Origin of the sequence: Thermus brockianus (assembly GCF_001880325.1) — a bacterium.
Taxonomy (GTDB): domain Bacteria; phylum Deinococcota; class Deinococci; order Deinococcales; family Thermaceae; genus Thermus; species Thermus brockianus.
This window is the reverse complement of the sequence record NZ_CP016312.1, coordinates 273,661-328,080: the sequence shown is the minus strand read 5'-3', so window position 1 is coordinate 328,080 and position 54,420 is coordinate 273,661. Positions and strand designations below refer to the sequence as shown.

The following is a 54,420-nucleotide window of genomic DNA, read 5'->3' as shown; positions in this document are numbered from 1 at the left end:
ACCTTGGGTGCTATCCTCTTCTCATGACCGGGAAGGGGAGGGGGTTGTTAGCCCTTCTCTACGTCCTCCTGACCCTGGCCGCCTCCACCGGGGTCGCCCTGCAGCTCTACCTCATGCAGGTGCAGAACCCGGGGCTAAGGGCCGACCTCTGCCAGGCCCCCGGGGAAACGGTGGAGGTGGAGCACTCCCCCCTCTGCGGCCTCCAGGTGGCCCCGGGCACCCCGGTGGTGGAAGCGCCCGCCTTGCCCCGCCCCCTCAGGATGGGCTGGGTGCGGCCCCTGGGGGCGCCGGGCTACCCCGCTCCCCTCTCCCAGGCCCTCGTCCCCAGGGCGCCTCCTTTCCCCCAGGCCTAGGCGGGTTTTGGGCCTTAGGACCTTGGGCGGAAAGGAGGGCCAATGCGGGTTGCGGTGTTCACCGATCACCTGGCGCTTTACGCTTTGGTGGCGGAGGCGCTGAGGAAAGCGGGTTGGCAGGTGGTGTGGAAAGGGGAAGAGGGGTTGGTTTTGGCGGATCTGGAGCATCTGGCGAAAGGGGAGGTCATCTTCTGGCCCACCCCTTGGGGCCTGCGGGCCTATGACCCTGGGCGCTACGCTTTCCTCACCCGGCAGGACAGGCCGAGCACCTTGGCAGAGGGGCTTAGGGGCCAGCGGGGCCTTGGCCTTTTGCCGGGGGAAAGGGCGGCGCTTTGGGCCTTGGGCCAGGGAACCAGCCCGGAGGCCAAAGCCCTGGCGGAAGCCTTGGGCCTCCCCTTGCCCCGGGCCCGGTTTTACCTCAAGGGCCTGCGGCGCAAGTTCGGCCTAGACCTCCCGGGCCTCCTCCGCCTCGCCCGGCATCAGGTGCAGGTAGCGGGGCTTCAGGGCCACCCGGATCCGCTCGCCGGGCTGGAGGCGGAGCCTTTCCTGCACGTGCCGAGGGAGGAGGAGTACCAGGGGTATGGGCCCGAGAAAGCGTCCCCGGTAGGCCAGGCCCTGGGGATGGAGGCCTTCTAGCACGCCTTCCAGGACGTTCTCCAGGGGGGGCGGGCGGTCTTCCCGCACCACCATCACCTCCTCCGCCCGCACCCCAAGCCAAGCGCTCCCTCCGGGTTTGGCCCAGGGGGGAAGGGGAAGCCGGAGGAAGACCCCGTTCACCTCCACCCCTCCTTCCCCCACCCGGACCGGGAAGAGGTTTTGGTACCCGAGCAGCCGGGCCACCTCCACCCTCCCGGGGGCGGCCATGACCCTTTCCGGGGGGCCTTCCTGGAGCACCCCTTTCCGCCCCAGCACCACCAGCCAGTCCGCCATCCCCGCCAAGGCGGGGTCGTGGCTCACCGCCAGGGCGGGGAGGCCCTCGCGGCGGATGAGGGCGATGAGTTCCGCCACCACCTGGTCCTTGGTCAGGGGGTCCAGGGCGCTCGTGGGCTCGTCCAGGAGGAGGAGCTCGGGGTTGCGCGCCAGGGCCCGGGCCAGGGCCACCCGCTGTTTCTGCCCGCCCGAGAGGGCGCTAGGGCGCTTGTGGGCGTGCGCCCAAAGCCCCACCCGCTCCAGGAGGGCCATGGCCTTGTCCTTGGCGTCTTTCCCCCTGAGGGGAAAGGCCACGTTTTCCCAGGCCGTCATGTGGGGGAAAAGGGCCAGGTCCTGGGGCAGATAGCCGATGGGCCGCTTCTCCGGGGGAAGGCCCCCGTAGGGGGTGCCTTCGGCGGGGAGGAGGCCCGCCAGGGCCTTGAGGAGGGTGGTCTTGCCCACGCCGCTTTCCCCAAGGAGCAGGGTGAAGCCCTGGATCCGGAAGCGGACCTCCAGGGCAATAGGGCGCCTTATCCGGTAGTGGACCTCCACGCCCGCCACCTCCTTTCCAGGAGCCGCACGAAAACCAGGATGAGGAGGCTGAGGAGGAGGAGGAAAAGGGAAGCCCTGGCCGCCTCGGCGAAGCGCAGGGCCTGGACCAGGTCGTAGAGGTAGATGCTCACCATCTGGGTTTTCCCGGGGATGGACCCCCCTACCATGAGCACCACCCCGAACTCCCCTAAGGTGTGGGCGAAGGCCAGGAGGGTGCCGGAAAGAAGGCCGGGCCAGACCAAAGGGAAGACCACCCGGGCGTAGAGCTTCGCCCGGGGCACCCCCAGGGTGCGGGCCACCTCCAAGAGGTTCCGGTCCAGGCTCAAGAAGGCCTCCCGGTAGGCGGTGAGGGCGAAGGGGAGGCTGAAGAGGACGCTGGCGAAGAGAAGCCCCTCGAGGCGGAAGGCCCAGGAAACCCCGGTTATTCTCGTCCAAAGCCCCTCCGGCCCCAGGAAGAGAAGGAGGTAAAAGCCGAGGACCGTGGGGGGCAGGACGAGGGGGAGGAGGAAGACCGCTTCCAGAAGGGCTTTTCCCGGGAAGTCGCGGAAGGCGAGGAGCCAGGCGAGGGGGGTGCCCAAAAGGAGGAGAAGCCCTGCGCTTAAGGAGGCCACCAGGAGGGAGAGGCGGAGGGCGGTGAAGAACTCGGGTTCGGGCATCTACTCTCCGAGAAGGAAGCCGTGGCGCTTGAGGAGAGCCTTTCCTTCTGGGCTTCCCACGAAGCGGTAGAAGGCCAAGACCTCGGGCCTGGCCCGCCCCTTAAGGATCACGTAGCTCTGCTCCAGGGCCAGGTGGCTTCCCCAAGGGGCCACCCAGTAAACCCCAGTGCGGGAAAGGCTTTCGTGGAGGACCAAGGGCAGGGCGAGAATCCCCGCCCCCGTGGCGGAGAGGGCGAGCTGGGCGGCGTGGGCGATGTTTTCCCCGTAGACGAACCGGAAGCGGGGTTTGCCCTGGGCCAGGGGAGCGGTGTCCCAGTAGGCCTCCACCCCCTGGGTGAGGCGTTCCCAAGGGATCTCCTCCCAGGTGAGGGCCCGGAAGGGCTTGGCGGTGCCGGGCAGGGTCAGGTCCTTGCGCCGAAGGAGGCCGTAGCGCTCCAAAAGGGTGAGGGCGGCCCGGCCGTAGGGCGCATGGACGGGGTTGGCCAGGGCGACCTGGGTAATCCTGGGGTCTTTCAGGGCTTCGGGCTTGGCCTCGAGGCCCAGTTTCCGGTCTAGCCATAGGGCCATGCGGCCTAGGGCGTAGGGGCGGCGGGTGCCGGGCTCCGCCAGGCCCCGCTCCTCCAGGAGCTTGGGGTAGAGGCTTTCCGCCGAGAAGAAGAGGTCCGCCTCGAGGCCCTGGGTGAGCTGGGCGTAGAGCTTCCCCGAGGAGCCAAAGGTGAGGAAAACCCTCGTGCCCGGATGGCGCGCCTCAAAGGTGCGGGCGAGCTCGCCCAGGGCGTAGGTCAGGTCGCTGGCCGCCACCACCCGCACGCTCTGGGCCAGGGCGCCCACCAGGCCAAAGAGGAACCATATCCAAAAGCGCAAGGGAAACCTCCTTTGCCACCGCGGCAGGCGACGGGGTTGCCCCCGCCACCCCGGGGCCCGAAGGCCCGGCCCGGAAGGCCCAGGGGGTCTATCCGGGCTCGGAGGCGGGGAACATTCTATAGCAAGGGCTCCTGGCTCACCGCCTTGATCTGCCGGCGCTCCTTGGGGGGGAGGGCGTCCAGGGCCCGCTTCACCTCCTGGATGTCCAGCCAGGTGAGGTGCTTGGGGCTTCCGGGAGCGCGGCTTGGGTTCCTAAGGAGGTAGGCGGGGTGGAACATGGGGAAGACCCGGATGCCGTGCCACGAGTACCACTGGCCGCGCACCTTGGTGATGGACACCTTTTCCCCCAGGAAAAACTCCGCCGCCACCGCCCCCAGGGGGACGATGATCTGGGGGGCAACGAGCTCAATCTGCTTTAAAAGCCACTTATCCGTGCAGATCTTGGCCTCGTCGGGGAGGGGGGCGCGGTTTCCCGGGGGGCGGCACTTGACGATGTTGGTGATGTAGATGTCCTCCCGGCGGATGCCGGCGGCCTCGAGGATGCGGTTCAGAAGCTGCCCCGCCTTGCCCACGAAGGGGCGGCCCGTCTTGTCCTCCTCCTCCCCCGGGCCTTCCCCCACAATCATGAGCTGGGCGTCGGGGTTCCCCTCGCCGAAGACCACCTGGGTGCGGCCCTCCGCCAGGCGGCAGGCGGTGCAGGCTTGGGCCTGGGCCCTAAGGAGTTCCAGGGTCATTGCAGGGACTTACGGGCCTTGCGGGCTTCCCGGCGGATTTTGGGGTCCAGGCCGATCATGAGGAAGAAGTTTTCCAGGGCGTTTTCCTGGCCCTTGATTTCCGGGTAGGCGTCCTCCGGGGTACCGGTGACGAAGGGCAGGGATTTGTAGAGTTCCAGGGCGTACTGGACCACGGCCTCCGGCCCTTCGGCCTCCGCCACCTCCGCCAGCTTGGCGTAGACCTCGCGGCGCGCCTCGGCGTGGCGGCGGAAGACCTCCGGGTTGGGCGTTTCCGGCGCCCGGAGGACATCCTGCTTGGCGATGCGGCGGTAGTGCTTCAAGCCCCGAACGATTTCCTCCGTGGTCAGCGTGATCTTGAACTCCATCCCCGCTCCTTTCCGGCCAAAGGCCCGACCTTCTTTCGCAGATTATAAGCCTCCTCATGGGGGGGTGCGTATACTTGGGGGGATGGAGGTTTTGGGCGCATATTGGCTAAGGCGGATTCTCGCCCGTATTGGCGCCATTACCGTTTACGAGGGCCAAGATACCCGCACCGGCATGCCGGTGATGGTCATCCAAGGGGCGCAAGGCAAGCCCGTGGAGGGAGAGGGTTTTCTGCCTGTTTTGCAGGTTCTTCCTGAGGCCTGGGTTCTGGAATGGCCCCTGGGGGCGGTGCCCCTCGCCCAGTACCTGGGGGTAGCGGACCCGGAGCGGGCGGCCCACTGGCTTAAGGAGGTGGCGGCCCTCCTCCGCACCCTGAAGGAAAGGGGGGTGACGCTTGCCCCACCCCCGGAGCTCTTCTTGGTGAAGGGCAAGCGCATCTGGCTAGCGGGGGCGGGCATGGAGGCCTTGGTGGGGGAGCCGGAAGGGGCCTTGGTGGCCCTGGCCCGGGCCCTTTTGGGCGAGCGCTACCCCGAGTTTCCCCTAAGGGAAACCCTGGAGCGGCTTGAGCGCAAGGAGGCGGGGCTGGAGGCCCTTTGGGAAGAGGCGGGGCCCACCCCACCCCCCGCGCCCCCACCTGAGCCGGACACCCCGGGCCGCAAGCGCCTTCCCGTGGAGCCCCAAGGGGAAGAGGGGGAGGGGGCATTAGGGGCCAACGGGACGGGAGAAAGCCCGCAAGAGCCCTCCCCAAGCCGCCCTAAGGTCATTCGCATAGAAGAGCCGGACCTTCCCTCCTTCCCCGTGGTGGAGCCTAAGCCTGCCTCCCTTGCTCGTAGGGGAATTCTCCTCCTCGTGCTCGGGGCCTTGGGTCTTCTTGGGGGGGTGCTCCTCCTCCGCCCCCGGGGGAGCGGGGAAGGGGCTTACGTGATGGAGTTCCGCACCGAGCCCCCCACGGAAAAGGCGGAGGTCTTCCTCCTCGAGGCCCCCCCAGGGTCCCGCCTGCCCACAGGCCAGCTCCTCCTGACGGCGCCGGGCCGGGTGGAGTTTGACCAGAAGGGCGTCTACCGCCTGCGCATCCGGGTCCCGGGCCGGGACCCCGTGGACTACCTCCTGGAGGTGCCTGGCCCGCCCCTCACCATCAAGGTACGCTAAGGCCATGACCGAGCGCCCCGCCCTTTACCGCTACCGCTATTTCTTCGCCGGGGAGCCCGCTGGGGAAGGGCGCTTAGAGGTGCGCCCGGCGGATGAGGGGGTGCGGGCCACCCTGACGGCCGAGCTTCTCCTTCCCCTCCCCAAGGTCCGGCTTCGCTGGCAGACGGAAACGGACCCCGAGGGCTTTTCCCGCTACTTCGCCGAACGGGTGGAGGCGCGGGAGGCCAGGGTCTTCACCGTGGAGCGCCTGGAGGAGGAGGGGGTAGTCCTGGTGAGCCAGGGCAAGGAAAGCCTGGCCCTGCCTTACCTCACCCCGTACCACGACCCCCTTTCCCTGGTCCTTTACCTTCCCCGGCTCTCCCTTCTGCCCGGGGAGGTGGCCCGCTTCCCCATGCCGGGGGGCAGGGCGTATGTGGAGCGCCTGGCGGACCTCGAGGCGGAGGGACGGCTTCGCCAGCACTTTCGCCTGCGCCCGGGCCTGAGCCTGGTGCAGCTGGAGGAAGGCTTGCCCGTGCGGATGGCCCAGCAGGTGGGGGACCACGTGTTTGAGGCGGTGCTGGAGGGCGTGGAGGAGCCCCGGAGGCGGCGCCGCTGGGTATAGTGGAGGCATGATCTACCGCGCGGAGGAGGTGAGGGAGCGCTTCGCCCGCCGGGGGCTTTCCTTTGACCCCAAGGTGGAGGAGATTGTCCGGGGCATCCTCCAGGCGGTGCGGGAGGAGGGGGACGAGGCCCTGGACCGCCTGAGCCTGGACCTGGACGGCCACCCCGTGGAGGAGATTCCCAAGCGGGCCTGGCGGGAGGCCTACGAGGACCTGGACGAGGGCCTGCGGGATGCCCTGGAGACCGCCAAGGAGCGCATTGAGGCCTTCTACCGGGAGGAAGCCCGGGGCGGGTTTCTGCGGGCGGAGAGGGGGGGGGTCCTGGGCCAGCTGGTGCGCCCCTTGGAGCGGGTGGGGGTCTATGTGCCCGGGGGAAGCGCCCCCCTCCTTTCCAGCCTCCTCATGAGCGTGGTGCCTGCCAAGGTGGCCGGGGTGGGGGAGGTGGTGGTGGCCAGCCCCCCCCGGGTCCACCCCGGGGTCCTGGCCGCCGCCTGGGTGGCGGGAGCTGACCGCCTCTTCGCCATGGGCGGGGCCCAGGCCATCGCCGCCTTGGCCTACGGCACCCGCCGGGTTCCCCGGGTGGACAAGATCGTGGGGCCGGGGAACGCCTACGTGGTGGCCGCCAAGCGCCAGGTCTTCGGTGCCGTGGGCATAGACGGCCTGGCCGGCCCCACGGAGACCCTGATCGTGGCCGACGGCTCCGCCTCCCCCAGGCTCTTGGCCGCTGACCTCCTGGCCCAGGCGGAGCACGGCCCGGACTCCGAGCCCTGGCTCCTCTCCCCGGACCGGGCCCTTTTGGAGAAGGTGGAGGCGGAGCTCTTCCGCCAGCTCCAGGACCTCCCCGGGGGGAGATTGCCCGGAAGGCCCTGGAGCGGGGTGGGCTGGTGCAGACCCAGGACCTGGAGGAGGCCTTCGCCCTGGCCAACCTCTACGCCCCCGAGCACCTCTGCCTGGCCCTGGCCGACCCCCTTCCCTGGCTGGGCCGGGTGCAGAACGCCGGTGGGGTCTTCCTGGGGGAGGGTAGCCCCGAGGCCCTGGGGGACTACATCGCCGGGCCCAGCCACGTGATGCCCACCTCGGGCACGGCCCGCTTCCAGGGGGGGCTTGCCCTCCGGGACTTCCTCAAGGTCATTCCCGTCATGGGCCTGGCGGAAGGGGCGGTGAGGGAGCTTTCCCGCAAGGGGGCCCTCCTGGCCCGGGCGGAGGGCCTCGAGGCCCACGCCCGCGCCTTGGACCTGCGGTCATGAGGCTCTTCCACGAGCTTCTGGGGCCCCTGGAGCTCCCCGACCGCTTTTTGCGCATCGTCAGCCTGGCTCCCAACCTCACCGACGCCCTCTTCGCCCTGGGGCTGGGGGAGCGGCTGGTGGGCCGGAGCGCCTTCTGCCACCGCCCGGCCCAGGTGCTCTCCCTGCCGGTGGTGGCCTCCTACACCAAGACCCGTACGGAACTCCTCAGGAGCCTGGAGCCGGATTTGGTCCTCCTCTCCACCGGGGTACAGCGGGAGCAGGCGTTAAGGCTTAAGGAGGCGGGCTTCCCCGTCTTCGCCGTGCCCCTGCCCACCAGTCCCTACGGCATCCTGGAGAACCTCTCCACCCTGGGCCACCTCCTGGACCTGGAGGAGCGGGCCTCAGAGCTGGCCCATCAGCTTGCCGGGCGCTACGCCGCCCTCAAGGGACGCTTTGCCCTTAGGGTCTACTTTGAGATGGACCTGGGGGGGCCCATCACCGTGGGGCGGGGAAGCTACATCGCCCAGGCCCTCTTGCACCTGGGCCTGAGGCCCATCTTCCTGGACGTGCCCCAGGCCTACTTCGTCCCCGACCTCTCCGAGGTGGCCCGCCGCAAGCCGGACCTCTTCCTCTACGAGCCCAAGCCCTGGGGCAAAAACCCCCTGGAGAAGGCCCAGGCCCTGGCCCGGGAGCGGGGCTGGGACCTCCCCGTGGTGGCCACGGATGGGGACGAGTTGGCCCACTACGGGCCCATGTTCTTCGGCTTCCTGGAAAAGCTGGCCGGGCGGGTGGCCCAAACCTTAGCCCAGGCTTAAGGTGGCCCCTCTGGGGGAGGGGTATAGTGGACCCCATGAAGCGCTTGGGGTTTTTGGGGTTCTTCTTGGTCTTGCTTCTGGCTGCGGTTTCTTGCTCCCAGCCCCCTCCTTCACCTCCTCCTGCAACCTGCTCGCCACGACCAACTGGCCTCACCGCGCAGGGCGGCTTTTCCGAAAAGGCTCTTCCCCAGGGATACGGGGACTTTTTTTATCCTCACGTTCCAGGGGAGCTACTGGTGCTTTCCCAGGGGCTGACCCCCCAGGGGTTGGTAGCCCGGCTGGGGAATGCGGAGGTCATGGGCATCCTTCCTGGAGGCTTCGTGCATCTTAGGGTATTGCCCGGCTCGGAGAAGCGCCAAGCGCAGGCTCTTTTGCAAGCAGGGGCCAGGTGGGTGCAGCCCAACTATCTGTATTATCCCCTGGCCTTCCCCAACGATCCCCTTTACATTCCTAAACAAAGCGGGCAGCTCAATGGTCTCGTGGGCTTGGAGACTGCATGGGCCCGTACCGTAGGCGACCAGATGCTTAGCATGGCTATCATAGATACTGGCTACCTTGCCCACGTGGACATGGCCGGGAGGTGGTACCTTCCCAGTGCTCAGCTTGACGTTGCTGATGGGGACGCCGACCCCACGGATGATACCCCCAAGGGTAGAGGGCATGGTCTAGCCGTGGCCTCGGTTCTAGGAGCGGTTACCGGCAACGCTCTGGGAATGGCCGGGGTGACCTGGCAGGGGAGAGTTCTCCCTCTGAAAGTAGCCCGATCCCGAGACGGGGAAATAACAACCGCTTATCTGGCCACTGCCGTGAACCGGGCAGTGGATTTAGGGGCTAGGGTGGTTAACCTTTCGGTCGGAGGACCTATCTCCGACCCTGCTCTTGAAAACTCCTTGGCCAGTGCGCGGCAGCAGGGTGTCGTTCTGGTAGCCGCAGTGGGGAATAGCGGAACGGACGGGATTTTTTATCCCGCCGGCTCCCCTTCGGTTATTGCCGTGGGGGCGGTGAACAATACTAAGCAAAAGGCGTACTTCTCCAACTGCGGGCAGGAGCTGGACCTGGTGGCGCCGGGGCAGGGGGTAGTGGCGGCCTTGCCCAACGATGACTATGGTTCTGGGTCCGGTACCTCCTTTGCTGCTCCCGTCGTGAGTGGGGTGGTGGCCCTTTATATGAGCCACTTTAAGGCGCAAAAAGGGTCGTGGCCCACTCCAGATCAGGTCTATGCTTGTCTTGCTGCCGCTGCTGAGGACCTCGGTCCTTCTGGCCACGACACCGGCTACGGTTTCGGCCTGGTGCGGGCCGACCGCATCTTTTCCTCCGCCTACGCCTCCGTCTGCTTCCCCTAATCCGCCTCACCCAGCTGGGGATAAACTGGTGGTTTGTGCGGAGGTTCATCCTCCTTCTCCTCCTGGCCTCTTTGGTGGCCCTGGGCCTTTGGGCCTACCCCCTCGTGGGTCCTGTGGCCCGGCACGGGGCCTTGCCCGCCCCGGAGGGCCTGAAGGCCCCCCTCACCCTCCTGGTCTACGGCTCCAGCCCCGAGTACGTGGGGTACCACAGGCGGGCCCCCGAGCGCTTCCGCGGCCTGGCGGACACCATCCTGCTGGTGCGGCTGGACCCCCTGGCCCAGCGGGTGGTGGTGCTCTCCATCCCCCGGGACGTGTGGGTGGAGCTGCCCGGCCACGGCTGGCACAAGGTGAACGCCGCAAGCCCCCTGGGAGGGCCAGAGCTCATGAAGGAAGCGGTGGCCCGCCTAACCGGCATCCGGGCCGAGCGCTACATGGTGGTGAGCACCGAGGCCCTGAGGAGGGGGGTGGACGCCCTGGGAGGGGTGCGGGTCTGCGTGGATAAGCCCATGCGCTACCGGGACATGGCCGCCGGCCTGGACATCAACCTGGAGCCGGGGTGCCAGGTCCTCAATGGGGAGCAAGCCGAGGGGTACCTGCGCTTCCGCAAGGATGCCCTGGGGGACATCGGGCGGATTCAGCGCCAGCAGGCCTTTTTCCACGCCCTCAAAGAGCAGCTTCTCTCCCCGGCGGGCCTTCTGCGCCTGCCCCGGGTGGTGGCGGCGGTGGAGCCCTATGTGCGGACCGACCTCACCCGGGGGGAGAAGGGGGCCATCCTGGGCTTCGCCATGAAGCGGCCCGGGCTGGTAAGCCTCCTCCTTCCGGGCCGTTTTGCGGGTGGGTGGGCGGTGGACCAGGAGGCCCTCAGGGAGCTCGTGGCCTTCTACTTCACGGGCGAGGGGGGGACGGGGGAGGCGGAGCTTGACGGCCGGCTGGTGGCCCTGGTCTATGGTCCCGGCCAGGAGGCCCTGGCGGAACGGGCCCGGGAGCGGTTGCGCGCCCTGGGGCTCAGGGTACTGGCTCACCCCGTGGACCTGGCGCCCAGCCGCACCGAGGTGCTGGAAAACGGTCCCGGGCGGCTGGCGGAGGCCCTGGCCCAGGAACTTGGGGTTCCCTTCCGTGTATCGGGAGAGGCGATCTTGGGGGCCGACCTCACCCTGCGCCTTGGCGGGGACCTGCCCTTTTAGGTAGCATGGGGGACGTGCGCCGGGGTGGCGGAACGGTAGACGCTGCGGACTTAAAATCCGCTGGGGGGTAGCCCCCGTACGGGTTCGAGTCCCGTCCCCGGCACCAAAGGGCCCCGGAAGCCCCGGGGCTTTTTTCCTTGCTATGCTGGAGGCCGTGGGCGTTATCAGCCGCTATTTGCAAAGCGCCATGGCCCAGGCCCGCTACGACCTCGTGGGCCCCGGCCGCTTTCTGGCCGAGATTCCCGAACTGGGCCTCCGGGTGGAGGCCTCTCACCTGGAGGCGGCACGGGAAGCGCTTCAGGAAGCCCTCGAGGCCTGGCTCCTGGAGGCCTTGCGTACCGGCCTCACCCCTCCCGGGCTGGAGGGGGGTGAGGACCCCGTGCGGGCCCGCTTCTTCGCCCTGGCGGGGGAGATGTGGCGGCTCCTGAGAGAGCCTCCCAGGCCAGTTCCGGAGGCGCCGGAGCCCCAGAAGCCGGAGGCACCAGAACCCCCGAAGGAGAAAGGAGAAGGGGGCAAGCCCCGGAAGCCAGCCTCCCTGGAGGAGTGGCTTAAGGGCCTGGGCATTCAGGTGGTGAAAAAGCCCCAGGCGGAGGAGGAGGAAAAGGAAAAGGTTCTCACCCGCCTGGCCCTCTTCCTGGGGGACCGCTACCCGAGCCTGGAAAAACTCTATGAGCGCCTGAAGCAGAGCCTCTCCACCAAGCGCCAGTTTGAGCTTTCCCTCTCTGAGGCCAGCCAGGAGGAGATCGCCAACTCCACCCAGTTCTGCACCATGCTGAAGCAGTACGCCCTCCTCACCAGCTACCACTACAAAAGCGAGGAGCGGCGTATCCGGGCCAAGGCCAGCACCGAGGGCTGGGTGCAAAACTTCCTCACCGGGGGCTGGCTGGAGCGCTACGTGGCCGAGCGGCTTCGGAAGTTCCTCCGCTCCAAGAACCTGCCCCACGAGGTGGCGGTGGGCTACCAGGTGACCTTGCCGGGCGGGGATGCCATGGAGCTGGACGTGTTGGTGCGGGTGGGGGACCGGGTGTATTGGTTTGAGGCCAAGACGGGGGATTTCCAGGCCCACATCGCCAAGTACGCTGGGCTTAAGAAGGTTCTGGGCCTTTCCGCCCGGGAGAGCTTCCTGGTCCTTCTGGGCATGGACAAGGCGCGGGCCAAGGAGCTTACCGCCCTACACGGCCTCACCGTGGTGAACCAGGCGAACTTCGTGGAGGTCTTCCAGGAGGTTCTGGAGGGCAATGCTCCGTAAGGTCCTCCTGGTCATGGGGGGCACCTTGGCCTCGAGGGTCCTGGGCCTCCTGCGCCAGGCGGTCTTCAACGCCCTTTACCCCGATGCCCTCAAGGACGCCTTCAACGTGGCCTACCGGGTGCCGAACCTCCTCCGGGAGCTCCTGGCCGAGGGGGCGGTGCAAAACGCCCTCATCCCCATCCTCAAAAACCTCCCTCCCTCCGAGGCCCAGGCGTTTGCCCGCCGCTTCGCCGCTTTCCTCCTCGGGGTGAACCTCCTCGTCCTGGGCCTGGGCTACCTCCTCGCCCCCTTCGTGGTGGAGCTCCTGGTGGCGGAGGGAAGCCACCTGAGGGAGGAAGAGGCTTTCCGGCAGGTGGTCTACCTCACCCGGCTCCTCCTCCCCTTTCTCCTGGGCATCTCCATGGCCGCCCTCTTCTCCGCCCTTTTGCAGGCGGAGGAGCGCTTTCTGCCCTACGCCCTAGGCCCCATCGCCTTCAACCTGGCGGCCATCGGCCTCATGGCCCTCTTCCCCGGCGACCCCACCTTCTTGGGCCTCTCCGTGGCCCTTGGGGGGCTTTTGCAGGCCGCCATCCAGCTTCCCTTCCTAAAGGGGCTTCGCCTGGAGTGGCGCTGGCACCCCGCCTTCGCCACGGCCCTTCTCCGCATGGGCCCCTTCGCCTTCACCACCTCCTTGCGGCAGTTTCTGAACCTCGTCCTCACCAACATCCTCACCCGCTACCCCCCGGCGGCGGTCACGGGGTTTTACAACGCCGAGGTGGTCTTCCAGATGGCCCTGGGCCTCCTGGCCACGAGCCCGGCCATCGCCTACTTCCCCCGGATGAGCGCCCTAAAGGGGGAAGAGCTCGCCCGCTTCCTGGAAGCCCCCATCCGCCGCTTCGCCTTGCTCCTTTCCCTGGCGGGGGGCCTTTTGGTGGGCTTGGCCCCCTTCCTGGTGGTCCTCCTCTTCGGCCTCTTCGGCCCCCTTACCCCGGAAAACCGGGCCTATAGCGCCCAGGTCCTCTCCGCCATGGGCCTGGCGGTCCTCCCCTGGGGGGTGAATACCTTCCTGCTCCGGGGCCTCTACGCCCTGGGACGGGTGCGGGAGGCGGTGGGGGCGAGCGCCTTCGTCTTCCTGGCCAACACCCTGGGCTACTGGCTCCTTAGGGACGCGGGCCTTTTCCTCCTCAACCTGGCCACCGCCTTGGCGGGGTGGCTGGGGTTTGCCCTCTACCTCCGGCTCCTCGCCCGGGAGGGGGTGAGGGTTGGCCCTTTGCCCAGCTATCTGGGAAAGGCCTACCTGGCGGGGCTTTCGGCCGCTCTGCCCGGCTTAGGCCTCGAGGCCTGGGCCCCAGGGGAAAGCCCCTTGGCCGCCCTATGGCCCCTGGTCCTGGGCGGGGCGGTGGGGGTTGGGGTGTTCCTCCTGGTGGGCCTCCTGTTGGGCCTACCTATTCGGGAAGCCCTTGCCAGGCTTCTTTCAAGCGGAAATAAGGCGGCTTGAGCCTTAGGGCGAAGGCGGGTTCCTCCCAGGTGGGCCAGGCGAAACGCAAGGGCTTTGCCCCGGCCAGAAGAAGCCCGATGCCCTCTATGGGAATGGGCCCGGGGGCGTACCAGGCCAGGCGGTGGCCCGGGTCGGCCACGAGGAGCATGCCCCAGGGGAGGCGGAGTTCCAAAAGGCCCCCTTCCCCCAGGGCGTAGTCTGCCATGGGGTCCCGCGCCCCTGGGGGGTCCTGGCCCTCCCGAAGGCGCCCAAGCTCGTAGACCACCCTGGGGTAATCGCTGCCCTCCCGGCGGCGGTTAGGCTCCAGGAGGAAGGGGATAGAGGGGCCTTCCCAGTCCGGATAGCCCTCTTCCTCGGAAAGCTCCGTCCAGACCCCTTGGAAGCGGTAGAAGGGGCGGTCCCTACGGAGGCGGTTGGGGTGGAGGAGGGCCCGGTAGAAGGCAGGGGGTGCGGGCCTCCTCCAGGGGATGGGCCAGGCCCAGGAGGAGGAGCTTAACCGCCCCGCGCCGCACGGCGGATGGCTTCCACTGCCTCGGGGTTTTCCAGGGCGGAAAGGTCCCCGGGGTCCTGGCCCAGGTAGGCGGCCCGCACCACCCGGCGCATGACCTTGGCGTTGCGGGTCTTGGGGAGATCGGGGACGAAGAGGACCCTTTCGGGCTTGAGGGGCCTCCCCAAGGCCTCGGCCACCTTTTCCGCCACCGCTTCCGCAAGCTCCGGGTTTGGGGCGATGCCCGGCTTGAGCACGGCGAAGAGGACGATGGCCTCCCCCTTTACAGGGTGAGGCACCCCGATGGCGGCCGCTTCCTTAAGGGCGGGATGGTTGAGGGCCGCCGTCTCCACCTCCGCCGGGCCCACCCGCTTGCCCGCCACCTTCAGGGTATCGTCGCTCCGCCCCAGGATGAAGTAGTGCCCCTCCTCGTCCAGGAGGGCGAAGTCCCCGTGGACCCAAACCCCGGGCACCTTGGCGAAGTAGGTGTCCAGGTACCGGGCCTCGTCCCGCCAGAAGCCCTTGGTCATCCCGGGCCAGGGGGCGAGGACGGCGAGTTCGCCCACCTGGCCCTTCACCGGCCTGCCCGCCTCGTCCAGGATGGCGGCCTTCATGCCGGGCACGGCGGTGTTGAACCCCATGGGCTTGATGGGCCTTAGGAGGACGTTTCCCAGGATGCCCCCCGAGATCTCCGTGCCTCCGGAGTAGTTGACGATGGGCCGCCTTTCCTCCCCCACCGTCCGGAAGAACCAGAGGTAGGGGTCCAGGTTCCAGGGCTCCCCCGTGGAGCCCAAGACCCTTAGGGAGGAGAGGTCGTGGGCCTTGATGGGCGCTTCCCCGAAGGGGATGAGGGCCCGCACCAGGGTGGGGGAGAGGCCCAGGTGGGTGAGGCGGTGGGCCTCCACCATCCGCCAAAGCCTTTCGGGGCCGGGGTAGTCCGGGGCCCCGTCGTAGAGGAAGACCGTGCCCCCGAGGATAAGCCCCCCCAGGATGGCCCAGGGCCCCATCATCCAGCCCAGGTCCGTGAACCAGAAGAGGCGGTCCTCCTCCCGGAGGTCAAAGAGGAGGGCCATGTCCAAGGCGGCCTTTAAGGGGAAGCCGGCGTGGTAGTGCACGGTGCCCTTGGGGCGGCCCGTGGTCCCGGAGGTGTAGATGAGCATGAAGGGGTCCATGCTCTCCATCTCCTCCGGGGGGAGGGCCTCGCCGCCCAGGTGGGCGTAGTCCGCTTCGTTTCCTTCCAGGGGGAGGCCGAGCCGCCGCACCACCAGGAGGCGTTCCGTGCCCGAAAGGGCCAGGGCTTTCCGGGCCTCCGGGAGAAGCTCCACCCTTCTTCCCCGCCGGAGGAAGCCGTCCTGGACGGCGAGGAGCCGGGCTTCGGCGTCCTTCAGGCGGATGGCGGCGGCCTCGGCGGCGTACCCGGAGAAGATGGGGATGGCGATGGCCCCAAGCCAGCTGGTGGCCAGGAGGAGGGTGGCCGCCTCGAGGCCCATGGGCATCCAGAGGCCCACCCGTTCCCCCCGGCCCACCCCAAGCGCCCTAAGCCCCGCCGCCACCCGGGCCACCTCTGCCCGTAGTTCCCCGTAGGTGAGGGCGCGCACCTGGCCATCCTCGGTCTCGTGGAGGAGGGCCAGGCGGTCCTCCGGGTGGCGGAAGACGGCGTCTGCCAGGTTAAGCCTCCCTCCCACGAAGAAGCGGGGGAGGGGGAAGCTCCCTTCCACCACCCTTTCGTAAGGCCTCCGCCACGGGATGCCCAGGTGGGCGAGGAACTGGCGGTAAAAGTCCTCCGCCTCCTCCACGCTGTAGCGGTAGAAGGCCTCGTAGTCCTGGAAGCCCAGGGCCTCCATGAAGCGGTAAAGCCGGGTGTTCTGGGCTTCTTTGGGGTCCGGATACCAGACGGGTTCCATCACTTCCTCCAAAAGAGAAAGCGTTTGGGTTTCTTGGGCTCCTGGGGTTCCGTGGGCGGGCCTTGGGGGTGGCGGAGAACTTCCAAAAACGAACGCAGGTCCAGGCGTTCCGCGGGGTTTTTGGCGAGGAGGCGCCTTAGGGCCCGGTCCAGCCTGGGGGGGAGGTTCGTGGGGGGTGGGGGCAGGAGGAGGTGGGCCTGGCGGAGGTCTTCCAGGGTCTCCCCCTTGAAGGGGCGCCGGCCGGTGAGGAGCTCGTAGGCCATGACGCCGAAGGCGTAGGCCTCGCTCTTGGGGCTGGGCCGGCCACCCAGGAAGAGCTCGGGGGCTAGGTAGTGGGGGCTTCCGGCGTACTCGGGGCTCGGGTCCTCCAAGGGGCGCAGGGTGCCCAGGTCGCCCAGCTTGTAGTGCTCCCCGTCTACGAAGACATTGGAAGGCTTCACGTCTTGGTGCAAAAAGCCCTTCTCGTGCAGGTACAAAAGGGCCTCCCCCACCTCCAAAAGCGCCTTCACCGCCTCTTCCCGGGGCAAGGGCCCTCGGTGGAGGCGTTCCTCCAAGGTGCCCCCTTCCAGGTACTCCAGGGCCAAGAAGGCCTCCTCCCCCAAGGGCACCCCGGCCAGGCCCCGCACCAGGTGGGGGTGCTTGAGGGAGAGGGCAAGGGTCACCTCCCGGGCGAAGCGCTCCGAAAGCCTGGGGTCCTGGCGCACCTCCTTCTTGGGGAGCTTCAGGGCCACCTTCCCCAGGCCGGGGGCCTCCGCCAGGTAGACCTGGGCCGTCTGGCCCAGGCCCAGGAGCATGAGCAGGCGAAAGTCCTTGCGCTTCAGGCTATTCAAGGACCAAGACCCCTCCCGGCTTCAGGGCGTGCCCCTCCACGCCCCGCTCCCTGGCCTTTTGGGCGAAGGCTTCCCCGTCTTGCCGGATGGGGGGGAAGGTGTTGTAGTGGATGGGCACCACCTTCTTGGGTTTAAGGAGGTCCAGGGCCTTCAGGGCGTCCTCGGGCCCCATGGTGAAGTGGTCCCCGATGGGCAAAAAGGCCAGGTCCAGGCCCACCTCGCCCAGGAGGCGCATGTCCGAGAAGAGGGCGGTGTCCCCGGCGTGGTAGATGCGCTTGCCCCCAAGCTCCAGGATGACCCCCATGGGCATTCCCCCGTAGGTGCCGTCGGGGAAGCTGGAGGAGTGCCAGGCGGGGGTCCACTTGAGCCAGCCGCCTTCAAAGCGGTAGGTGCCGCCGATGTTCATGGGGATGCTCTTGGCCCCGTGCTTTTCGGCGTAGGTGGCGATCTCAAAGGTGGAGACCACCACACCCCCCTTCTTGGAAAGGGCCACGGCGTCCCCAAAGTGGTCCCCGTGGGCGTGGGTTATCAGGATAAGGTCGGCCTGGACCTCGGCCACAGAGGCCGCCGCCAGGGGGTTGCCCGTGAGGAAGGGGTCTATGATGACCTTGGTTTTGCCGTCGGAAAGCCAGACCGCCGAGTGGCCCAGGTACCGGATTTCCAGCATAGGCACCTCCTTTAGAGGGCACTATACCGGAGAAACGGCTTGGCCGGAAAGGGTGCGTTCCAGGTGGCGGTGGAAGAGGGCTTCCAGAATTTTGGCGAAGGCCCGTTCGCCCCAGCTTTTCCCCTCCGGCAGGACCAGGGTGAGCTCTAGCTCCAGCTCCCATCCCTCTTGGGCCCGGCGGACCAAGCCCTCCACCCGGAGGGAGGGGGGAGCCAGGGGCAGGGCCAGGAGGCGGTCGCCCTCCACCCTCGAGGCGAAGGGGAGGACCAGTTCGCCCAGCACGGGGTTTTCCTGGCGCAGTACCCCGCGGAGCTCTGGGCCCTGGAAGTGGACCTCGAGGGGAAGCCCCTGGGGCGGGGCGCCGTTTAGGTGTAGGCGAAGCCTGGCCTTCATCCCTCCACCCACTCCACCCGCACCCGGCCCTCCTTGAACAGGCGGGCCACCTCGGTGTCCGGAACGTTGAGGAGCCTGGGAAGCTCGCGAAAGCGGGGTGTGGCCGAGGCCAGGCCCACCCGTACCACGAGCACGTCCTCCTCCTCGGCGCGGCCGATGCGCCACACCAGGTGCTGGCCGAGGAGGTCTAGGAGGTCCTTCTCCACCCCTCTAGCCTACTCCTTACGCGGGATAAGGAAGTAGGGGCACGCAAACGTGGGGAGGGCTTGGGCGGGGTATGGGTCCAGACGTGTAGACTCGCCTTAGGGACGGAGGGCAGTATGTGGCGGTCGCTCTACCTGGACCTGTCGGCGAAGAAGGCCCGCTGGGAGGGGGTTCCCTCAGAAGAGGTGGCCTGGGGCGGGCGCTACCGCACGGCGAAGCTCCTGTGGGAAAGGGAAGCCTACCGCTTTGACCCCCTTTCCCCGGAAAACCCCTTAGTCTTCGCCATCGGCCCCCTGGCGGGCACGGGGTTTTCCAACGCTAACCGCACCAGCGTGGGCACCCGTAGCCCCCTCACCCTGGGCATCAAGGAGGCCAACGGGGGCGGCACCTTCGGCTACGCCCTGGGGCAGCTCAAGGTGGCCCACCTGGTCCTGGAAGGGCAAAGCCCCGAGTGGGTGGTGGTGCGCCTTACCAAGGAGGGGGAGGTCTTCTTTGACCCGGCGGAGGGGCTTTTGGGCCTGGGGAACTTTGAGGCGGCGAGGAGGCTTTTCGCCGCCTACGGCGAGAGGATCGCCTTCGCCCTCCTGGGGCCCGTGGGGGAGTACCTGGGGCTCCTTTCCGGCATCGCCTTTTCCGATATAGACGGGAGGCCCTCCCGCCTCGCCGCCCGGGGCGGGGTGGGGGCGGTCATGGGGGCCAAGCGGGTCAAGGCCATCGTGGTGGAGGTGCCGGGGAAGGTGGAGGTCTGGGACAAGCCCAAGGTCCTGGAAGGGGTGCGCCGCTACGCCAAGCTCCTCCGGGAAGACCCCTTGGTCATGCAGTTTTACAACGCCATCGGCACCATGGGCATGGCGGACTTCCAGAACGCCTTTGGGGGGCTTCCCGTGCGCAACTTCCGCCAAGGCCAGATGAGCCCCCCGGAGGCCTTCCGCATGGGCGGGCAGTACATCGCCCCCCTCAACAGGGCCCGGGGGGGTAAGCACACCCACGCCTGCATGCCGGGGTGCGTGATCCAGTGCTCCAACGTCATCGTGGACGAAAAGGGGGAAGAGGTGGTCTCCCCCCTGGAGTACGAGACCATCGGCCTCCTCGGTACCAACTGCGGCCTTTCCGACCCGGACCAGCTGGCGAGGCTTAACCGCCTGGCCAACGACCTGGGGATTGACACCATTGAAACGGGGGCAAGCCTCGCCCTCTACATGGAAAAGGGCCTGGCGGACTGGGGGGACTACGCCTTCATGGAGGCCAAGCTCAAATCCCTTTACGCGCCAAGCGAGGAGGCACGCCTCCTGGCCCAGGGCACGGCGCGGCTCGGGGAGGCTTTGGGGGTAACGCGCATCCCCGTCATCAAGCGCCAGGCCATCAGCGCCTACGACCCCAGGGTGGTGGAGGCCACGGGCATCACCATGATGGTCACCGCCCAGGGGGCGGACCACACGGCGGGGAACGCCCCCCGTCTGGAAACCCGGGCCATGAAGCCCGAGGAGATCCTCGAGGCCAGCTACCAGGCCCAGGTGAACGCCGCCGCCAACGACAGCCTGGGGCTTTGCGTCTTCGGGGGGAGCGTCACCAACAAGCAGGTGGCCTTCATCGTGGAGAGCATCAACGCCGCCTTGGGCACGCACCTTACCCCCGCCTTCTGGCAGGCGCTCGGGGAAGGGGTCTTAAGGCTGGAGCACCGCTTCAACCATCAGGCGGGCTTCACCCACGAGGACGACCGCCTGCCCGCCTTCTTCTATGAGGAGCCGGTGACCCCCAAGAACTACACCGCCCGCTTCCGCCCGGAGGACCTCGCCCCCCTTTACGCCAGGCTCCACGGGGAGGGGTAGCCCGTGCGGGAAAGGCCCCTTTGGGAGGCCTCCTTCGCCGAGCTTTCCCCCCTGGCCTTTTACGGCGGGGTGGGCCTTTTGGCGGGGGCCTTCGCCTTGGGGGAGGCCCCCGCGTGGCTCTGGGTCCTCCTCTACCCTTGGTGGCGCCTCCGCCTGGGGTGGCGGGTTTCCCTTTACCCCGGGCGCCTGGTCCTGAGGCCCCCCTTGGGCCCGGCCCGGACCGTGCCCTGGGCGCGGGTGGTGGGGGTGGAGGTAGGCCTTTGGCCGGGGGGGCCTTTGGCCCGGGCCAGAAGGGCCCTTTTCCTCCTCTTGGAGGACGGGGAGAACCTCCCCTTACCCCTTCCCGAGCCCGAGGCTTGGGGGGAGCGCTTCAGAGAACTTCTAAAAGGGCGAACTTCAGGTAGTGGGTCTCCGGATGGGTGAGGAGGACAGGGTGGTCAAAACCTTGGCCCCGCCGCTCCAAGACGCGGAGGGTGCGGTGGGCGTCCTGGGCGGCCTCCCGGAGCATCTCGTAGAAGAGGGGTTCGGTGAGGTGGTGGCTACAGCTCGCCGTGGCCAGGATTCCCTCCTCCTTGAGGAGCTTGATGGCCCTGAGGTTCACCTCCTTGTAGGCCCGGTAGGCCCGTTCCAGGTCCTTCTTCCCCTTGGCGAAGGCGGGAGGGTCCAGGACGATGAGGTCAAACCGCTCCCCCGCCTTCTCCAGGTTCCTTAAGTAGTCAAAGGCGTTGGCCTCCACCGTTTGGAGGGTGAGGCCGTTTAAGCGGGCGTTTTCCTCGGCCCGCTTGAGGGCCTCCGCCGAGGTGTCCACGCTGATGACCTCCTTGAAGCCGAGGGCCAGGTGTAGGCCGAAGCTTCCGGCGTAGCTGAAGACGTCTAAGGCCCTCTCCCCCTGAAAGCCTTCCATAAGGATGCGGTTATCCCGCTGGTCCAGATAGGCCCCCGTCTTCTGCCCTTCCAGGAGGTCCACCAGGTAGCGCACCTTCCCTTCCCGCACCGCCACCTGCTTGGGCACCTCCCCCAAAAGGGGGCGGACATAGAGGGGAAGCCCCTCCAGCTCACGGCTTTTGGCGTCGTTTTTGGCGAGGACGCTTTGGACCAAAGGCTTAAGCCTTTCCGCCACCTCGGGCAGGAGGCCTTCCCAGGCGTGGGCCGTGGCCTGGACCACGGCGTGGCCGGCGTAGTAGTCCACCACGAGCCCGGGGAGGAAGTCCCCCTCGGCGTGGGCCAGGCGGAAGCCCCCTTCGGGCTCCCGTTCCAGGTGGGGTAGGCGGCGGTGTAAGGCGCGGTCCAGGTTCTCCAGGAGGGCTTCCACCGGGTCCAGGGCGGGCCGGAAGCGGAAGGCCCGCACCGTGAGGTCGCTTTGGGGGTTGTAGAGGGCCAGGGCTAGAAAGCGCTTGCCCCAGTACACGGGGTAAAGCCCCGGCGTGTCGGGGCCCGAGACCACATCGCGGCGGAAGACCCATAGGTGGCGGGCAAGGAGGCGGGCGGCCCCCCGTTCGTTGACGAGAATCCTCACCGCTTCAGTATACTTAGGCGGGGTTGGTTGACGCTTGCCCCGGTGGCCGGTATCATGACCGGCGGGCGCAGTTTGCGCATCTTTTCACATAAGGAGGGGCGATGGGAGGCCTGGGACTTATCAAGACCCTAGCGGAGAAGGAGAAGGAGCTCCTTGCCCGCCTCGAGGCCGCCAAGAAGGAGGCGGAGGACCTCCTGAAGCGGGCGGAGGCCGAGGCCAAGGCCCTCCTGGAGGAGGCCGAGGCCAAGGGCAAGGCCCTGGAGGCGGAGTACAAGGCGAAGGAAGCCAGGGAAACCGAAGCCCTCCTGGCCCAGTACCGCAAGCGCGCGGAGGCCGAGGCCCAGGCGGTGAAGGAAAAGGGCATGGCCCGCCTGGAGGAGGCGGTGGGCCTGGTGCTCAAGGAGGTCTTGCCGTGATCGCCCCCATGGAGAAGCTGGTCCTGGCGGGCCCAAAAGGCCGGGCCAAGGAGCTTCTCCATAGCCTGCAACAGGCGGGGGTGGTGCACCTGGAAACCCTAAGGGTGGCGGAGCTTGCCGAGTACAAGCTCTCCCCCGAGGAAAGGGAAGAACTGAGGCGCTGGGAGGGGGTGGCGGCGGGGGCTGAGCACACCCTGACCCTCCTGGGCCAGGAGGTGGCGCCTTCCCGGCCCTTCCCGGAGGGCCTCGAGGCGGCGGAGAAGGCCCTTGCCCCCATCCAGGGCCACGCCGAGGGGCTTTCCCGGCAGAAGCAGGAGCTTGAGGAGGAGCTTTCCCTGGCCCAGGCTTACCTGGAGCCTTTGGAGAAGCTCGCCGGCCTGGCCCAGGGTCTGGACCAAAGCCCCTTCCTCCGGGTGGTCCCCTTCCTCCTCACGGAAAAGGAGTTGCCCCTGGTGGAGGAGGCGCTCCAAAAGGCCTTGGAAGACCGCTTCCTCCTGGCCAGCGAGCCCTACGCCAGGGGGCTTGCCGCCCTTCTTGTGGTCCACCGCCGGGACCTGGAGGCGGCCAAGGCTGCCCTTTCCCGCGCCGGCCTCGCCGAGCTCCGCCTGCCCGGGGCCTATGGGGAGCTTCCCCTTTCCCAGGCGGCCCGCAGGCTTAAGGAGCGGGCGGAGGCGGCCCCTAGGGAGCTTTCCGAGGTGCGCCAGGCCCTGGCCAAGCTGGCCAAGGAGGCCACCTCCACCCTGCAAAGCCTCTGGACCCGGGCCAAGGACGAGGTGGCCCGGCTGAAGGCCCTGGAGGAGTTGGCCTCGGGCCGTTTCGGCTTCGCCCTTTTGGGCTACGTGCCGGTGAAGGCCAAGCCCAAGGTGGAGGAGGCCCTGGCCCGGCACAAGGAGGGGGTGGTCTACGCCTTTGAACCGGTGGACGAGCACCACGAGGCGGACCGCATCCCCGTGGCCTTGGACAACCCCCCTTGGGTCAAGCCCTTTGAGCTCTTGGTGAGCTTCCTGAACACGCCCAAGTACGGCTCCCTTGACCCCACCCCGGTGGTCCCCATCTTCTTCCCCTTCTGGTTCGGGATGATCGTGGGGGACATCGGCTACGCCCTCCTCTTCCTCCTCCTGGGGCGCTGGCTTTCCGGCTTCGTGAAGCGGAACGAGCCCTTGGTCATTGACCTCTTCGCCCTCAAGCTCAAGCCCCAGGTGATCGCCAAGCTCGTCTACATCCTCAACTGGATGGTCTTCTGGACGGTGCTCTGGGGTATCGTCTACGGGGAGTTCTTCGGCACCTTCCTAGAGCACCTAGGGGTCTTCGGCACCCCGGAGCACCCGGGCCTCATCCCCATCCTCATTCCCCGCATTGACACCGCCAAGACCGCCAACCTCCTCATCCTCCTCTCCGTGGCCTTCGGCGTGGTCATGGTCTTCTTTGGGCTCATCCTCCGGGCCTACCTGGGGCTCAAGCACCGCCACATGGCCCACTTCTGGGAAGGGGTGGGGTATCTGGGCGGGCTCGTGGGCATCCTGGCCTTGGCCGCCTCGTACCTTGGGAACCTGCAGGCGGGGTGGCTTGCGGGCCTCATGTACCTAGGCTTTGGCGTCTTCCTGTTGGCGGTCCTCATGAGCCGCATCTGGCTCATGATCCCGGAGATCTTCACCCAGGCGGGGCACATCCTCTCCCACATCCGTATCTACGCCGTGGGGGCCGCAGGCGGTATCCTGGCGGGCCTGCTCACGGACGTGGGCTTTGCCATGGCGGAGCGGATGGGCCTCTTGGGGGCGCTTTTGGGCATCGTGGTGGCGGGCGTCTTGCACCTCCTCATCCTCCTCCTCACCACCCTGGGCCACATGCTCCAGCCCATCCGTTTGATCTGGGTGGAGTTCTTCACCAAGTTCGGTTTCTACGAGGAGAACGGCAGGCCATACCGGCCGTTCAAAAGCGTCCGCGAGACGCAGTAAAGGGAGGGTAAGGATGAAGAAGCTTCTCGTTCTGGTTCTGGTAGCGGTGTTCGGCGCGTTGGCTTTGGCGGCGGAGGAGGCGGCGGCCTCCGGGGGCTTGGACCGGGGCCTCATCGCCGTGGGCATGGGGCTCGCCGTGGGCCTAGCCGCCTTGGGCACGGGCGTGGCCCAGGCCCGCATCGGGGCCGCCGGCGTGGGGGCCATCGCCGAGGACCGGGGTAACTTCGGTACCGCCCTCATCTTCCTGCTCCTGCCCGAGACCCTGGTGATCTTCGGCCTCCTCATCGCCTTCATCCTGAACGGCAAGCTCTAAGGGGCTTCTTGGGCCCTGCCCCCTCTGGGGCAGGGCCTTTTCCCAAGGAGGGGAGATGTCTAAACTGGAAGCGATTTTGAGCCAGGAGGTGGAGGCGGAGATCCGCGCCCTTCTGGACGAGGCCAAGGCCAAGGCTGAGGGCTTGCGCAAGGAGGCGGAGGCCAAGGCCGAGGCCCTTTTGGCCGCGAGGAAGCGGGCCCTCGAGGCCCAGTACCAAGCCGCCCTGCGCCGGGCGGAAAGCGCTGGGGAGCTCCTTTTGGCCACCGCCCGCGCCGAGGCCAAGGGGGAGGTGCTGGAGGCGGTGCGGGCCAGGGTGCGGGAGGCCTTGGCGGCCCTGCCGGAAAAGCCCGAGTGGCCGGAGGCGCTGAGGAAGCTCGCCCTGGAGGCCCTTGCCGCCCTGCCCGAGCCCAAGGGCCTGGCCTCCCACCCGGAGAACCTGCCCCACCTGGAGCCCTTGGCCCGGGAAAGGGGCTTGGAGCTGGTGGCCGACCCCGCCCTGCGGCTTGGGGTGCGGGCCCTGGGGAAAGAGGGCAAGACCCAGGTGGAAAATACTTTAGAGGGCCGCCTGGAGCGGGCGTGGGACGCCCTTTCCGCCAAGGTGGCCGCGGTGCTTTGGGGCTAGGCCATGGCGGATGACTTCGCCTACCTAAACGCCCGGGTGCGGGCCAGGCGGCAAAGCCTCCTGAAGGAGAGCTTCTTCCAGGAGGCCTTGGACCTGGCCTACCCCGAGTTCCTCCGCCTCCTTTCGGAAAGCGTCTACGGGGCGGAGCTTGCGGGGCAGGGCCTTCCCGACGTGGACCGGGCGGTGGGGCGTACCCTGGCCCGGCTCGTGGGGGACCTGCCGGGCCTCGTCACCGGGGAGGCCCGCGAGGCGGTGCGCCTCCTCCTTCTGCGCAACGACCTGACCAACCTGCAGGCCATCCTAAGGGCCAAGGCCACGGGCCGCTCCTTTGAGGAGGTCCTCCTCCTGCCGGGGACCCTCAAGGAACCCCTTTGGCGCCAGGCCTACGAGGCGCAGGATCTCCCGGGCATGGCCCAGGTCCTCTCCGTTCCCGGCCACCCCTTGGCCCGGGCCCTGCGGGCGGTCCTTAGGGAAACCCAGGAGCTTACCCGGGTGGAGGCCCTTTTGGCCAAGCGCTTCTTTGAGGACGTGGCCAAGGCGGCCAAGGCCCTCGAGGCCCCCTTCTTGCGGGACTACCTGGCCCTGGAGGTGGACGCCGAGAACCTGCGCACCGCCTTCAAACTCCAGGGGCAGGGGGTATCCCCTGAGGGGCTTTTCGTCCGGGGAGGGCGGTTCGTGGACCGGGTGCGCTTCGCCCGGCTTTTGGAGGGGGACTACGCCGTCTTGGACGAGCTATCCGGTACCCCCTTCGCCCCCTTGGCCGGGGTGCGGGACCTGAAGGAGCTGGAAAAGCGCCTAAGGTGCGTCCTCCTGAAGGAGGCGCGGAAGGGGGCTTCCGACCCCTTGGGGGCGGGGCTGGTCCTCGCCTACGTGAAGGAGCGGGAGTGGGAGGCCATGCGGCTTAGGCTTTTGGCCCGGCGGGCCTACTTCGGCCTGCCCCGGGCCCAGGTGGAGGAGGAGGTGGCCTGCGCATGAGGATCGCCGTGATCGCCGATCCCGAGTCCGCCCAGGGCTTTCGCTTGGCGGGCCTCGAGGCCTACGCCGCCCAGAGCCCGGAGGAGGCCAAGGCCCTTTTGGAAAAGTTGGTGGGCCAAGGGGGGTATGCCCTGGTGGCCGTGGACCAGGGGCTTTTGCCCGAGCCGGAGAAGGCGGTGGAGCGCCTCATGCGGGGGAAGGACCTTCCCGTCCTCCTCTCCATGGCGGGCCTGAAGGAGGCCTTCCAAAACCCCGACGTGGAAGGCTACATGCGCGAGTTGGTGCGGCGCACCATCGGCTTTGACATCAAGTTGTAGGATGGAGGGAAGATGATCCAAGGCGTGATTGAGAAGATCGCGGGCCCGGCGGTGATCGCCAAGGGAATGCTGGGGGCCCGCATGTACGATATCTGCAAGGTGGGCAACGAGGGCCTGGTGGGGGAGATCATCCGCCTGGACGGGGATACCGCCTTCGTCCAGGTGTACGAGGACACCTCGGGCCTCAAGGTGGGGGAGCCCGTGGTCTCCACGGGGCTTCCCTTGGCGGTGGAGCTGGGCCCCGGGATGCTCAACGGCATCTACGACGGCATCCAGCGCCCCCTGGAGCGCATTCAGGAGAAGACGGGAATCTACATCACCCGGGGCGTGGTGGTCCACGCCCTGGACCGGGAAAAGAAATGGGCCTGGACGCCTAGGGTCAAGCCCGGGGACGAGGTGAAGGGGGGCATGGTCCTCGGCACGGTCCCGGAGTTCAACTTCACCCACAAGATCCTGGTGCCCCCCGACGTAAGGGGCCGGGTGAAGGAGGTGAAGCCCGCCGGGGAGTACACGGTGGAGGAGCCGGTGGTGGTCCTCGAGGACGGCACCGAGCTCAAGATGTACCACACCTGGCCCGTGCGCCGGGCCCGCCCCGTGCAACGCAAGCTGGACCCCAACACCCCCTTCCTCACGGGAATGCGCATCCTGGACGTCCTCTTCCCCGTGGCCATGGGGGGAACCGCCGCCATCCCGGGGCCTTTCGGGAGCGGCAAGACCGTTACCCAGCAGTCCCTGGCCAAGTGGTCCAACGCTGACGTGGTGGTCTACGTGGGGTGCGGGGAGCGGGGCAACGAGATGACCGACGTCTTGGTGGAGTTCCCCGAGCTCACCGACCCCAAGACGGGGGGCCCCCTCATGCACCGCACCGTGCTCATCGCCAACACCTCCAACATGCCCGTGGCTGCCCGCGAGGCGAGCATCTACGTGGGCGTGACCATCGCCGAGTACTTCCGCGACCAGGGCTTCTCCGTGGCCCTCATGGCCGACTCCACCAGCCGCTGGGCCGAGGCCTTGCGGGAGATCTCCAGCCGGTTGGAGGAGATGCCCGCCGAGGAAGGCTATCCCCCTTACCTGGCCGCCCGCCTGGCCGCCTTCTACGAGCGCTCGGGCAAGGTGGTCACCTTGGGGGGCGAGGAGGGGGCGGTCACCATCGTGGGGGCGGTCTCCCCGCCGGGCGGCGATATGTCCGAGCCCGTAACCCAGTCCACCCTGCGCATCGTGGGGGCCTTCTGGCGGCTGGACGCCTCCTTGGCCTTCCGGCGCCACTTCCCGGCCATTAACTGGAACGGCTCCTACTCCCTCTTCACGGGGGCCCTGGACCCCTGGTACCGGGAGAACGTGGCCCCCGACTACCCCGAGCTTCGCGACGCCATCTCCGAGCTTCTGCAACGGGAGGCGGGGCTGCAGGAAATCGTCCAGCTGGTGGGGCCGGACGCCCTCCAGGACGCCGAGCGGCTGGTCATTGAGGTGGGGCGCATCATCCGCGAGGACTTCTTGCAGCAAAACGCCTACCACGAGGTGGACGCCTACTGCTCCATGCGGAAGGCCTACGGCATCATGAAGATGATCCTCTCCCTCTACAAGGAGGCCGAGGCCGCCATCCGCCGGGGCGTGAGCATTGACGAGATCCTGGCGCTCCCCGTCATTGAGCGCATCGGCCGTGCCCGCTACGTGAGCGAGGAGGAGTTCCCCCGCTACTTTGAAGAGGCCATGAGGGAGATTGAAGGGGCCTTCAAAGCCCTGGCTTAGGGAGGGAAGATGGACCTCTTGAAGAAGGAGTACACCGGCGTCACCTACATCTCCGGTCCCCTGCTCTTCGTGGAAAACGCCAAGGACCTGGCCTACGGCGCCATCGTGGACATCAAGGACGGCTCGGGCCGGGTGCGCGGCGGGCAGGTGATTGAGGTCTCCGAGGAGTACGCCGTCATCCAGGTGTTTGAGGAAACCACGGGGCTGGACCTGGCCACCACCACGGTGAGCCTGGTGGAGGACGTGGCCCGGCTCGGGGTTTCCAAAGAGATGCTGGGCCGCCGCTTCAACGGCATCGGCAAGCCCATTGACGGCCTGCCCCCCATCACCCCGGAGAAGCGGCTTCCCATCGTGGGCCTTCCCCTGAACCCCGTGGCCCGCAGGAAGCCCGAGGAGTTCATCCAGACCGGTATCTCCACCATTGACGTGATGAACACCCTGGTGCGGGGGCAGAAGCTTCCCATCTTCTCCGGCTCGGGCCTCCCCGCCAACGAGATCGCCGCCCAGATTGCCCGGCAGGCCACGGTGCGCCCCGACCTCTCCGGGGAAGGGGAGAAGGAGGAGCCCTTCGCCGTGGTCTTCGCCGCCATGGGCATCACCCAGCGGGAGCTCTCCTACTTCATCCAGGAGTTTGAGCGCACCGGGGCCCTAAGCCGCTCCGTCCTCTTCCTCAACAAGGCGGACGACCCCACCATTGAGCGCATCCTCACCCCCCGCATGGCCCTCACCGTGGCGGAGTACCTGGCCTTTGAGCACGACTACCACGTGCTGGTCATCCTCACGGACATGACCAACTACTGCGAGGCCCTGCGGGAGATTGGGGCGAGCCGCGAGGAGATTCCCGGGCGCCGCGGGTACCCCGGCTACATGTACACCGACCTGGCCACCATCTACGAGCGGGCCGGGGTGGTGGTGGGGAAGAAGGGGAGCGTGACCCAGATCCCCATCCTCTCCATGCCCGACGACGACCGGACCCACCCCATCCCCGACCTCACGGGCTACATCACCGAGGGGCAGATCCAGCTTTCCCGGGAGCTCCACCGCAAGGGCATCTACCCGCCCATTGACCCCCTGCCCTCCCTTTCCCGCCTCATGAACAACGGGGTGGGCAAGGGCAAGACCCGGGAGGACCACAAGCAGGTGTCCGACCAGCTCTACTCCGCCTACGCCAACGGCGTGGACATCCGCAAGCTGGTGGCCATCATCGGCGAGGACGCCCTCACGGAAAACGACCGCCGCTACCTGCAGTTCGCCGACGCCTTTGAGAAGCACTTCATCAACCAGGGGCAGCAGAACCGCTCCATTGAGGAGAGCCTCCAGATCGCCTGGGCCCTCCTCTCCATGCTGCCCCAGGGCGAGCTCAAGCGCATCTCCAAGGACCACATCGGCAAGTACTACGGGCAGAAGCTGGAGGAGATCTGGGGCGCGCCGCAGGCCCTGGACTAAGGAGGCGGCATGAGCCAGGTCAGCCCCACCCGGATGAACCTTCTGCAAAGGCGGGGGCAGCTCCGTCTGGCGCAGAAGGGGGTGGACCTCCTCAAGAAGAAGAGGGACGCCTTGGTGGCGGAGTTCTTCGGCCTGGTGCGGGAGGCCTTGGAGGCCCGGAAGGCCCTGAACCAGGCGGCCCAAGAGGCCTACTCCGCCCTCCTCCTGGCCCAGGCCTTTGACGGGCCCGAAAGCGTGGCCGCCGCAAGCCTTGGGGTCCCGCCCCTGGAGGACGTGGAGGCGGAGGTGGAAAACGTCTGGGGGAGCAAGGTGCCCAGGCTCAAGGCCACCTTTTCCGATAAGGCGGTGCTTTCCCCCGTGGGCACGCCCGCTTATACCCTCGAGGCCGCCCGCGCCTTCCGCCGCTACGCCGAAGCCTTGGTCCAGGTGGCCAACACGGAAACCCGCCTCAAGAAGATCGGCGAGGAGATCAAGAAGACCACGCGGCGGGTGAACGCCCTGGAGCAGGTGGTGATCCCCGGCATCCGCTCCCAGATCCGCTTCATCCAGCAGGTATTGGAGCAGCGGGAGCGGGAGGACACCTTCCGCCTCAAGCGCATCAAGGGCAAGATCGAAGCGCGGGAGGCGGAGGCCGAGGGCACCCGGCCGAACCCCCAGTTGGAGATCGGGGCGGGCCTCTAAACCAAGGAAAACCCCGGGGGGAAGCCCCCCCGGGGTGCCTTTTTCCCTACTCCGCCTTGGCCTCCTTGAGGATATTGAGGAGCACCGTCTGGAGGATGCCCCCGTTCTTGTAGTAGTCCACCTCCACCCAGGTGTCCAGGCGGGCGAGGGCTTGGAAGCGGACCTCGCTCCCGTCCTCCCTGCGGGCCACGATGTCCACGAGCTTCCTTGGTTTGAGGTCGGAAAGCCCGAGGATTTCGTAAACCTCGTACCCCGTGAGCCCTAGGCTTTCCCGGTTCTGCCCGGGAAGGAACTCCAGGGGAAGGACGCCCATGCCCACCAGGTTGGAGCGGTGGATCCTTTCAAAGCTTTCCGCCAGCACCGCCTTGATCCCGAGGAGGTAGGTCCCCTTGGCGGCCCAGTCGCGGCTGGACCCGGTGCCGTACTCCTTGCCGGCGATGACCAAAAGGGGCGTGCCCTCCGCCTTGTAGCGCATGGCCACGTTGTAGACGAAGTCCACATCCCCCTCGGGGAGCTTCTTGGCGTAGCCCCCCTCAATCCCGTCCAGCATGAGGTTCTTGATGCGGATGTTGGCGAAGGTGCCCCGCATCATCACCTCGTGGTTGCCGCGGCGGGCGCCGTAGGAGTTGAAGTCCTCGGGCTTCACCCCCTTGCTCAGGAGGTACTGGCCGGCGGGGCTTTTCACGGGGATGGCCCCGGCGGGGGAGATGTGGTCCGTGGTCACGGAGTCCCCCAGGACGAGGAGCACCCGGGCCCCCCGGATATCCCCCACCTGCCCTTTCCCCAGCTCCTCAAAGAAGGGGGGGTTCTGGATGTAGGTGCTCTCGGGGTCCCACCGGTAAAGCTCGCCCGTGGGGGCGGGGAGGGCCTGCCAGCGCTCATCCCCCTCAAAGACCTTGCTGTACTCCTTCTTGAAGAGCTCGGGGTCCAGGGTCTTCTGGATGGCCTCCCGGATCTCCTCCATGGAAGGCCAGATGTCCTTGAGGTAGACGGGCTTGCCGTTGGGGTCGTGGCCCAGGGGCTCGGTGGTGAAGTCTATGTCCATGCGCCCGGCCAGGGCGTAGGCCACCACCAGCATGGGGCTTGCCAGGTAGTTGGCCTTCACGTGGGGGTTGATGCGCCCCTCAAAGTTGCGGTTGCCGGAGAGGACGGCGGCCACCACCAGGTCCCCTTCCTCCACGGCCTTGGCGATGTCCTCGGGCAGGGGGCCGGAGTTGCCGATGCAGGTGGTGCACCCGTAGCCCACCACGTGGAAGCGGAGGGCCTCGAGGAAGGGCATTAGCCCGCTAGCCTCCAGGTAGTCCGTCACCACCTTGGAGCCGGGGGCCAAGGAGCTCTTAACCCAAGGCTTGGTGTCCAGCCCCGCCTCCACCGCCTTCTTGGCGAGAAGCCCTGCCCCCAGCATGACGGAGGGGTTGGAGGTGTTGGTGCAGCTCGTGATGGCGGCGATGACCACGGAGCCGTGGGTGAGCTCAAACTCCTCGTCCTGCCGCTTCACGAGCACCTTTTTGCCCAGTTGGTCCTGGCTCAGGCCGAAGCCCCTTTCCTTCACCGGCTTGGTGAGGTGGGCCAGGAAGCTCCCCTTCACCTCCTTGAGGGGCACCCGGTCCTGGGGGCGCTTGGGGCCGGCCAGGGAGGGCTCCACGGTGGAGAGGTCCAGCTCCAGGTACTCGGAGTACTGGACCCTTTCCTCGGCCTCGGGGGTGCGGAAGAGGCCCACCGCCTTGGTGTAGGCCTCCACCAGCGCCACGAGCTCCTCGGGGCGGCCGGTGAGGCGGAGGTAGTTTAGGGTTTCCTCGTCCACGGGGAAGAAGCCCATGGTGGCCCCGTACTCGGGGGCCATGTTGGCGATGGTGGCCCGGTCGGCCAGGGAGAGCTTGGCCACGCCGGGGCCGTAGAACTCCACGAACTTGCCCACCACCCCGTGCTTGCGCAGGATCTCGGTGATGGTGAGGACCAGGTCCGTGGCCGTGGCCCCTTCGGGGAGCTCCCCGTAGAGCTTGAAGCCCACCACCTTAGGGGCCAGCATGTAGTAGGGCTGCCCCAGCATCACCGCCTCGGCCTCAATGCCCCCTACGCCCCAGCCCAGGACGCCCAGGCCGTTCACCATGGTGGTGTGGCTGTCCGTGCCCACCAGGCTGTCGGGGAAGGCCAGGGTGAGGCCGTCCCGCTTTTCCGTCATCACCACCTTGGCCAGGTACTCCAGGTTCACCTGGTGGACGATGCCTGTGCCGGGGGGCACCACCCGGAAGTTTTCCAGGGCCTCCTGCCCCCACTTGAGGAGGAGGTAGCGCTCCCGGTTCCGCTCGTACTCCTTCTCCACGTTGTAGAAGAAGGCGTAGGCGGTGCCGAAGGCGTCCACCTGCACCGAGTGGTCAATGACCAGATCGGCGGGCACCACGGGGTTGATGCGCTTGGGGTCCCCGCCCCGCTTGGCCACGGCGTCCCGCATGGCCGCCAGGTCCACCACCGCCGGCACCCCGGTGAAGTCCTGGAGGATCACCCGGGCAAGCTTGAGGGGCACGTTGATCTCCCCGGGTTCGGGTTGCCAGCGGGCCAGGGCCTCTATGTCCTCCCGCGTCACCTGGTAGCCATCCTCATTCCGCAGGAGGCTTTCCAACATGACCCGTATGGAGAAGGGGAGGCGGCTCACCTCCGCCAAGCCCTGCTTCTCCAGCTCGGTCAGGTCGTAGTAACCGTAGGTGCCGCTTGCGGTTTTAAGCGTCTTCAGGGTCTTGAAGCTGTCCTTCATGCGGACTCCTTTCCCTTCCCCCATGGGGCAAAGGGCCTACGAAACCTCGGTTTGTGGGGGGAAGTGTGTCCGAGGGGGGGCGCCCGCCCCGGCTTTCCCCACTATAACACCTCCAAAAGGGGCGTGGCGTGTCCTAAGACCGCGTTGGCCTGGGCCTGACGGGCGATTTTTAAGGTTTCCAAGAGCTCCTCCTTGGAAACGCCAAGGCGCTTGGCCCGGTGGGCCATGGCCTTCACGCAGGAGGGAGCGCCCGTGGCCAGGGCGATGCCGAGAAGGATAAGGGTGCGGGTTTTCTCGTCCAGGGCTCCCTTTTCCGGCATGGCAAAGGTCCAGCTGCGGCCGTGCTCCAGAAGAAGCCCCGGGGCCTTCTCCGCCAAGAGGGGAATGGCCTCGGGGAGGCCCTCGCCCAGATTGTCCCGCATCGCTTGCAACACCTTTTCGTGGGTGCGCTCCATAGCCTTAGCGTAGTGCTTGGGGTGGGGGAGGGGTGTCCCAGCCTAGGCTTTCCAGGAAGAGGAGCACCTCCTCTTGGACCTCTTGCCAAAGCTCTTCCCGGGGCCTTTGGGCCGGGCGGTCGCCCTTTTGCGGGCCGTAGGCGCCGAAGCCCGCATGGTTGAGCCCAGGGATGAAGGCGATGCGGGCGTTTCGGGGAAGCCGTTTCGCCTTCTCCCGGGCTTCTTCTCGGGGAAGGAGGCCATCTTCCGTGCCGTAAAGGGCCAGGGTGGGGAAGGTTTCCCGGGAAAGGTCCCCTTCGGGGTAGCTGGCGAAGAGGATCAGGGGGAGCTTCTCCCGGGCGGCCAGGTCCGCCGCCGCCACCCCGCCCAGGCTATGCCCCCCCACCACCAGGGGGAGGTTCGGGTGGGCGGCCTTGGCCTTCAGGGCTTCCTCTTTGGCCAGAAGGGCGATGCCCGAGGGAACCTTTAGGAGGACCACCTGGTACCCCGCCTGGGCCACGGGGGCCAGTACCGGGGCGTAGGCCAAGGGCTCCACCCGGGCCCCGGGGTAGAAGGCGAAGAGGGCCTTCGGGTTCTTGGGAGAGAGCTCCAGGCCATAGGAGGCTTCCCTCACCTCCAGGCCCGTGCCCTTTAGGGCCCCTTCCACCCAGGGCTCGGCCTTAAGGGGCCTCAAAAAGTAGAAGCTCACCCCCACAACCCCCAGGGCCAGGAGGGTGGCGGCGAGGAGGAAAAGGAGGAGGAGCTTACGGGCGTCCACGCTTCACCTCAGGACGGGGGCTTTGGCCCTTCTGCCCTCAAAGGTATAGAAGGCGGCGGGCACCACGAAGAGGGTGAGGAGGGTGGAGGAGAGGAGCCCGCCCAGGATGATGACCCCCAAAGGCCTCCGGTACTCCGCCCCCTCTCCGGTGCCCAAAAGGAGGGGAAGGCTGATGATGAGCACGGTGAGGGTGGTCATGAGGATGGGCCTGAGCCTTAGCCGGGCCGCCTCCACCAGGGCCTCTTTCAGGGGCATTTCCCGCATGCGCTTCACGGCGAAGTCCAGGAGGAGGATGGCGTTTTTGGTCACGAGGCCGATGAGCATCACCACCCCCAGCACGCTGATCACGTCCAGGCCCGTGCCCAGGAGGTAGGTGAGCCAAAAAGCCCCCACCAGGGCGAGGGGTACGGGGAGGAGGAGGTAAAGGGGGTAGCGCCAGGCGTTGAACTGGCTGGCGATGACCAGGTAGTTGAGGACCAGGGCCAGGAGGAAGGCCAGGGGGGCCAGGCGGGCGAGCTCCCCGGTGAAGCTCCCAAGGCCCGTGGCCACAAGCTCCACCCCGTCCCCCAAAAGCCCCTTCTCCTGGAACTCTTGGGTGAGTTCCTGCTGGATCTGGAAGCTTCCTGGGGCGTCGGGGCGGAGGTTGATGTTGATTCCGGCGGCGTAGGCTTGGTTGCGGCGGGAGATAAGGGTGGGGCCGGGACGTTCTTGGAAACTGCCCAGACTGGAAAGGGGCAGGAAGGCCTGAAGGTTGGGGGCGTAGATGGGCAGGGAAAGGAGGTCACCTTCCTTGCCCAGGCGCAAGGGATCGGCCTGGACCACGATGGGGAACTCCTCCCCGCCCCGGCGGGCCGTGGCCGCCTGGGTGCCCGAGAGGTAAAGCCTTAAGGCCTGGGCCACGTCCTGGGGGGTGAGGCCGGTGCCGGAAAGCCTGGCGGGATCGGGGACGAAGACCCGTTCCCGTTGGGTGGCCTCGAGGGTGCTCTTCACGTTCAGCACGTAAGGTTTTTCGGCGATGAGGTCCACGATGGCCCCGGTGCGCTCCTCCAGGAGTTTCCGGTCTGGGCTCACCAGGAAGAACTGGAGGTCGGCATCCCCCGCCTCGGGCCCCGTCTGGGCCAAGACCCGGAGGTCGGCCCCGGGAAAGTCTTTTAGGAGGGCCTTGCCCTCGCGGTTGAAAGCCTCCGTGAGGGCGAAGATGTCCTCCCGCTCCCCCTTGGGCTTGAGGACGATCTGGAGCTGCACCCGGGAGGGGTCCCCCACCTGGGCTCCCCCGGTGGCGCTCGCCCCCACGGTGGTCACCACGCGGCTCACGGCGGGATGGGCGAGAAAGTAAGCCTCCAGGGTCCGGGCCGCCCGGTCGGATATGGGGAGGGGGGTGTCCTTGGGGAGGAGGAGGGTGGCGGTGAGGACCCCGGTGTCCGAGCGGGGGGTGAAGTTGAAGGGGATGCGGGGCAGGATGGGGAAGATGGAGAAGAAGGCCAAGGCGGCTATCCCCAGGACCAGGCCGGGGCGGGCCAGGGCGCCCTTTAGGCTTTGGGCGTAGGCCTCCGTGAGGCGCTCTAGGCCGCTTTCGGCGGCGGTGTGGAGGCTTCGGGCCATGGCCCCCGCCAGGTCCAAGAAGAGGCGGCCGAGGTAGCGTAGGAGGGCCAGAAGGGCCGGGTAAAGGGGGAGGAGAAGGAGGTAAGGAAGCCCTTGCCGGTAAAGGAGAAAGGCGGAAAGGAGGCCCAGAAGGAGCCCCGTGGGGCCCCGGTAGCCCCTACGGTAGGCAAAGCGCAGGTCCGAGGGGAAGCGCCTTAGGGCCAAGAGGGCTTCCTTTACGCTCGGGGGGTCGGGGTCGGGGAAGTAGGCCAGGCGCACGGTGAGGAAGAGGAGGGCTTCCAGCCAGCTCACGGCGATGGCCGCCGCCATGCCCAGGCCGAACTGCTGGAAGATCTGGCCGATGATCCCGGGGAGGAAGCTGATGGGGAGGAAGACAGCGAGGAGGCTTAGGGTAGCGGCGGCCACGGCCACGCTCACCTCGCTCGCCCCCTTGAGCACCGCTTCCTTCAGGCCATAGCCCATCCTGCGGTAGCGGTCAATGTTCTCCGCCACCACGATGGAATCGTCCACCACGATGCCCACCGCCACGGTCAGGGCCAGGAGGCTGATGAGGTTGTAGGTGAAGCCCAAGACCCCGTAGAGGAGGATGGCCCCCGAAAGGGTGATGGGGATGGCGAGGATCACGGAGAAGACGGAGTTGAGCTTCCCCAAGAAGACGAGGACCACCAAGGACACGGCCAAGGCGGCCAAGAAGGCTTCCCGCACCGTGTCCTGCACCGCCGCCCGGATGAAGCGGGTGGTGTCCAGGGCGATTTCCGCCCGGTACCCCTTGGGCAAGGGGATTTCCTGAAGGGCCTTCCTAACGCCGTCCGCCACGGCCACGGCGTTGGCGTCGGGGGTTTTCACCACGGCGAGGAGGACGGCGGGGCGTCCGTTTAGGCGGTTTAGGGTGGTGGGGCTTTCGCTCTCCTCCGCCACCCGGGCCACGTCCTTCACCCGTAGGCCCCGGTTGGCGTCCAGGAGGAGGTTGGCCACCTCCTCCGCCGTGGCGGGGGTGTTCCTTAGGGTATAGACGAGGCGCCTCTCCCCTTCCGTGAGGCTTCCCAAGGGGAGGTTGAGGGCCGACTGGGAGAGGGCTTGGACCACCTGGAGGGGGGAGACGCCCAAGGCCTGGAGGCGGTCGGGGTCCAGGTAGACGCGGACGGCCCGCTTTGGGGCCCCGGTGAGGCGGATGTCCGCCACCCCTTGGACCAGCTGGAGCTTGGGCTTCAGGGTGCGCTCGGCGTAGCGGAGGACCTGGGAGAGGTCCTCCCCGGGGGCCTCGAGGGCGATGTAGAGGATGGGGCTCGCCGAAGGGTCAAACTTCTGCACCACGGGGGCGGAGGCGTCCCGGGGGAGTTGCCCCCGGGCGGCGGCCACCTTTTGGCTCACCTCCACCGCTGCCCGGTCCACGTCCACCCCTTGCTGGAACTGGACGAAGACCAGGCTAAACCCTTCCGTGGAGCTGGAACCGATGGTGTCCACCCCACTCAGGGTGGAAAGGGCGTCCTCCAGGGGCTTGGATACCTGCTCCGCCACCTCCTCGGGGCCGGCCCCGGGGTAGCTGGTGGACACCGCTACCACCGGCACGCTGAAGCGGGGAAGGAGCTCCACCCCAAGGCCTAGCCCCAAAAGGAGCCCCACCAGCACGAGCCCCACGAAGATGGCCGTGGCGAAGACGAAGCGCTCCACGAAGAAGGCCACCAAGGGGTTTTCCCTCACGGCACCACCTCCACGGTGTCCCCGTCCCTAAGCCCTTCGGGCACGGGGTAGATGACCTTAGCGCCCTCGGGAAGGCCCTCCACCACCGCCCTGTTCCCCTCCTGGGCCACCAGGCGCACCGGCTGCCTCCTCGCCCTTCCGCCCTCCAGGAGGTACACCACCCCCTGCCCTCCCTCGGCCCGCACCGCCCCTGCGGGGAGGAGGATGCCTTCCGCCACCCGTTCCCGGTAGCGCACCTCGGCGGGGCCGGGAAGGAGGGGGTCTTGGGGCTTAAGCACCACCTCCACCAGCCGGGTCTGGCCCGGCAGGTCCGTTTTCCGCAGGAGGGCTGCCGGGGTTTCCTTGCCGTTTTGCCGCAAGGTGAAGGGGGTTTCTGGGGTTAGGGCCTGGGCCTTTTCCGGGGGCAGGTAAAGCCGGGCGAGGAGCCGGTCCGTGGTGGCCAGGCGGAAGGCGCGGCTTCCCACCCCCAAGAACTCGCCTTCCTTCACGAAGACCTCTACCACCTCCCCGGCGAAGGGGGCCCGGACCACGCTCTCCTTAAGGTTCCGCTCCGCTTGGCGCACCTGGAGCCTGGCCGCCTCCACCTGGAGCTCCAGGAGGCGGATGTCCTCGGCCCGCTCCAAACGGGCCAGGGCCTCCCTGGCGTTCTCGTAGGCGCTTTCCGCCTGGTGGAGGTTGGCCTCCAGGGCCTTTAGGTCCAAGGGGGCCAGGGCACCGGCCTCCAAAAGGGCTTTGCCCTCCTCGTAGCGGCGCCTAGCTGCCTGGAGCTGGGTTTCCGCCGCCTGGAGCTGGGCGGCGAGGGCCTTGCGGTTCCCCGCAAGCTGGTTCCTGGCCCTTTCCAGGTTGGCCTCGGCCTGCTTGAGGTTGAGCCTCGCCGCCTCCAGGGCCTCCTGGAAGGGGGCGGGGTCCAGGAAGACCACGCCTTCCCCGGCCTGCACCTGGCTTCCCGCCGGCAAGGTCCGGACCACCCGTCCCGAGGCCCCGGCGGCCACCAGGCTGTCCCGCTCCGCCTGCAAGGTGGCAGAGGCCTTGCTCTCCCGTTCCAGGACCCCGCGCATGGCCGCCACCGCCCGCACCTCCACCCGCAAGGGGCTTGGGGCCTCGGGGGCGGGGGCCTCGGCCTTCTTGGGAGCGCAGGCGGCGAGGAGGAGGGGAAGGAGGAGCCAAAGGCGCTTCATGCTCACCTCGAGGCCAGAAGGCCGTAGTAGGCCTTCAGGTAGGCGTGCTTGGCCTGTTCCAGGGAAAGGGCCGCCTGGAGGAGGGCAAGCTCCTGTTGCAGGAGGCCTAAGCGGCTGGTGAGGCCCGCTTGGAAGCGCTTTTCCTCCGCCTGGTAACGCTCGTTGGCCGCCCGGTAGGCCTCCTCCGCCGTTCTTACCCCTTGGAGAAGGGGGGAGAGCTGGCCGAAGCGGGCCTCGAGGCCCACCCGGAGGGAACGCTCCAGGTTGTGGAGGTTTTCCTCCAGGGTTTTCGCCTGGTCCTCCAGGGCCTCCATGTCCTTCCGGGGCGTGAAGCTCTCGTCCAGAAGCCCCCGTTGGAAGCGGAGAAGCGCTAGGGACTGCCTCAGGTTCAGGAGGTCCGCATGGGCCTGAAGGAGTTCCTCCACCAGGCTTTTCTGCGGCAAGGGGGGAAGCTCGGCCACCGCCTCGGGTTTCCAAGAACCCACCAGGTTAGCCAAGGCAGCCAGGGCGCTTTCCTCCCCGCGCTTGGCGGCTTCCAGGTTCTTACGGGCCTCGAGGACGCGGTTTTGCGCCTCCAGGAGGTCCAGGCTCGTGGCCCCGCCGCCCTTGACCCGCACCTCCGCCGCCCTTAGCCCGAGTTCCGCCACCTCCAGGGCCTTGGCCGCCAGGGCCACCTGGAGGCTTGCCTCCCGTGCCTGGGCGTAGGCGGAGACGATGTCGCTTTCCGCTTGGGCCAACGCCCTTTCCAGCCTGGCCTTGGCCAGGGCCTCCGCCTGGCGGGCCTGCAGCTCGGCCAGGGGGGTGCGCAAGGGGTCTTGCAGGGTGCGGCTGAGGTCCTTTTGCCGCATCTCGTATTCCAGCCGGGCCGTGACCACCGCCGCCACCTCCGGGGCCTTCTTGAGGGCCTCCGGGAGGGGCTGGGCCAGGGCGGGAACCAACAGGGTCAGGGTCCAAAGAAGCCTCTTCATCGCGCTACCTCCGGTAGGATTTCCCCGTAAAACTGGTAAAGCTCCATACGCCGGTTCCGCAGGTTGTTCTCCGCTTGGAGCAGGTTGAGCTCCGCCTGGAGCAGGTTGAGCTCCGCCTGCAGGACGCCCAAGGGGCTTTCCAGGCCTAGGGCGAGCCGTGCTTGCACCTCTTCCAAGGCCTTTTGCGCCGCCTCCCGGCGAAGGCGGGCGAGGGCCAGGCTGGCCTCGGCGCTCTTCAGGGCGTTTTCCAGACGGGCCTTTTCCAGGTGGGTCTGGATCTCCGCCGCCCTTAGCGCCTCCTCCGCCCCCCGCACCTGGGCCTTGGCCGCCTCGTAGCCGGCGAGGAGGCCCGGGGAGAGGGTGAGGGAGAGGGAAAGCCTAAGCTCCTCCGTGGTCCGGTACTGGCCGGCCCCTGGGAGGGTGGTGGGGGGGCGGGCAGGGTCCTGGCGGGTATAGGCCAGGGTGGGCCTCAGGTCCTTGCTGGAGAGGCTTAGGGAAAGGGTGTCGTTCCCCGAGGGGTAAAGGCTAAGGCTCCCTTGGAGGGTGGGGAGGAGGTTGCGCCAGGCCGCCCTTTCCCCGATCTGCGCCTCGGCCAGGGCCAGCCGGGCCTCTTCGAGGCCCAAGGGCGTGGTGCCTTGGGGGAGGGGGATTTCGGGGAGAGGGGCTTTCAGGTCCACAAGCCCCGCCGCCGCCTCCTCCGCCAGCTTTAGGCCAAGCTCCGCCTCCGCCAGGCGGTTTTGCGCCTCCTTTAGGGCGAGCTCCGCCTCCCTCAGGTCCTTGGGGCTCCCTTGGCGCTTCCTGGTGGCCTCCAGGGCGAGCTGGGCGAGGGCTACGCCCTTCTCCGCAAGCCGCACCCCCAAAAGGGCCTCCTGGTAGCGGCCGTAGGCGGCCACCGCCTGGGCTTGGAGGGCGGTGAGGGTCTTGCGGTAGGCGAGTTCCGCCCGCCGGAGGCCGATCTCCGCCCGCGCAAGCCCGTCGGCGGCCTCGCCAAAGGGGAAGGGGGTGAGGACCAGGGCCAGGGTGAGGGCCTTGGCGTCCTCGGGAAGGCTTGCGCAAAGGGCCTGGGGCGTGCACTCGTAGCCTAGGCGGGCGTAGTTCCCCTGGAGGCTTAGGGCGACGGGGGCGCTTTGGGCCTCGAGGGCCTTGGCCGCCGCCAGGAGGTAGGCCTCGGCCTGCCGCTTTAGGGGGTGGTCCTTGAGGGGGCTTAAGGCCCCTTGGGCCAGGGTGGGGACCAGAAAAAGGGCAAGCGCCCATAGCCTAGCCACGTTCCACCTCCGTGAGCTTGGTAAGGAGCGCTCGGAAAGCGCCGAGCTCTTCCGGGCTTAGCCGGGCCAGGGTTTGGCCGAAGACGCGGAGCCAGGCCTCCTTGAGCCGCAGGGCCACCGCTTCCCCTTCCGGGGTGAGCTCTAGCTGGACCCGCCTCCGGTCCAAAGGGTCGGGATGCCGTCGGAGGAGGCCCGTCTCCTCCAGGGAAGTGAGGAGGTGGGAAACCTGGGAGGGGAGGATCTCCAAGTGCTCCGCCAAGCGGGAGGGAAGGCGTACCCCCTCCTTGACCAGGCGGAGTACCTCCGCCTGCAGGAGGGAAAGCCCTTCCTGGGCGAAAACCTCCTTGGCCCGGGAAAAGAGGAGGCGCATCAGGGCGTAGCCCAGTTGGGAGAGTTCCTCCACCAGGGGTGCCGGAGGACCGTTCATACCCTTCAACTATAAAGGGCTGTCAATTAAAAAAGGCAAGAGGGGCTACACTCCCCCATGGTGTACAATGGGCCCAGGTGATATGGACAGACCTCCCAGTCGGTGGCTCTTCTTCCTTCCCTTCGGTTCCCTAGCCCTGGCGCAAGCGCAAGCCCCAACCCCCGGGGACCTTTTTCTTTTGGTCCTTCTGCTCGGGCTTTCCGCTTTCTTCTCGGCGAGCGAGACCGCTTTCACCGCCCTTTACCCTTGGAAGCTCAAGGAGCTGGCGGAGGCCAAAGGGGGCCCCTTTACCCTCCTCGCCCGCGACATCACCCGCTTCCTCACCACCATCCTGGTGGGGAACAACCTGGTGAACATCGCCGCCACCGCCTTGGTGACGGACCTGGCCACCCAGGCCTTTGGCTCCTTGGGGGTGGGGCTCGCCACCGGGGTGATGACCTTCTTGATCCTCTTTTTTGGCGAAATCACCCCCAAGTCCATCGCCGTGCACCATGCGGAGGCCTTGGCCGGGGTGGCGGCCTGGCCCATCTACGTCCTTTCCGTGGTCTTCTACCCCCTGGGGCGGTTCTTTAGCTGGGTTTCGGGGGCCATTTTGCGGCTCCTGGGCCTCGAGCCCCGGAACACCCCTTTGGTCTCGGAGGAGGAGCTTCGGCTGATCCTGGCGGGGGCGGAGGAGTCGGGGACCATAGAGGCCCAGGAGGAGGAAATGATCCACTCCATCCTGGAGCTGGAGGAAACCCCGGTGCGGGAGATCATGACCCCCCGGGTGGAGATGGTGGCCATTGAGGCGGAGGCCACCCTGGAAGACCTCCTCCACCTATTCCGCGAGCACCGGTATAGCCGCATTCCCGTCTACCGGGAAAGCGTGGACCACATCGTGGGGGTGGCCTACGCCAAGGACCTCTTGGACTACTACTGCGAGGAGGACCTGAAGGCGAGGACCGTGGCCTCCATCGCCCACCCTCCCTACTTCGTACCGGAGAACATGGACGCCTGGACCCTTCTTAGGGAGCTCCGCCGCCGCAAGGTGCACCTGGCCATCGTGGTGGACGAGTTCGGGGGCACGGCGGGGCTCGTCACCCTGGAGGACGTGATGGAGGAGATCGTGGGCGAGATCTACGACGAAACCGACGAGCCCGAGGACGCCCCCATCCGCCGCCTGCCCGACGGCTCCTACTCCATCCAGGCCCAGACCCCCGTGGACGAGGTTTCCGAGGCCTTGGGGGTGGAGCTTCCCGAGGGGGAGTACGATACGCTTTCCGGCTTCCTCTACGAGCAGTTTGGCCGCATCCCCGGGGTGGGGGAGAGCGTGGAGTGGCAGGGCTTCCGCTTCGTGGTGGAAAGCGCTGACCAGAGGCGGATCGAGCGGGTGCGGGTGGAAAGGCTGGTGGAGCATGGAGGGGGTTAGGCGGCTTTTGGAGGCGCACGTGGTCCGGGCCTACGCCCCCTACTCGGGCTTTCCCGTGGTGGCCTTGGTGGAGGCGGAAGGGGAAGTGTTCCTAGGGGTGAACGTGGAAAACGCCAGCTTCCCCCTTTCCCAGTGCGCCGAGCGGAACGCGGTGGCGGCCATGGTCCTGGCGGGGAAACGGCGCATAGACCGGGTGCACGTCTATAGCCCCAAGGGCCCCATTCCTCCGTGCGGGGGGTGCCGGCAGGTGCTCATGGAGTTCGGCACCCCACAAACCCCAGTTCTCCTCCACGGCCCCGAGGGCTACGTGGAGAAGACCCTGGGCGAGCTCTTACCCCTGGCCTTCCGCCTCTAGAGGGAAAGCACCAAGCTGGTCTGGAGGAAGCCCGGCACCTGGAGGGTCAGTTCCAGCCGGGCCGTACCCCTTTCCAGCCCGGGGCGGAAGCCCACCACCTGAAGCCGCCCCTCTCCCCGGGCGGGAAGGTCCGCCTCCACCCGGAAGCTCTGTCCCAAGAGGACGAGCCGCCCCTCCACCCGAAGGGGCAGGGGGTTGGGGTTTTCCAGGAAAACGTTCACCCCGGCCCGCCGCACCCGTACGGGCTCTAAGGGGAAGGCCAGGCGGGTGCGGAAGAAGGTAAGGTTTTGCCCCAGGGTGCTCCCCTCCAAAACCACCTCCACCCCTTCCCGGGAAAGGAGGGCCCGCCCCGTGGCCAAGGCCTGGCGGGGGGTGAGGCGCACGGTGAGGGTTTCCTCCCTCCTCCCCGGGGGCAGGTTTACCTCCACCGGAACCGCCACCTCCCCCACCCGAAGCCTCGTGCCGAAGGCGGCCAGGGGCAGGGGGAAGGGGTTCGGGTTCTGGAAGGCCACCCTTAGGCCCAGGACCAAGGTGGGCTCGGGGCTGAGCTCCAGGCCCAGGAGGTCCGCCCCGAGCAGGGTGGCCTCTGGAGGAGCAGGCCTTGGGGCGCATGCGGCGAGGAAAAGGATAAGGGCTGGAAAAAACCTTATAAGAGCCATCCTTCCTCCTTAAGCCTTTCCAAAACGGGCAGGAAGCTTCCCCAAAGGGGGCTTTCCGCCGGGTAGGGGGGCCTAGGGTAGCCGGCGGGGAGGCCCAGGTGCCGTAGGGCCTGCTTCAAGAGGGGCACGCCCCCCTTGGCGAGGAGATCCCCCAGGGGGAAAAGCTTCTTTTGGAGCGCCTCGGCCTGGGCGAACTCGCCTTGGCGGAAGTGGTGGAGGAGGGCTTTGTAGGCTCTGGGGGCCAGGTTGGCGGCGGCCAGGATGCCCCCTTCCGCCCCCAGGGCCAAGGCCCCGAGGAAGGTGGGGGCGTGCCCGGTGAAGACGCGGAAGCCCGGGAGCTTGGCTTGGTAGAAGGCGAGGCGGGAGAGGTCGCCGCTAGAGTCCTTGATGCCCAGGATCCGGGGATGCCGGGCCAGGGCCTCCACGGCGGAGAGGGGGAGGTCCACCTTGGTGTTTTGGGGCACGTGGTAGAGGAAAAGGGGCATCCTCTCCGCCAGGGCTTCGTAGTACCGGGAAAGGCCTTCCCCAAGGCTTCCGTGGTAGTAGCGGGGAGGGGTGGCCAAAAGGGCCATGGCCCCCACCTCCTGGGCCTCCTCCAGGGCCCTTTCCGCCTGGGGTAGGGTCTCCTCCATGAGGCCTACCAGGAAGGGCTTCCTGGGGCGGAGGGCCCGGAGGCCTTGGCCCCGCTCCTCGGGGGTCAGGTGGACCCCTTCCCCGTTGGAGCCGTAGATGAGAAGCCCGTCCACCAGGGGTTCCAGGGCCTCGGCCAGGGTGCGGAAGGCCTCCAGGTCTAGCCTTCCCTTCGTGTCAAAGGGGGTAGGGATGGAGGGCAGGATCATCATGGCCTCCTCAGGCTTAAGGCTAACCCCAAAAGGTGCAGGGCGTAGGCCGCAAGGAGAAGCCCAGGGCCCTCCCCTTGTCCAAGGCGCACCAAGCCCCAAGCGGCGAGGAAGAGGAGGAGGACGCCAAGCCCTGCGGCGAAGCCGAGACTCCCCGGCACGAAAAGGCGGACGAGGAGGGCGTAGGTGGGGGGTACGGTACCCTTGCGCCGGGGAAGGAGGAAGGCGAGAAGGTGGTAGAAGAGAAGGGCAAAGTAGCCCAGGAAGGCCCAGGGGCGGGCCCGCTCGGGTAGGGGAAGGGGCAGGGCCAAAAAGGTGCGCCAGGGATCCTCCCAAAACTGGCCCCACCCTAGCCGCAAGAGGGCGAGGTAAAGGGTGCGGGCGCTGGGCCCCGCTTCCCTGGCTCCCCAGGGGTCGGTGCCCAGGCCCAAAGCGGTGCGGAGGGGGCCCTCGAGGGGGGCTTTCCGGTAGGCCTCGGCCAAGGCCTTCTCCTCCCCCGTGAGGGCCAGGGCGAAGGGCAGGCCGCTTCCTTCTAGGAGCCCCTTGGCCTCCTGGGGCGCCTCGGGCAGGAGGGCGTAGCCCAGAAGGGCTTGGGTTTCCGGGGTGGGGGGAAGGGAGCGGAGCCAATCCAAAGCGGCCTGGGTGCGCAGGGAGCCCCGGTCCAGCGGGGGAGCGAAGAGGGCCTTCCGGGCCTGTTGGTCCAGGCCGTGGAGGAGGGTGGCGGCCCCTAGGGCGAGGAGGAGGAGGAGGGCAAGGAGCCTTTCCCCAAAGCTGGCATAGGCCAGGGAAAGGTGCCTTAAGCGCAGGAGGGGGTGCCGGAAAAACCCGCCGAGGAAGCCGCCCAGGTTGCGCAGGTCCCGAAGTTGGGGAGGGAGGTAGAAGAGGACGAGGTAGAGGAGAAGGGCCAGATAGGCCACGGCCAGGACGGCGAGCGCCAGGGAAAGCCCCTCCAGGTTGGGCGGCGACCAGGCCTTCAGGGTTTCCAACGCCACCCTAAGGCGTAGGGCCTGGGCGGGGAGGCCTTGGGCCTCTAGGGCCTCCGCCCGCTCCTGGAAAAAGGCGAGGGAGCCCGGGAAGAGGGGGCTTGTGCGGAGGAGGGTGTCCGTGAGGAGGCGGGCTGTTTCCGGTTCCTTACCCTCCAGGCGCCTCGCCGCCTCCGCCATGGCCAAGACGGGGGGAAAGGCGTAGGGGAGCTCGGGGCGGTGCCCCCGGGCGAGGAGGTCTTGGCGGTAGGCCTCGAGGTCCTCGGGGCCCAGGTTTTCGGGGTCCAGGGCCCAGTAGGCGAAGTAGGGCCAGGGCTTAGGGGGCATTAGGGCCTGGAGGAGAGGGGCAAGCGCCTTCAGGTCCTCCTCGCTCCCCTCAAAGGGAAGGGGCGGAAAGGGGATGGGCAAGACCCTCTCCCCCTCCAAAAGGGCCTCGGGGCCAGGCCGTAAGGCCACCACCTTGGCGGGCGCGTAGTGGTAGCGCACCCCGGGCTCCTTTAGGCTCGCCTCCAGGACCAAAAGCCCCTGGGCCAGGTACACCCTTTCCCCTTGCACCAAGGGGCCAAGCCATGGGCCCTTCGGCAGGGCGAGAAGCCCCCAGGGCAGGCGTAGGCCCTCTTCCGTGAGGGTGGGGGTGGGTTGGCCCTGGGCCAGGAAGCGCCCCTCCAAGGCCCCGGAGGGCAGGACGAGGCGCACCCGGTACTCCCCCGGGGCTTCCGGGGTGAGGGTTAGGCGGAAGCTCCCCCCTTGCACCGCCACCTCTTGGGCCTTTGTCCCTTGGGGGCCTTCCACCTCCAGGGGGAAGCGCCCTTCGGGCAGGTCCCGCCCTTCCAGGGTCAGGGGTTGTCCCACGGGGGCCTCGGGGGGGACCAGGAGGCTTTGGGCCAGGGCCCAAGGCAAAAGAAAGGCCAAAGCCGCCAAGCGAAGGCGCATGGCGTTATTCTACAGGCATGGGTCTATTGGACATGATCGGGCCGGTGATGGTGGGGCCTTCCTCTAGCCACACGGCGGGGGCCTGCCGCTTGGCCCTCCTTGCCCGCCACCTCCTGGGGGAGAAGCCCAGGCGGGTGGAGTTCGGCCTCCACGGTTCCTTCGCCAAGACGGGAAAGGGGCACGGCACCCATCTGGCCCTGACGGCGGGGGTTTTGGGCTTGCGGCCGGACGATGAGCGGCTTAAGGAAAGCCTGGCCCTGGCGGAGGCGGAAGGGGTGGAGGTGGTGTTCAAGGAGGTGGAGCTTGGGGACGTCCACCCCAACACCGTCCGCATGGTCCTGGAAGGGGAAAGGGAGCGGCTCGTGGTGACGGGAAGCTCCCTGGGCGGGGGGCTCGTGCGCATCTTTGACCTGGACGGGTTTGAGGTGCGCATCACGGGGAGCGCCCCTACCCTGGTGATCCGCAACGTGGACACCCCGGGGGTGGTGGCCCGGGTGGCCCGCGTCCTGGCGGACGATGAGGTGAACATCGCCCACCTCACCGTGAGCCGCAAGAAACGGGGCGGCGAGGCCATGATGAGCCTGGAGATGGACCGGCCCCTTTCGGACAAGCCCCTGGAGTACCTGGCCTACCTCTCCTACATCCTCTGGGTGCGGCAGATTCCCCCGGTGATGGACTAGCCCTTGGGAAGCTCCAGGCGTAGGCAGGCACCCCCAAGGCCGCTCCTTTCCGCCTTGAGCCTGCCCCCGTGGGCTTCGGCCACCCTTTGGGCGGTGTAGAGGCCTAGGCCCGAGCTTCCCCGGTGGCCTGGGCCTTGGCGGAAGGGTTTGGCCAGGACCTCCAGGGGGAGGGGCAGGCCAGGCCCATCGTCCTCCACGGCGAGGGTGTTTTCTCCCACCCGCACCTGGACGCGGGTTTTGGCGTGGCGCAGGGCGTTTTCCAGGAGGTTGGCCAGGGCGCGCTCCAAAAGGAGCCTTTCCCCCCGGCCAAGCCCTGCCCCGTCCACGTTCAGGCGTAGACCCCGCTTTTGCGCCTCCTCCTGGTAGCGCAAAAGGAGGTCTTCCGCCAGGGCCCGCAGGTTCAAGGTTTCCTTCTGGGGTGGGCGGGCCTCGAGGCGGGAGAGGGCGAGGAGGTTTTCCACGAGGCGGTAGGCGCGGGAAAGCTCTTCCTTAAGGTTTCCTAGGAGGGCAAGCCGCCCTTCCTTGCCGAGATCGTCCGCCTTCTCCAGGTACTCCAGGGCGCGGATGGCGGAGATGAGGGGCGTCTTCAGGTCATGGGCCAAGGCGGCGTAGAAGGCCTCTCGGGCCTCCAGGAGCTCGCTGAGGCGCTCCAAGAGCTCCGTGAAACGGGCGCGCAAGAGGGCGATCTCCCCCGGCGGGGGTTCTTTGGGGGCGGGGAGGTGAAGCCCCTTCAGCTCCCCCTTGAGGGAGAGGTAGGCCAGGGCCCGGGTGAGCTCCTCCAGGGGCCGTAAGAGCCCTTGCGCCAAAAAGTAGCCCACCCCCGCCGAAACCAAGGCCAAGAAGGCGAGCCAAAGCAAGAGGGGAAGCCACGGGCCCTCCCCCAGGAGGCCCAGGGTGAGGGCCAGGACCAGGTTGGGCAGGAAGGCCAGGAGGCCGATGACCAGGGCAAGCCTAGCCCTAAGGCTCATCCTTTCCCGCCGAAAGCACCGCCAGGAAGGCCTCCTGCGGCACCTCCACCTTGCCGATGGCCTTTAACCGCTTCTTCCCTTCCTTCTGCTTCTCCAAAAGCTTCTTCTTCCGGGTCACGTCCCCGCCGTAGCACTTGGCCAAAACGTCCTTTCTGAGGGCCTTCACCGTGGCCCGGGCGATGATCTTGCCCCCGATGGCCGCCTGGATGGGCACCTCAAAGAGTTGCCTTGGGATCACTTCGGCCAGCTTGTCCACGATGGCCCGGGCCATGCTGTAGGCCTTTTCCCGGTGGGCGATGAAGGTGAGGGCGTCCACCACCTCCCCGTGGACCAGCACGTTCACCTTTACCAGGTCCCCCGGTTGGTAGCCCGCCTGCTCGTAGTCCATGGAGGCGTAGCCCCGGGAGAGGCTTTTTAGGCGGTCGTGGAAATCGTAGAGGATTTCGGCGAAGGGGGCCTCGTAGACCAGTTCCACCCGCTTCTGGGCCCCGGGCAGGTAGTTCATGCTCAGGAGGCGCCCCCGCTTTTCCTGTACGAGCTGCATGATGCTCCCCACGTATTCCTCCGGGGTGAAGATGGTGAGCTTCACGTACGGCTCGAAGATCTCCTCTATCTTGGTGGGGTCGGGGAGGTCGGCGGGGTTGTGGATTTCCGTTTCCTCCCCGCTTTTGAGCCGCACCTTGTAGACCACGCTGGGGGCGGTGGCGATGAGTTCTAGGCCGAACTCCCGCTCAAGCCTCTCCTGGACAATCTCGGCGTGGAGGAGGCCCAAGAAACCGCAGCGGAAGCCAAAGCCCAGGGCGGTGGAGGTCTCCGGCTCAAAGGAGAGGGCGGCGTCGTTGAGCTTAAGCTTCTCCAGGGCGTCCCTTAGCTTGTTGTAGTCCCCGGAATCCACCGGGTAAAGCCCGGCGAAGACCACGGGCTTGGCGGGGCGGAACCCGGGGTAGGGGGTGGGGGTGGGCCGGTGGGCCAGGGTGATGGTGTCCCCCACCTGGACGTCGTGGATGTCCCGGATGGCGGCGGTGAGCCAGCCCACTTCCCCCACGGAGAGGCTTTCCGTGGGCACGAGGCCTTGCGGGGTGAAGATGCCCACCTTGTCCACCACGAACTCCTTCCCCGTGGAGAAGATGCGGATCCTATCTCCGGGGCGCACCGTACCCTCAAAGACCCTGAGGTAAGGGATGACGCCTTGGTAGGCGTCGTAAAGGGAGTCAAAGATGAGGGCCTTGAGGGGGGCTTCGGGGTCCCCTTGGGGTGGGGGGATGCGCTTCACGATGGCCTCGAGAATCTCCTCCACGCCCTCCCCCGTCTTGCCCGAGGCGAAGATGGCCTCGTCGGCGGGGATGCCCAGGACCTCCTCCACCTCCAGGGCCACCTCCAGGGGCCGGGCGTTGGGCAGGTCAATCTTGTTGATGACCGGGATGATCACGTGGTTGTGCTCCAGGGCCAGGTAGAAGTTGGCGATGGTCTGGGCCTCTACCCCCTGACTTGCGTCCACCACCAGGAGCACCCCCTCCACCGCCGCCAAGGCCCGGGACACCTCGTAGGTGAAGTCCACGTGCCCCGGGGTGTCAATGAGGTGGAAGATGTAGGTCTGCCCGTCCTTGGCCTGGTAGTTGACCCGCACCGCGCTGGCCTTGATGGTGATGCCCCGCTCCCTCTCTAGCTCTAAGGAGTCCAGAAACTGCTCCCGCATCTCCCGCTCGCTCACGGCGTGGGTCATCTGCAGGATGCGGTCGGCCAGGGTGGACTTCCCGTGGTCCACGTGGGCGATGATGGAGAAGTTGCGGATGCGGCTTACCATCCTTTCCATCGTCCGGGGTAGGCGGGGCAAAGTCAAGCCAGGCTGGGCTTGCCTTGTACAAGGCAAGCCCGATCTGGCTTCAGGGGAAGGGTGTCCCCGAAAACGTTCTGAACACCCCTATAACGCGAACTCCTCCCGGCGTCGCCCTTCCCCTTCAAACGAAACGTCTTCAACATGTGTAGCAATCCAAAGCTCAACTCCTGATGTACCTGATGTAGAAGTGATGGGGCTCGCAGGCCACCGGTTAGTCAAGCCGCCCAACGTTTGACATGAGCGGCAGCTTACGGCGTCTTGCAAACTGCCCTCTCGATGGAGGGGTTGGGAGCCAGGCCCCGATCCAAAGCGATGCCTTGCCCCTCATTGAGGACGAGAGAGTGCGCCCTCGACGATATCTGTGTTCTGTGAATCGATGATCACCCATCCTCCAGGGGTGCGACAAAGCACGTTGAGAAGGATTCCGTTGCGTGCGGGAAGTGGCGCTCCCTCAGGGGAAACGTGACCCTCGAGGACCCAGCGCACTCTGGCAATGGCGATGTCCTCCTGAGGGAACCGGACCGACACGTTCTCGATAGTCAACCGGCTGTTCTTGAACATAGTTGCGTGCGTGAACTCATGGGCCTTCTTGATTTCATCTCTTCCTTTCCACCAGAGGCCCACCACATTGACGAACTCCGCATCTGGTGCAAACAGCTCGGCAAATGCGTTCATGTCATGCCGGTTCCAGCATTCCGCGAATGCGTGAACGACCTGTGTTACTTCGTCAATTGCATCGAACATTGGCTTCTCCTTTTCCGTGAATTAGGCACACCGTTCAGTAAGAATTCGCACTTCTCGAGTGGCCTCCAGGCCGTGACGACCGCCTGCTACGCCGGGTAACACGCACGCGCCTGCGCATGGCGGTCGCCCTATCCGCTGCGTAAAAGACGCTGTTGACAGCCACGACGGTGTTGAAGCAGGCGTTGGCGAAGGGGAACTCCTCCAGATCCTCCTTGGACATCGGCCCCGGGCAACCGCTGCCGTACGATCGTCACAAGCCGCGGTGCGGCCTAGAGGGCGCTCACCTGCGTACTGCGAAGGCTCGCCAGGACCGACAGCAGTCCCGCGCCGCACCCGGCATCGACTAGGCGTATGCCTCTGGTTACCCGTGCGGCATCCAAAGCTGCGCCCAACAGCGGCAAGCACACCCACCCCGCGTAGGTAGCCCAGTCCTGAGCACGGGCCCCCCAGAGTTGACCGCGAATCGTTGCCTTTCACATCGGTCTGCCTCTTGAAGGCATAATACGCCTCGGTGGGTTGTTTGTCAAGTTCTTTGGGAGGACTTTACCCACATCTCCGTTTCGTGGTAAATCTCCCCTTGCGGGCGCAGCCCGTATCTGGTACCGGGGGTGATCCATGGACATGCTCAAGGTGGCCGAGGCCAGGCTCCAGGAGTTCACGGGCCGTTTTGCGAGCGTTTTCCCCCGATAAGCGCCTCCACCGACGGTTTGAAGAGGTGGTGCGGGGCGCCTTGGCCGCAGGCTCAGCCCGGGTGAGCGAGATGGTGGCCTCGCTCCCTTCTCCCCTCCAGAACCGCTTCCACCAGGCCAAAGCCCTTTACCGCTTCCTGTCCAACCCACGGGTGGAGGCAGAAGCCCTCCTTGACCGGGTCTATCAGGAGAGCGCGACTGCCCTGGAGGGTGAGGAGGTTCTGGTCCTCCTGGACCTGAGCCCGGTGGCCAAGCCCTATGCCCGGGCCCTGGAGGGGATAGCCCGGGTGGGGAAGGATAGGCGGCCCGGGTACGAGCTCCTCACCGCCCTGGGGTTGGACCCCGCGGGGCGGCTGGCCCTGGGGTACGCCCACCTGGTGGCCTACGGGGAGAGGGGGTTTGCCAGCCTGCCCAAGGAGGTGGAGGGAGCCATTGAGGCGGCCCGGGAGCGATTGGGGGGCGTGGGCAGGAGGCTGGTGTATGTGGCGGACCGGGGGTTTGACGACCGGAAGGTGTTTGGGCAGGTGCTGGCCCTGGGGGAGGAGTTCGTGGTGCGGGTCTACCGGGACCGGAAGCTTGGGGAGGGGGGTTCTCTGGCGAAGGTGGCTTCTTCCCTGGCCCTTCCCTGTGGGGAGGAGGTGGAGCTGAGGGTAGGGGGCAGGTACCAGCGGGTGCGGCTCCACTTCGGATGGAGGGAGGTGGAGGTGGAGGGGAGGCGGCTCCACCTGGTGGTCTGCCGGGTGCCAGCCCTGGGGCGGCGTGGGGAGTGGTGGCTACTGACCAGCTTGCCGGTGAGGGGGAGGGAGGAGGCGGCGCAGGTGGTGGAGGCGTACCGCAGGCGGTGGGAGGTGGAGCGGTTCTTCCGGCTTTTGAAGACGGGGCTGGGGCTTGAGACCTTCCAGGTGCGGGGGCTTGCCCGGATCCGGAAGGTGGTGGCGGTTTTGCTGGGGCTGGCGGTGTTCCTTTGGGAAGTTGAGCGGTTGGGGGATCCGTTCAAGGGGTTTCTTTTGCAGCTCGGGGGCAAGCTGGGGCTGCCCAGCGAGAGGGATGGTCCGTACCTGCTCCTGAGGGGCCTGGTTCGCCTGCTCAACTATGAAGTCACCCAAGAACTCTTGAAGCAGGCTAAGGGAGGGCGAGGAAGGAGTTTTGGGTAAAGCCCTGCTTTGGGGCTTGCCTAAAAAATCGCCTAGTACCCCGACGGTGGAGGCAGGAGGGAGAGGAGACCCCTGAGCCCATGGGGAATGAGCTCCAAAAGGGTCCGCATCAAGGCCGTGTGCGGATTGCGCTTCCCTATATACCCCCCACGCAACCGGTACACCTTTGCCCACTGACCCCACGCCCGCGACTCGTTCCGCACCTCCCCACCCCCACGCATTTGAGGATGAAGCATGAGCTCCGCCACCGCCTCCGATGCCCCTCCCCCTCAGAACCCGCTGCCGCCAAAATATCCCCCAGAAGGACGAATCCGCTGCAACACCCCCGCTCCCAACAAGGCGTTGGGTGCGTATTCCGACGCCACGTTTCCCCCCAGACCATAAGCGCCTCCGCCTCTGATTCCGTCGTCCTAGGGCCAGGATGAGCTATGCCCTTGCGCCCCCTTACCTCTTCCCCAAGGCGGTAGGATTTGCGCCAGGGTTTACCCCGTTTGCCGGTGGGGGGTGCCACGGCTTGGGCCAGGCGGAGGGAATGGGCCAGGACCTCTTTGGGGCTAGGTTCGCGGCGTACGAAGCCTCGCTTGCTCAGGGTGAGTGTTTATACCTGTGGTGTTTTTAAGGCAAGCCTTGCCCGGGCCATTTTGACCCGGTAAACTTTGCGCAGGAGGTTCCCTTGAGCCCGGAAACCTCGGTACGCCAGCTCGCCCGGCGCTTTGCCCGGGAGAGGCTTCTGCCCGAGGCGGTCCGCTACGACCGGGAAGCCCGTTTTCCGTGGCCCCTTTTTCGGGAGGCGGCGGCTTTGGGGTTTCCCCTTCTCGTGGCCCCGGAGGAGCTGGGCGGGGCGGGGCTTGGCCCCTTGGCCTTGGCGGGGGTGGCGGAGGAGCTGGGTTACGCCTGTACGGGGCTTGCCGCCGCCCTTCTCTTGAACAACCTGGTGGCGGACGTCCTCTTGCTATCGGGAAGCGCCTACGCCCGGGCCTTTGTCCCCCGGCTACGGGAGGAGGTGGGCGCCTACGCCCTCACCGAACCCCATGCGGGGTCGGATGTGGCCGCCATCCGTACCCGGGCCGAGGGGGTGGCGGGGGGGTTCCGCCTTTGGGGGCGCAAGACCTGGATTAGCCACGCCCCGGAGGCCGCCTTTTTTGTGGTCTTCGCCAAGCTGGGGGAGGGCCGGGAGGGGATCGCCGCCTTCCTGGTGGAGCGGGAAAGGGGGGTGGAGGTGGGCCCGCCCCTTCCCAAACTGGGGCAGAGGGCTTCGGTGGCGGCGGAGGTGTACCTGGACGGGGTCTATGTACCAGAGGAGGCCCTGATAGCCCGGGAAGGCTTTCGGCTGGCCATGCGGGTCTTCAACCGCTCCCGGCCCATGGTGGCGGGTTTGGCGGCGGGGCTCCTTTGGCGGGCTCTGGACGAGGCCTTGGGTTACGCCGCGTTGCGGGAGGCCTTTGGCAAGCCCTTGGTGGAGCACGAGGGGGTGGGGTTCAAGCTGGCGGAGATGTACATGGACCTCGAGGCCGCCCGCCTCCTCGTGGAAAAGGCGGCCCGACGGGCGGAAATGGGGGAGGAAAATGCCCTGGAGGCGGCCGTGGCCAAGGCCTTCGCCGCCGACGCCGCCCAGCGGGGGGTGGTGGAGGCGGTCCAGGTGTTCGGTGGGAACGGCTACAGCGAGGAGTACCCGGTGGCCAAGCTCTACCGGGACGCCAAGGTCCTCCAGATCTACGAGGGAACCTCGGAGATCCAGAGGCTCATCGTCCTGAGGGAGCTCCTGAGGAGGCGGGCATGAGGGAGGCGGTGATTTTGGAGGCGGTGCGCACCCCCATCGGCAAGCGGAACGGGGCCCTTAGGGAGTGGCGGCCCGACGCCCTTTACGCCAAGGTCCTGGACGCCCTTCTGGACCGGAGCGGCCTGGACCCCGCCCGGGTGGAGGACGTGGTCACGGGCTGCGTGACCCAGGCGGGGGAGCAGGGGGCCAACGTGGGCCGGCTTGGGGTCCTCCTTTCCCGCCTGCCCAAGGAGGTGCCGGCGGTGACCCTCAACCGCATGTGCGGCTCAAGCCAGCAGGCGGTGCACTTCGCCGCCCAGGCCATCGCCGCTGGGGACATGGACTTCGCCATCGCCGGCGGGGTGGAGAGCATGACCCGGGCCCCCATGTTCTCGGACATCGGGGGCGGGTTCCACACGCTCAACCCCGCCCTTTTCCAAAAGTACCCGCTCATCCACCAAGGGGAAAGCGCCGAGCGCATCGCCCGGCTTTACGGGTTTTCCCGGCGGGACCTGGATGCGTGGAGCCTC

The 54,420-nt window shown here is 67.3% G+C and carries 51 protein-coding genes, 1 tRNA gene, 1 pseudogene and 1 riboswitch (1 of these 54 only partly in view); of the genes and pseudogenes, 27 read left to right on the top strand and 26 right to left on the bottom strand.

Annotated elements, in window-relative coordinates; translation table 11 throughout:
• Window positions 1–23 precede the first annotated feature (23 nt).
• Window positions 24–353 carry a hypothetical protein gene (locus tag A0O31_RS01675; protein ID WP_071676400.1) on the top strand — a complete coding sequence of 110 codons (330 nt, stop codon included), beginning with the start codon at window positions 24–26 and terminating at the stop codon, window positions 351–353.
• Window positions 354–797: 444 nt separating this feature from the next.
• Here the strand turns inward: A0O31_RS01675 and A0O31_RS01670 are convergent, their stop codons facing one another.
• The 5 genes from A0O31_RS01670 to A0O31_RS01650 form a co-directional block, all read right to left on the bottom strand.
• Window positions 798–1,823, bottom strand: coding sequence for an ABC transporter ATP-binding protein (locus tag A0O31_RS01670; protein WP_152024384.1), 1,026 nt, complete (start codon window positions 1,821–1,823; stop codon window positions 798–800).
• On the bottom strand, window positions 1,793–2,470 hold the full coding sequence (gene modB, locus A0O31_RS01665; RefSeq protein WP_071676399.1) for a molybdate ABC transporter permease subunit: 678 nt from the start codon (window positions 2,468–2,470) through the stop codon (window positions 1,793–1,795). Before modB ends, A0O31_RS01670 begins: the two co-directional genes overlap by 31 nt.
• Window positions 2,471–3,334, bottom strand: a complete 864-nt coding sequence (gene modA, locus A0O31_RS01660; protein WP_071677889.1) for a molybdate ABC transporter substrate-binding protein — start codon at window positions 3,332–3,334, stop codon at window positions 2,471–2,473.
• A riboswitch (molybdenum cofactor riboswitch) is annotated at window positions 3,326–3,450 on the bottom strand. Its footprint overlaps the gene before it by 9 nt.
• A complete protein-coding gene (locus tag A0O31_RS01655; protein WP_071676398.1) occupies window positions 3,451–4,068 on the bottom strand; it encodes a uracil-DNA glycosylase in 618 nt (205 codons plus the stop codon).
• Window positions 4,065–4,433 (bottom strand): hypothetical protein, encoded by a 369-nt coding sequence (locus A0O31_RS01650; protein ID WP_039458950.1) that lies wholly within the window; start codon window positions 4,431–4,433, stop codon window positions 4,065–4,067. Before A0O31_RS01650 ends, A0O31_RS01655 begins: the two co-directional genes overlap by 4 nt.
• 82 nt (window positions 4,434–4,515) lie before the next feature.
• Between A0O31_RS01650 and A0O31_RS12850 the strand changes: the two genes are divergently transcribed.
• From A0O31_RS12850 to murJ, 9 genes and pseudogenes are all read left to right on the top strand, one after another.
• The gene (locus A0O31_RS12850) at window positions 4,516–5,580 is read left to right on the top strand and encodes a hypothetical protein (protein ID WP_071676397.1); all 1,065 of its coding nucleotides are present in this window, start codon (window positions 4,516–4,518) and stop codon (window positions 5,578–5,580) included.
• A gap of 4 nt (window positions 5,581–5,584) precedes the next feature.
• Complete coding sequence (locus A0O31_RS01640) at window positions 5,585–6,181, top strand: DUF3108 domain-containing protein (RefSeq protein WP_071676396.1); 597 nt, start codon at window positions 5,585–5,587, stop codon at window positions 6,179–6,181.
• A gap of 7 nt (window positions 6,182–6,188) precedes the next feature.
• Window positions 6,189–7,426, top strand: a pseudogene (hisD, locus tag A0O31_RS01635) (histidinol dehydrogenase).
• Complete coding sequence (locus A0O31_RS01630; RefSeq protein ID WP_028493169.1) at window positions 7,423–8,220, top strand: ABC transporter substrate-binding protein; 798 nt, start codon at window positions 7,423–7,425, stop codon at window positions 8,218–8,220. Before hisD ends, A0O31_RS01630 begins: the two are co-directional and overlap by 4 nt.
• A 35-nt stretch (window positions 8,221–8,255) precedes the next feature.
• Window positions 8,256–9,563 carry a S8 family peptidase gene (locus A0O31_RS01625; RefSeq protein WP_028493170.1) on the top strand — a complete coding sequence of 436 codons (1,308 nt, stop codon included), beginning with the start codon at window positions 8,256–8,258 and terminating at the stop codon, window positions 9,561–9,563.
• Window positions 9,564–9,598: 35 nt separating this feature from the next.
• On the top strand, window positions 9,599–10,747 hold the full coding sequence (locus A0O31_RS01620) for an LCP family protein (protein ID WP_028493171.1): 1,149 nt from the start codon (window positions 9,599–9,601) through the stop codon (window positions 10,745–10,747).
• An 18-nt stretch (window positions 10,748–10,765) separates the two neighbouring features.
• Window positions 10,766–10,853: transfer RNA gene (locus A0O31_RS01615), tRNA-Leu, on the top strand.
• Window positions 10,854–10,889: 36 nt separating this feature from the next.
• Entirely contained in the window at window positions 10,890–11,996 is a 1,107-nt protein-coding gene (locus tag A0O31_RS01610; protein WP_071676395.1) for a PDDEXK family nuclease, read from the top strand.
• Window positions 11,986–13,473 carry a murein biosynthesis integral membrane protein MurJ gene (murJ, locus tag A0O31_RS01605; protein ID WP_071676394.1) on the top strand — a complete coding sequence of 496 codons (1,488 nt, stop codon included), beginning with the start codon at window positions 11,986–11,988 and terminating at the stop codon, window positions 13,471–13,473. The genes A0O31_RS01610 and murJ overlap by 11 nt, the downstream gene beginning before the upstream one ends.
• Here the strand turns inward: murJ and A0O31_RS01600 are convergent.
• The 6 genes from A0O31_RS01600 to A0O31_RS01575 form a co-directional block, all read right to left on the bottom strand.
• Complete coding sequence (locus A0O31_RS01600; protein WP_071676393.1) at window positions 13,421–13,738, bottom strand: hypothetical protein; 318 nt, start codon at window positions 13,736–13,738, stop codon at window positions 13,421–13,423. The genes murJ and A0O31_RS01600 overlap by 53 nt on opposite strands.
• A gap of 227 nt (window positions 13,739–13,965) precedes the next feature.
• Entirely contained in the window at window positions 13,966–15,864 is a 1,899-nt protein-coding gene (locus A0O31_RS01595; RefSeq protein WP_071676392.1) for an AMP-binding protein, read from the bottom strand.
• Entirely contained in the window at window positions 15,864–16,694 is an 831-nt protein-coding gene (locus tag A0O31_RS01590) for a serine/threonine-protein kinase (protein WP_071676391.1), read from the bottom strand. Before A0O31_RS01590 ends, A0O31_RS01595 begins: the two co-directional genes overlap by 1 nt.
• Window positions 16,687–17,361, bottom strand: a complete 675-nt coding sequence (locus tag A0O31_RS01585; protein WP_071676390.1) for a metal-dependent hydrolase — start codon at window positions 17,359–17,361, stop codon at window positions 16,687–16,689. Before A0O31_RS01585 ends, A0O31_RS01590 begins: the two co-directional genes overlap by 8 nt.
• A gap of 21 nt (window positions 17,362–17,382) precedes the next feature.
• Window positions 17,383–17,754 (bottom strand): DUF3809 family protein, encoded by a 372-nt coding sequence (locus tag A0O31_RS01580; protein ID WP_071676389.1) that lies wholly within the window; start codon window positions 17,752–17,754, stop codon window positions 17,383–17,385.
• Window positions 17,751–17,960, bottom strand: coding sequence for a DUF3248 domain-containing protein (locus A0O31_RS01575; protein ID WP_071676388.1), 210 nt, complete (start codon window positions 17,958–17,960; stop codon window positions 17,751–17,753). The genes A0O31_RS01580 and A0O31_RS01575 overlap by 4 nt, the downstream gene beginning before the upstream one ends.
• Before the next feature lie 114 nt (window positions 17,961–18,074).
• Between A0O31_RS01575 and A0O31_RS01570 the strand changes: the two genes are divergently transcribed.
• On the top strand, window positions 18,075–19,787 hold the full coding sequence (locus A0O31_RS01570; RefSeq protein WP_071676387.1) for an aldehyde ferredoxin oxidoreductase C-terminal domain-containing protein: 1,713 nt from the start codon (window positions 18,075–18,077) through the stop codon (window positions 19,785–19,787).
• A 3-nt stretch (window positions 19,788–19,790) separates the two neighbouring features.
• Complete coding sequence (locus A0O31_RS01565) at window positions 19,791–20,210, top strand: hypothetical protein (RefSeq protein WP_071676386.1); 420 nt, start codon at window positions 19,791–19,793, stop codon at window positions 20,208–20,210.
• Here the strand turns inward: A0O31_RS01565 and A0O31_RS01560 are convergent.
• Entirely contained in the window at window positions 20,158–21,303 is a 1,146-nt protein-coding gene (locus tag A0O31_RS01560; protein WP_071676385.1) for a 23S rRNA (cytosine(1962)-C(5))-methyltransferase, read from the bottom strand. The genes A0O31_RS01565 and A0O31_RS01560 overlap by 53 nt on opposite strands.
• 101 nt (window positions 21,304–21,404) lie before the next feature.
• Between A0O31_RS01560 and A0O31_RS01555 the strand changes: the two genes are divergently transcribed.
• The 9 genes from A0O31_RS01555 to atpD are packed head-to-tail and all read left to right on the top strand — an operon-like array spanning window position 21,405 to window position 29,777.
• Window positions 21,405–21,719, top strand: a complete 315-nt coding sequence (locus A0O31_RS01555) for a V-type ATPase subunit subunit G family protein (RefSeq protein WP_071676384.1) — start codon at window positions 21,405–21,407, stop codon at window positions 21,717–21,719.
• The gene (locus A0O31_RS01550; protein WP_071676383.1) at window positions 21,716–23,674 is read left to right on the top strand and encodes a V-type ATP synthase subunit I; all 1,959 of its coding nucleotides are present in this window, start codon (window positions 21,716–21,718) and stop codon (window positions 23,672–23,674) included. The genes A0O31_RS01555 and A0O31_RS01550 overlap by 4 nt, the downstream gene beginning before the upstream one ends.
• 13 nt (window positions 23,675–23,687) lie before the next feature.
• Window positions 23,688–23,987 (top strand): F0F1 ATP synthase subunit C, encoded by a 300-nt coding sequence (locus A0O31_RS01545; RefSeq protein ID WP_003046223.1) that lies wholly within the window; start codon window positions 23,688–23,690, stop codon window positions 23,985–23,987.
• 55 nt (window positions 23,988–24,042) lie between these two features.
• The gene (locus A0O31_RS01540) at window positions 24,043–24,609 is read left to right on the top strand and encodes a V-type ATP synthase subunit E (protein WP_071676382.1); all 567 of its coding nucleotides are present in this window, start codon (window positions 24,043–24,045) and stop codon (window positions 24,607–24,609) included.
• A 3-nt stretch (window positions 24,610–24,612) separates the two neighbouring features.
• Window positions 24,613–25,584 (top strand): V-type ATPase subunit, encoded by a 972-nt coding sequence (locus A0O31_RS01535; protein ID WP_071676381.1) that lies wholly within the window; start codon window positions 24,613–24,615, stop codon window positions 25,582–25,584.
• A 2-nt stretch (window positions 25,585–25,586) separates the two neighbouring features.
• Entirely contained in the window at window positions 25,587–25,901 is a 315-nt protein-coding gene (gene atpF, locus A0O31_RS01530; protein ID WP_203226805.1) for a V-type ATP synthase subunit F, read from the top strand.
• A gap of 12 nt (window positions 25,902–25,913) precedes the next feature.
• Window positions 25,914–27,650, top strand: a complete 1,737-nt coding sequence (locus tag A0O31_RS01525; RefSeq protein WP_071676379.1) for a V-type ATP synthase subunit A — start codon at window positions 25,914–25,916, stop codon at window positions 27,648–27,650.
• A 9-nt stretch (window positions 27,651–27,659) separates the two neighbouring features.
• A complete protein-coding gene (locus A0O31_RS01520) occupies window positions 27,660–29,096 on the top strand; it encodes a V-type ATP synthase subunit B (protein WP_039459007.1) in 1,437 nt (478 codons plus the stop codon).
• A 9-nt stretch (window positions 29,097–29,105) separates the two neighbouring features.
• A complete protein-coding gene (gene atpD / locus A0O31_RS01515) occupies window positions 29,106–29,777 on the top strand; it encodes a V-type ATP synthase subunit D (RefSeq protein WP_071676378.1) in 672 nt (223 codons plus the stop codon).
• 46 nt (window positions 29,778–29,823) lie between these two features.
• Here atpD and acnA read toward each other — a convergent pair whose 3' ends face one another.
• The 8 genes from acnA to A0O31_RS01475 all read right to left on the bottom strand — a co-directional run bounded on the left by acnA (window position 29,824) and on the right by A0O31_RS01475 (window position 40,882).
• The gene (gene acnA / locus A0O31_RS01510; RefSeq protein WP_071676377.1) at window positions 29,824–32,529 is read right to left on the bottom strand and encodes an aconitate hydratase AcnA; all 2,706 of its coding nucleotides are present in this window, start codon (window positions 32,527–32,529) and stop codon (window positions 29,824–29,826) included.
• A gap of 101 nt (window positions 32,530–32,630) precedes the next feature.
• On the bottom strand, window positions 32,631–32,984 hold the full coding sequence (locus A0O31_RS01505; RefSeq protein WP_071676376.1) for a carboxymuconolactone decarboxylase family protein: 354 nt from the start codon (window positions 32,982–32,984) through the stop codon (window positions 32,631–32,633).
• 4 nt (window positions 32,985–32,988) lie between these two features.
• Window positions 32,989–33,741: an alpha/beta hydrolase gene (locus tag A0O31_RS01500; RefSeq protein ID WP_071676375.1), complete on the bottom strand. Its 753-nt coding sequence runs from the start codon at window positions 33,739–33,741 to the stop codon at window positions 32,989–32,991.
• A gap of 3 nt (window positions 33,742–33,744) precedes the next feature.
• A complete protein-coding gene (locus A0O31_RS01495) occupies window positions 33,745–37,044 on the bottom strand; it encodes an efflux RND transporter permease subunit (protein ID WP_071676374.1) in 3,300 nt (1,099 codons plus the stop codon).
• Window positions 37,041–38,222: an efflux RND transporter periplasmic adaptor subunit gene (locus tag A0O31_RS01490; RefSeq protein WP_071676373.1), complete on the bottom strand. Its 1,182-nt coding sequence runs from the start codon at window positions 38,220–38,222 to the stop codon at window positions 37,041–37,043. The genes A0O31_RS01495 and A0O31_RS01490 overlap by 4 nt, the downstream gene beginning before the upstream one ends.
• Window positions 38,223–38,224: 2 nt before the next feature.
• Entirely contained in the window at window positions 38,225–39,190 is a 966-nt protein-coding gene (locus A0O31_RS01485) for a TolC family protein (protein ID WP_071676372.1), read from the bottom strand.
• A complete protein-coding gene (locus A0O31_RS01480) occupies window positions 39,187–40,455 on the bottom strand; it encodes a TolC family protein (protein ID WP_071676371.1) in 1,269 nt (422 codons plus the stop codon). Before A0O31_RS01480 ends, A0O31_RS01485 begins: the two co-directional genes overlap by 4 nt.
• A complete protein-coding gene (locus A0O31_RS01475) occupies window positions 40,448–40,882 on the bottom strand; it encodes a MarR family winged helix-turn-helix transcriptional regulator (RefSeq protein WP_071676370.1) in 435 nt (144 codons plus the stop codon). Before A0O31_RS01475 ends, A0O31_RS01480 begins: the two co-directional genes overlap by 8 nt.
• 82 nt (window positions 40,883–40,964) lie before the next feature.
• On the opposite strand from A0O31_RS01475, the gene A0O31_RS01470 reads away from it, so the two are divergent.
• Window positions 40,965–42,290, top strand: a complete 1,326-nt coding sequence (locus A0O31_RS01470) for a hemolysin family protein (protein WP_071677888.1) — start codon at window positions 40,965–40,967, stop codon at window positions 42,288–42,290.
• Complete coding sequence (gene cdd, locus A0O31_RS01465) at window positions 42,277–42,645, top strand: cytidine deaminase (RefSeq protein ID WP_071676369.1); 369 nt, start codon at window positions 42,277–42,279, stop codon at window positions 42,643–42,645. The genes A0O31_RS01470 and cdd overlap by 14 nt, the downstream gene beginning before the upstream one ends.
• On the opposite strand, the gene A0O31_RS01460 is transcribed toward cdd, so the two are convergent.
• Genes A0O31_RS01460 through A0O31_RS01450 form a run of 3 tightly spaced genes read right to left on the bottom strand, consistent with a single transcriptional unit; the run spans window position 42,642 to window position 46,059 of the window.
• Window positions 42,642–43,304 (bottom strand): hypothetical protein, encoded by a 663-nt coding sequence (locus tag A0O31_RS01460; protein ID WP_071676368.1) that lies wholly within the window; start codon window positions 43,302–43,304, stop codon window positions 42,642–42,644. The two genes, cdd and A0O31_RS01460, sit on opposite strands and share 4 nt — an antisense overlap.
• Window positions 43,292–44,143 (bottom strand): dihydrodipicolinate synthase family protein, encoded by an 852-nt coding sequence (locus A0O31_RS01455; protein WP_071676367.1) that lies wholly within the window; start codon window positions 44,141–44,143, stop codon window positions 43,292–43,294. The genes A0O31_RS01460 and A0O31_RS01455 overlap by 13 nt, the downstream gene beginning before the upstream one ends.
• Window positions 44,143–46,059: a hypothetical protein gene (locus tag A0O31_RS01450; RefSeq protein WP_071676366.1), complete on the bottom strand. Its 1,917-nt coding sequence runs from the start codon at window positions 46,057–46,059 to the stop codon at window positions 44,143–44,145. Before A0O31_RS01450 ends, A0O31_RS01455 begins: the two co-directional genes overlap by 1 nt.
• Before the next feature lie 17 nt (window positions 46,060–46,076).
• Between A0O31_RS01450 and sdaAB the strand changes: the two genes are divergently transcribed.
• Window positions 46,077–46,739, top strand: coding sequence for an L-serine ammonia-lyase, iron-sulfur-dependent subunit beta (gene sdaAB / locus A0O31_RS01445; RefSeq protein ID WP_071676365.1), 663 nt, complete (start codon window positions 46,077–46,079; stop codon window positions 46,737–46,739).
• Here the strand turns inward: sdaAB and A0O31_RS01440 are convergent.
• The 3 genes from A0O31_RS01440 to A0O31_RS01430 form a co-directional block, all read right to left on the bottom strand.
• Window positions 46,736–47,707 (bottom strand): sensor histidine kinase, encoded by a 972-nt coding sequence (locus tag A0O31_RS01440; protein ID WP_071676364.1) that lies wholly within the window; start codon window positions 47,705–47,707, stop codon window positions 46,736–46,738. The genes sdaAB and A0O31_RS01440 overlap by 4 nt on opposite strands.
• Window positions 47,697–49,520: a translation elongation factor 4 gene (gene lepA, locus A0O31_RS01435; RefSeq protein WP_152024383.1), complete on the bottom strand. Its 1,824-nt coding sequence runs from the start codon at window positions 49,518–49,520 to the stop codon at window positions 47,697–47,699. The genes A0O31_RS01440 and lepA overlap by 11 nt, the downstream gene beginning before the upstream one ends.
• 348 nt (window positions 49,521–49,868) lie before the next feature.
• Window positions 49,869–50,288, bottom strand: a complete 420-nt coding sequence (locus A0O31_RS01430) for an SgcJ/EcaC family oxidoreductase (protein WP_071676362.1) — start codon at window positions 50,286–50,288, stop codon at window positions 49,869–49,871.
• Window positions 50,289–51,006: 718 nt separating this feature from the next.
• Here A0O31_RS01430 and A0O31_RS01420 point away from each other — a divergent pair.
• From A0O31_RS01420 to A0O31_RS01405, 3 genes are all read left to right on the top strand, one after another.
• Window positions 51,007–52,131 carry a transposase gene (locus A0O31_RS01420; RefSeq protein WP_008632315.1) on the top strand — a complete coding sequence of 375 codons (1,125 nt, stop codon included), beginning with the start codon at window positions 51,007–51,009 and terminating at the stop codon, window positions 52,129–52,131.
• A gap of 673 nt (window positions 52,132–52,804) precedes the next feature.
• On the top strand, window positions 52,805–53,911 hold the full coding sequence (locus A0O31_RS01410) for an acyl-CoA dehydrogenase family protein (protein WP_071676360.1): 1,107 nt from the start codon (window positions 52,805–52,807) through the stop codon (window positions 53,909–53,911).
• Window positions 53,908–54,420: the 5' end (the start) of a thiolase family protein gene (locus A0O31_RS01405; RefSeq protein WP_071676359.1), read on the top strand. Its footprint extends 642 nt past the window's final position; 513 of the gene's 1,155 nt are visible here — the first part of the coding sequence; the start codon lies at window positions 53,908–53,910; its stop codon lies off the right edge, out of view. The genes A0O31_RS01410 and A0O31_RS01405 overlap by 4 nt, the downstream gene beginning before the upstream one ends.

What these genes read in the sequence shown, in the direction of transcription:
- A0O31_RS01430 (WP_071676362.1), bottom strand. Translation starts at nt 50,288, where the DNA reads ATGTTCGATGCAATTGACGAAGTAACACAGGTCGTTCACGCATTCGCG.
- A0O31_RS01520 (WP_039459007.1), top strand. Translation starts at nt 27,660, where the DNA reads ATGGACCTCTTGAAGAAGGAGTACACCGGCGTCACCTACATCTCCGGT.
- A0O31_RS01460 (WP_071676368.1), bottom strand. Translation starts at nt 43,304, where the DNA reads ATGGCTCTTATAAGGTTTTTTCCAGCCCTTATCCTTTTCCTCGCCGCA.
- A0O31_RS01450 (WP_071676366.1), bottom strand. Translation starts at nt 46,059, where the DNA reads ATGCGCCTTCGCTTGGCGGCTTTGGCCTTTCTTTTGCCTTGGGCCCTG.
- A0O31_RS01540 (WP_071676382.1), top strand. Translation starts at nt 24,043, where the DNA reads ATGTCTAAACTGGAAGCGATTTTGAGCCAGGAGGTGGAGGCGGAGATC.
- A0O31_RS01545 (WP_003046223.1), top strand. Translation starts at nt 23,688, where the DNA reads ATGAAGAAGCTTCTCGTTCTGGTTCTGGTAGCGGTGTTCGGCGCGTTG.
- cdd (WP_071676369.1), top strand. Translation starts at nt 42,277, where the DNA reads ATGGAGGGGGTTAGGCGGCTTTTGGAGGCGCACGTGGTCCGGGCCTAC.
- acnA (WP_071676377.1), bottom strand. Translation starts at nt 32,529, where the DNA reads ATGAAGGACAGCTTCAAGACCCTGAAGACGCTTAAAACCGCAAGCGGC.
- A0O31_RS01580 (WP_071676389.1), bottom strand. Translation starts at nt 17,754, where the DNA reads ATGAAGGCCAGGCTTCGCCTACACCTAAACGGCGCCCCGCCCCAGGGG.
- A0O31_RS01655 (WP_071676398.1), bottom strand. Translation starts at nt 4,068, where the DNA reads ATGACCCTGGAACTCCTTAGGGCCCAGGCCCAAGCCTGCACCGCCTGC.
- lepA (WP_152024383.1), bottom strand. Translation starts at nt 49,520, where the DNA reads ATGGAAAGGATGGTAAGCCGCATCCGCAACTTCTCCATCATCGCCCAC.
- A0O31_RS01630 (WP_028493169.1), top strand. Translation starts at nt 7,423, where the DNA reads ATGAGGCTCTTCCACGAGCTTCTGGGGCCCCTGGAGCTCCCCGACCGC.
- A0O31_RS01650 (WP_039458950.1), bottom strand. Translation starts at nt 4,433, where the DNA reads ATGGAGTTCAAGATCACGCTGACCACGGAGGAAATCGTTCGGGGCTTG.
- A0O31_RS01505 (WP_071676376.1), bottom strand. Translation starts at nt 32,984, where the DNA reads ATGGAGCGCACCCACGAAAAGGTGTTGCAAGCGATGCGGGACAATCTG.
- A0O31_RS01490 (WP_071676373.1), bottom strand. Translation starts at nt 38,222, where the DNA reads ATGAAGCGCCTTTGGCTCCTCCTTCCCCTCCTCCTCGCCGCCTGCGCT.
- A0O31_RS01585 (WP_071676390.1), bottom strand. Translation starts at nt 17,361, where the DNA reads ATGCTGGAAATCCGGTACCTGGGCCACTCGGCGGTCTGGCTTTCCGAC.
- A0O31_RS01455 (WP_071676367.1), bottom strand. Translation starts at nt 44,143, where the DNA reads ATGATCCTGCCCTCCATCCCTACCCCCTTTGACACGAAGGGAAGGCTA.
- murJ (WP_071676394.1), top strand. Translation starts at nt 11,986, where the DNA reads ATGCTCCGTAAGGTCCTCCTGGTCATGGGGGGCACCTTGGCCTCGAGG.
- A0O31_RS12850 (WP_071676397.1), top strand. Translation starts at nt 4,516, where the DNA reads ATGGAGGTTTTGGGCGCATATTGGCTAAGGCGGATTCTCGCCCGTATT.
- A0O31_RS01475 (WP_071676370.1), bottom strand. Translation starts at nt 40,882, where the DNA reads ATGAACGGTCCTCCGGCACCCCTGGTGGAGGAACTCTCCCAACTGGGC.
- A0O31_RS01570 (WP_071676387.1), top strand. Translation starts at nt 18,075, where the DNA reads ATGTGGCGGTCGCTCTACCTGGACCTGTCGGCGAAGAAGGCCCGCTGG.
- A0O31_RS01485 (WP_071676372.1), bottom strand. Translation starts at nt 39,190, where the DNA reads ATGAAGAGGCTTCTTTGGACCCTGACCCTGTTGGTTCCCGCCCTGGCC.
- atpD (WP_071676378.1), top strand. Translation starts at nt 29,106, where the DNA reads ATGAGCCAGGTCAGCCCCACCCGGATGAACCTTCTGCAAAGGCGGGGG.
- modB (WP_071676399.1), bottom strand. Translation starts at nt 2,470, where the DNA reads ATGCCCGAACCCGAGTTCTTCACCGCCCTCCGCCTCTCCCTCCTGGTG.
- A0O31_RS01440 (WP_071676364.1), bottom strand. Translation starts at nt 47,707, where the DNA reads ATGAGCCTTAGGGCTAGGCTTGCCCTGGTCATCGGCCTCCTGGCCTTC.
- A0O31_RS01535 (WP_071676381.1), top strand. Translation starts at nt 24,613, where the DNA reads ATGGCGGATGACTTCGCCTACCTAAACGCCCGGGTGCGGGCCAGGCGG.
- A0O31_RS01625 (WP_028493170.1), top strand. Translation starts at nt 8,256, where the DNA reads ATGAAGCGCTTGGGGTTTTTGGGGTTCTTCTTGGTCTTGCTTCTGGCT.
- A0O31_RS01525 (WP_071676379.1), top strand. Translation starts at nt 25,914, where the DNA reads ATGATCCAAGGCGTGATTGAGAAGATCGCGGGCCCGGCGGTGATCGCC.
- A0O31_RS01595 (WP_071676392.1), bottom strand. Translation starts at nt 15,864, where the DNA reads ATGGAACCCGTCTGGTATCCGGACCCCAAAGAAGCCCAGAACACCCGG.
- A0O31_RS01640 (WP_071676396.1), top strand. Translation starts at nt 5,585, where the DNA reads ATGACCGAGCGCCCCGCCCTTTACCGCTACCGCTATTTCTTCGCCGGG.
- A0O31_RS01610 (WP_071676395.1), top strand. Translation starts at nt 10,890, where the DNA reads ATGCTGGAGGCCGTGGGCGTTATCAGCCGCTATTTGCAAAGCGCCATG.
- A0O31_RS01470 (WP_071677888.1), top strand. Translation starts at nt 40,965, where the DNA reads ATGGACAGACCTCCCAGTCGGTGGCTCTTCTTCCTTCCCTTCGGTTCC.
- sdaAB (WP_071676365.1), top strand. Translation starts at nt 46,077, where the DNA reads ATGGGTCTATTGGACATGATCGGGCCGGTGATGGTGGGGCCTTCCTCT.
- A0O31_RS01555 (WP_071676384.1), top strand. Translation starts at nt 21,405, where the DNA reads ATGGGAGGCCTGGGACTTATCAAGACCCTAGCGGAGAAGGAGAAGGAG.
- A0O31_RS01675 (WP_071676400.1), top strand. Translation starts at nt 24, where the DNA reads ATGACCGGGAAGGGGAGGGGGTTGTTAGCCCTTCTCTACGTCCTCCTG.